General features: G+C 60.2%; 56 protein-coding genes, 1 pseudogene and 1 riboswitch (2 of these 58 only partly in view). Of the genes and pseudogenes, 20 read left to right on the plus strand and 37 right to left on the minus strand.

What is annotated here, in order from left to right; genetic code table 11:
• A protein-coding gene (locus AC097W_RS09360; protein ID WP_479602234.1) for a glutathione S-transferase crosses the window boundary here: on the plus strand, positions 1–479 show its 3' portion. It extends 274 nt beyond the left edge of the window; 479 of the gene's 753 nt are visible here — the last part of the coding sequence; the start codon falls outside the window, past its left edge; its stop codon occupies positions 477–479.
• Here AC097W_RS09360 and AC097W_RS09365 read toward each other — a convergent pair.
• Both AC097W_RS09365 and AC097W_RS09370 read right to left on the minus strand, forming a co-directional pair.
• Complete coding sequence (locus tag AC097W_RS09365) at positions 476–757, minus strand: helix-turn-helix domain-containing protein (protein ID WP_479602235.1); 282 nt, start codon at positions 755–757, stop codon at positions 476–478. The two genes, AC097W_RS09360 and AC097W_RS09365, sit on opposite strands and share 4 nt — an antisense overlap.
• Before the next feature lie 13 nt (positions 758–770).
• The gene (locus tag AC097W_RS09370; protein WP_479602236.1) at positions 771–3140 is read right to left on the minus strand and encodes a putative bifunctional diguanylate cyclase/phosphodiesterase; all 2370 of its coding nucleotides are present in this window, start codon (positions 3138–3140) and stop codon (positions 771–773) included.
• 237 nt (positions 3141–3377) lie between these two features.
• On the opposite strand from AC097W_RS09370, the gene AC097W_RS09375 reads away from it, so the two are divergent.
• A complete protein-coding gene (locus AC097W_RS09375; protein WP_479602237.1) occupies positions 3378–4076 on the plus strand; it encodes a hypothetical protein in 699 nt (232 codons plus the stop codon).
• 31 nt (positions 4077–4107) lie between these two features.
• Here AC097W_RS09375 and AC097W_RS09380 read toward each other — a convergent pair whose 3' ends face one another.
• The 14 genes from AC097W_RS09380 to AC097W_RS09445 form a co-directional block, all read right to left on the minus strand.
• Complete coding sequence (locus AC097W_RS09380; RefSeq protein WP_479602238.1) at positions 4108–4659, minus strand: histidine phosphatase family protein; 552 nt, start codon at positions 4657–4659, stop codon at positions 4108–4110.
• Between the two features lie 15 nt (positions 4660–4674).
• The gene (locus tag AC097W_RS09385; protein WP_479602239.1) at positions 4675–5517 is read right to left on the minus strand and encodes an adenosylcobinamide-GDP ribazoletransferase; all 843 of its coding nucleotides are present in this window, start codon (positions 5515–5517) and stop codon (positions 4675–4677) included.
• A 32-nt stretch (positions 5518–5549) separates the two neighbouring features.
• Positions 5550–6710, minus strand: a complete 1161-nt coding sequence (locus tag AC097W_RS09390) for a sensor histidine kinase (protein ID WP_479602240.1) — start codon at positions 6708–6710, stop codon at positions 5550–5552.
• Between the two features lie 73 nt (positions 6711–6783).
• Positions 6784–7884 (minus strand): nicotinate-nucleotide--dimethylbenzimidazole phosphoribosyltransferase, encoded by a 1101-nt coding sequence (cobT, locus tag AC097W_RS09395; protein WP_479602241.1) that lies wholly within the window; start codon positions 7882–7884, stop codon positions 6784–6786.
• Positions 7885–7893: 9 nt separating this feature from the next.
• Positions 7894–9423 carry a cobyric acid synthase gene (locus AC097W_RS09400; protein WP_479602242.1) on the minus strand — a complete coding sequence of 510 codons (1530 nt, stop codon included), beginning with the start codon at positions 9421–9423 and terminating at the stop codon, positions 7894–7896.
• A complete protein-coding gene (locus AC097W_RS09405) occupies positions 9420–10418 on the minus strand; it encodes an aminotransferase class I/II-fold pyridoxal phosphate-dependent enzyme (RefSeq protein ID WP_479602243.1) in 999 nt (332 codons plus the stop codon). The genes AC097W_RS09400 and AC097W_RS09405 overlap by 4 nt, the downstream gene beginning before the upstream one ends.
• Positions 10415–11380 carry an adenosylcobinamide-phosphate synthase CbiB gene (gene cbiB / locus AC097W_RS09410; RefSeq protein WP_479602244.1) on the minus strand — a complete coding sequence of 322 codons (966 nt, stop codon included), beginning with the start codon at positions 11378–11380 and terminating at the stop codon, positions 10415–10417. Before cbiB ends, AC097W_RS09405 begins: the two co-directional genes overlap by 4 nt.
• Positions 11381–11388: 8 nt before the next feature.
• Entirely contained in the window at positions 11389–12429 is a 1041-nt protein-coding gene (gene bioB / locus AC097W_RS09415; RefSeq protein WP_479602245.1) for a biotin synthase BioB, read from the minus strand.
• Between the two features lie 22 nt (positions 12430–12451).
• Positions 12452–13258 (minus strand): ABC transporter ATP-binding protein, encoded by an 807-nt coding sequence (locus AC097W_RS09420; protein WP_479602246.1) that lies wholly within the window; start codon positions 13256–13258, stop codon positions 12452–12454.
• Positions 13255–14256, minus strand: coding sequence for a FecCD family ABC transporter permease (locus AC097W_RS09425; RefSeq protein ID WP_479602247.1), 1002 nt, complete (start codon positions 14254–14256; stop codon positions 13255–13257). Before AC097W_RS09425 ends, AC097W_RS09420 begins: the two co-directional genes overlap by 4 nt.
• Entirely contained in the window at positions 14253–15098 is an 846-nt protein-coding gene (locus tag AC097W_RS09430; RefSeq protein ID WP_479602431.1) for an ABC transporter substrate-binding protein, read from the minus strand. The genes AC097W_RS09425 and AC097W_RS09430 overlap by 4 nt, the downstream gene beginning before the upstream one ends.
• Positions 15099–15160: 62 nt before the next feature.
• Positions 15161–15745, minus strand: coding sequence for a bifunctional adenosylcobinamide kinase/adenosylcobinamide-phosphate guanylyltransferase (cobU, locus tag AC097W_RS09435; RefSeq protein ID WP_479602248.1), 585 nt, complete (start codon positions 15743–15745; stop codon positions 15161–15163).
• A complete protein-coding gene (locus tag AC097W_RS09440) occupies positions 15738–16553 on the minus strand; it encodes an ABC transporter substrate-binding protein (RefSeq protein ID WP_479602249.1) in 816 nt (271 codons plus the stop codon). Before AC097W_RS09440 ends, cobU begins: the two co-directional genes overlap by 8 nt.
• A gap of 24 nt (positions 16554–16577) precedes the next feature.
• On the minus strand, positions 16578–18503 hold the full coding sequence (locus tag AC097W_RS09445; RefSeq protein ID WP_479602250.1) for a TonB-dependent receptor: 1926 nt from the start codon (positions 18501–18503) through the stop codon (positions 16578–16580).
• A gap of 75 nt (positions 18504–18578) precedes the next feature.
• Positions 18579–18813, minus strand: a riboswitch (cobalamin riboswitch).
• Between the two features lie 36 nt (positions 18814–18849).
• Here AC097W_RS09445 and AC097W_RS09450 point away from each other — a divergent pair.
• The 3 genes from AC097W_RS09450 (at position 18850) to AC097W_RS09460 (ending at position 20483) form a co-directional block, all read left to right on the plus strand.
• Positions 18850–19074 (plus strand): DUF904 domain-containing protein, encoded by a 225-nt coding sequence (locus tag AC097W_RS09450; RefSeq protein ID WP_479602251.1) that lies wholly within the window; start codon positions 18850–18852, stop codon positions 19072–19074.
• On the plus strand, positions 19071–19430 hold the full coding sequence (locus tag AC097W_RS09455; protein ID WP_479602252.1) for a cell division protein ZapA: 360 nt from the start codon (positions 19071–19073) through the stop codon (positions 19428–19430). Before AC097W_RS09450 ends, AC097W_RS09455 begins: the two co-directional genes overlap by 4 nt.
• A gap of 237 nt (positions 19431–19667) precedes the next feature.
• Positions 19668–20483 (plus strand): sulfite exporter TauE/SafE family protein, encoded by an 816-nt coding sequence (locus tag AC097W_RS09460; RefSeq protein ID WP_479602253.1) that lies wholly within the window; start codon positions 19668–19670, stop codon positions 20481–20483.
• On the opposite strand, the gene AC097W_RS09465 is transcribed toward AC097W_RS09460, so the two are convergent.
• The 6 genes from AC097W_RS09465 to AC097W_RS09490 form a co-directional block, all read right to left on the minus strand.
• A complete protein-coding gene (locus AC097W_RS09465) occupies positions 20480–22897 on the minus strand; it encodes a sensor domain-containing protein (RefSeq protein ID WP_479602254.1) in 2418 nt (805 codons plus the stop codon). The two genes, AC097W_RS09460 and AC097W_RS09465, sit on opposite strands and share 4 nt — an antisense overlap.
• On the minus strand, positions 22894–24183 hold the full coding sequence (locus AC097W_RS09470) for an HD-GYP domain-containing protein (protein WP_479602255.1): 1290 nt from the start codon (positions 24181–24183) through the stop codon (positions 22894–22896). Before AC097W_RS09470 ends, AC097W_RS09465 begins: the two co-directional genes overlap by 4 nt.
• Before the next feature lie 155 nt (positions 24184–24338).
• Positions 24339–25295, minus strand: coding sequence for a 1-phosphofructokinase family hexose kinase (locus AC097W_RS09475; RefSeq protein WP_479602256.1), 957 nt, complete (start codon positions 25293–25295; stop codon positions 24339–24341).
• 146 nt (positions 25296–25441) lie between these two features.
• Entirely contained in the window at positions 25442–26179 is a 738-nt protein-coding gene (gene phbB, locus AC097W_RS09480) for an acetoacetyl-CoA reductase (RefSeq protein ID WP_479602257.1), read from the minus strand.
• 103 nt (positions 26180–26282) lie between these two features.
• A complete protein-coding gene (locus AC097W_RS09485; RefSeq protein ID WP_479602258.1) occupies positions 26283–27461 on the minus strand; it encodes an acetyl-CoA C-acetyltransferase in 1179 nt (392 codons plus the stop codon).
• Between the two features lie 34 nt (positions 27462–27495).
• The gene (locus tag AC097W_RS09490; protein ID WP_479602433.1) at positions 27496–29139 is read right to left on the minus strand and encodes a PHA/PHB synthase family protein; all 1644 of its coding nucleotides are present in this window, start codon (positions 29137–29139) and stop codon (positions 27496–27498) included.
• Positions 29140–29320: 181 nt separating this feature from the next.
• On the opposite strand from AC097W_RS09490, the gene AC097W_RS09495 reads away from it, so the two are divergent.
• Entirely contained in the window at positions 29321–29590 is a 270-nt protein-coding gene (locus AC097W_RS09495; RefSeq protein WP_479602259.1) for a hypothetical protein, read from the plus strand.
• Here AC097W_RS09495 and pgeF read toward each other — a convergent pair.
• Together pgeF and maiA are read right to left on the minus strand one after the other, a co-directional pair.
• Positions 29522–30316 carry a peptidoglycan editing factor PgeF gene (gene pgeF, locus AC097W_RS09500; RefSeq protein WP_479602260.1) on the minus strand — a complete coding sequence of 265 codons (795 nt, stop codon included), beginning with the start codon at positions 30314–30316 and terminating at the stop codon, positions 29522–29524. The genes AC097W_RS09495 and pgeF overlap by 69 nt on opposite strands.
• A gap of 2 nt (positions 30317–30318) precedes the next feature.
• Complete coding sequence (maiA, locus tag AC097W_RS09505; protein WP_479602261.1) at positions 30319–30984, minus strand: maleylacetoacetate isomerase; 666 nt, start codon at positions 30982–30984, stop codon at positions 30319–30321.
• Positions 30985–31056: 72 nt separating this feature from the next.
• Here maiA and AC097W_RS09510 point away from each other — a divergent pair, with 72 nt between their 5' ends.
• The 6 genes and pseudogenes from AC097W_RS09510 (at position 31057) to AC097W_RS09535 (ending at position 35259) form a co-directional block, all read left to right on the plus strand.
• Positions 31057–31359, plus strand: a complete 303-nt coding sequence (locus AC097W_RS09510; RefSeq protein ID WP_479602262.1) for an antibiotic biosynthesis monooxygenase family protein — start codon at positions 31057–31059, stop codon at positions 31357–31359.
• A gap of 31 nt (positions 31360–31390) precedes the next feature.
• Positions 31391–32086, plus strand: a complete 696-nt coding sequence (locus tag AC097W_RS09515) for a fumarylacetoacetate hydrolase family protein (protein WP_479602263.1) — start codon at positions 31391–31393, stop codon at positions 32084–32086.
• Between the two features lie 57 nt (positions 32087–32143).
• Complete coding sequence (locus tag AC097W_RS09520; RefSeq protein ID WP_479602264.1) at positions 32144–32632, plus strand: OmpA family protein; 489 nt, start codon at positions 32144–32146, stop codon at positions 32630–32632.
• A gap of 26 nt (positions 32633–32658) precedes the next feature.
• Complete coding sequence (locus AC097W_RS09525) at positions 32659–33204, plus strand: NUDIX hydrolase (protein ID WP_479602265.1); 546 nt, start codon at positions 32659–32661, stop codon at positions 33202–33204.
• Positions 33205–33215: 11 nt separating this feature from the next.
• Positions 33216–33635, plus strand: a pseudogene (locus AC097W_RS09530) (3'-5' exonuclease); the annotation flags it as partial.
• A gap of 1015 nt (positions 33636–34650) precedes the next feature.
• Positions 34651–35259: a hypothetical protein gene (locus tag AC097W_RS09535; RefSeq protein ID WP_479602266.1), complete on the plus strand. Its 609-nt coding sequence runs from the start codon at positions 34651–34653 to the stop codon at positions 35257–35259.
• Between the two features lie 50 nt (positions 35260–35309).
• On the opposite strand, the gene AC097W_RS09540 is transcribed toward AC097W_RS09535, so the two are convergent.
• Both AC097W_RS09540 and AC097W_RS09545 read right to left on the minus strand, forming a co-directional pair.
• Positions 35310–37232, minus strand: a complete 1923-nt coding sequence (locus AC097W_RS09540; RefSeq protein ID WP_479602267.1) for a propionate--CoA ligase — start codon at positions 37230–37232, stop codon at positions 35310–35312.
• Between the two features lie 131 nt (positions 37233–37363).
• Complete coding sequence (locus AC097W_RS09545; protein ID WP_479602268.1) at positions 37364–37975, minus strand: isochorismatase family protein; 612 nt, start codon at positions 37973–37975, stop codon at positions 37364–37366.
• Between the two features lie 184 nt (positions 37976–38159).
• Here AC097W_RS09545 and AC097W_RS09550 point away from each other — a divergent pair, with 184 nt between their 5' ends.
• Entirely contained in the window at positions 38160–38705 is a 546-nt protein-coding gene (locus tag AC097W_RS09550; RefSeq protein ID WP_479602269.1) for a C40 family peptidase, read from the plus strand.
• 48 nt (positions 38706–38753) lie between these two features.
• On the opposite strand, the gene AC097W_RS09555 is transcribed toward AC097W_RS09550, so the two are convergent.
• Positions 38754–41315, minus strand: coding sequence for a patatin-like phospholipase family protein (locus tag AC097W_RS09555; protein WP_479602270.1), 2562 nt, complete (start codon positions 41313–41315; stop codon positions 38754–38756).
• Between the two features lie 179 nt (positions 41316–41494).
• On the opposite strand from AC097W_RS09555, the gene AC097W_RS09560 reads away from it, so the two are divergent.
• Positions 41495–42202: a VOC family protein gene (locus AC097W_RS09560; RefSeq protein ID WP_479602271.1), complete on the plus strand. Its 708-nt coding sequence runs from the start codon at positions 41495–41497 to the stop codon at positions 42200–42202.
• Between the two features lie 155 nt (positions 42203–42357).
• Here AC097W_RS09560 and AC097W_RS09565 read toward each other — a convergent pair whose 3' ends face one another.
• Both AC097W_RS09565 and AC097W_RS09570 read right to left on the minus strand, forming a co-directional pair.
• Entirely contained in the window at positions 42358–42777 is a 420-nt protein-coding gene (locus AC097W_RS09565) for a DUF2177 family protein (protein ID WP_479602272.1), read from the minus strand.
• 36 nt (positions 42778–42813) lie between these two features.
• The gene (locus AC097W_RS09570; RefSeq protein WP_479602273.1) at positions 42814–43383 is read right to left on the minus strand and encodes an SOUL family heme-binding protein; all 570 of its coding nucleotides are present in this window, start codon (positions 43381–43383) and stop codon (positions 42814–42816) included.
• Between the two features lie 654 nt (positions 43384–44037).
• Between AC097W_RS09570 and AC097W_RS09575 the strand changes: the two genes are divergently transcribed.
• The 4 genes from AC097W_RS09575 (at position 44038) to AC097W_RS09590 (ending at position 47604) form a co-directional block, all read left to right on the plus strand.
• The gene (locus AC097W_RS09575) at positions 44038–44556 is read left to right on the plus strand and encodes a pyridoxamine 5'-phosphate oxidase family protein (protein WP_479602274.1); all 519 of its coding nucleotides are present in this window, start codon (positions 44038–44040) and stop codon (positions 44554–44556) included.
• Between the two features lie 257 nt (positions 44557–44813).
• Positions 44814–46196 carry an NAD-dependent succinate-semialdehyde dehydrogenase gene (locus AC097W_RS09580; RefSeq protein WP_479602275.1) on the plus strand — a complete coding sequence of 461 codons (1383 nt, stop codon included), beginning with the start codon at positions 44814–44816 and terminating at the stop codon, positions 46194–46196.
• Between the two features lie 16 nt (positions 46197–46212).
• Positions 46213–46767, plus strand: coding sequence for a TspO/MBR family protein (locus AC097W_RS09585; protein WP_479602276.1), 555 nt, complete (start codon positions 46213–46215; stop codon positions 46765–46767).
• A 381-nt stretch (positions 46768–47148) separates the two neighbouring features.
• Positions 47149–47604: a fasciclin domain-containing protein gene (locus tag AC097W_RS09590; protein ID WP_479602277.1), complete on the plus strand. Its 456-nt coding sequence runs from the start codon at positions 47149–47151 to the stop codon at positions 47602–47604.
• 72 nt (positions 47605–47676) lie between these two features.
• Here the strand turns inward: AC097W_RS09590 and AC097W_RS09595 are convergent, their stop codons facing one another.
• Entirely contained in the window at positions 47677–48033 is a 357-nt protein-coding gene (locus tag AC097W_RS09595) for a DUF2237 family protein (protein WP_479602278.1), read from the minus strand.
• A gap of 136 nt (positions 48034–48169) precedes the next feature.
• On the opposite strand from AC097W_RS09595, the gene AC097W_RS09600 reads away from it, so the two are divergent.
• Both AC097W_RS09600 and AC097W_RS09605 read left to right on the plus strand, forming a co-directional pair.
• Positions 48170–48343 carry a hypothetical protein gene (locus AC097W_RS09600; protein WP_479602279.1) on the plus strand — a complete coding sequence of 58 codons (174 nt, stop codon included), beginning with the start codon at positions 48170–48172 and terminating at the stop codon, positions 48341–48343.
• Entirely contained in the window at positions 48333–48794 is a 462-nt protein-coding gene (locus AC097W_RS09605) for a DUF3429 domain-containing protein (protein ID WP_479602280.1), read from the plus strand. The genes AC097W_RS09600 and AC097W_RS09605 overlap by 11 nt, the downstream gene beginning before the upstream one ends.
• A gap of 41 nt (positions 48795–48835) precedes the next feature.
• Here the strand turns inward: AC097W_RS09605 and serA are convergent, their stop codons facing one another.
• The 7 genes in view from serA to sufB are tightly spaced (at most 57 nt apart) and all read right to left on the minus strand, a layout consistent with a single transcriptional unit that may run on beyond the window.
• Positions 48836–50077 (minus strand): phosphoglycerate dehydrogenase, encoded by a 1242-nt coding sequence (gene serA, locus AC097W_RS09610; RefSeq protein WP_479602281.1) that lies wholly within the window; start codon positions 50075–50077, stop codon positions 48836–48838.
• Positions 50078–50134: 57 nt separating this feature from the next.
• A complete protein-coding gene (locus AC097W_RS09615) occupies positions 50135–50611 on the minus strand; it encodes an RrF2 family transcriptional regulator (RefSeq protein ID WP_479602282.1) in 477 nt (158 codons plus the stop codon).
• Between the two features lie 37 nt (positions 50612–50648).
• Positions 50649–51749: a Fe-S cluster assembly sulfur transfer protein SufU gene (sufU, locus tag AC097W_RS09620; RefSeq protein ID WP_479602283.1), complete on the minus strand. Its 1101-nt coding sequence runs from the start codon at positions 51747–51749 to the stop codon at positions 50649–50651.
• A 31-nt stretch (positions 51750–51780) separates the two neighbouring features.
• A complete protein-coding gene (locus tag AC097W_RS09625) occupies positions 51781–53055 on the minus strand; it encodes a SufS family cysteine desulfurase (protein ID WP_479602284.1) in 1275 nt (424 codons plus the stop codon).
• Positions 53052–54332, minus strand: a complete 1281-nt coding sequence (gene sufD, locus AC097W_RS09630) for a Fe-S cluster assembly protein SufD (protein ID WP_479602285.1) — start codon at positions 54330–54332, stop codon at positions 53052–53054. The genes AC097W_RS09625 and sufD overlap by 4 nt, the downstream gene beginning before the upstream one ends.
• Positions 54329–55105, minus strand: a complete 777-nt coding sequence (gene sufC / locus AC097W_RS09635) for a Fe-S cluster assembly ATPase SufC (protein ID WP_479602434.1) — start codon at positions 55103–55105, stop codon at positions 54329–54331. The genes sufD and sufC overlap by 4 nt, the downstream gene beginning before the upstream one ends.
• Positions 55106–55125: 20 nt before the next feature.
• A protein-coding gene (gene sufB, locus AC097W_RS09640; RefSeq protein ID WP_479602286.1) for a Fe-S cluster assembly protein SufB crosses the window boundary here: on the minus strand, positions 55126–55939 show its 3' portion. Its footprint extends 623 nt past the window's final position; the window shows 814 of its 1437 coding nt (coding positions 624–1437); its start codon lies off the right edge, out of view; its stop codon occupies positions 55126–55128.

Genomic DNA, 55939 nt, shown 5'->3' on the forward strand with positions numbered 1-55939 from the left:
GCGAGTCCGACCGGCTGTGGGCGCACCAGATTCAGCTCACTATTGCCGACGTGGTGAATGAAGCGCACGACACGCACCACCCGGTCGGTACCTCGCTTTACTATGAGGACCAGAAGCCCGAAGCACTGCGTGCAGCGCAGCAGTTTTGCGCGACGCGCATTCCCAAATATCTGGCCTGGTTCGAAACGGTGCTGGAGCGCAACCCGCGCAACGCGACGAGCCCGCATCCGGGCACGGGGCCGTACCTGCTGGGCGCCCGCCTCAGCTATGTTGACCTGTCGCTGTTCCAGCTAGTGGAAGGGTTGCAGTACGCATTTCCGAAGACGCTCAGGAAGGCGCTGAAAAAAGTGCCGCTGGTCGCGGCCTTGCACGCTGCGGTACCTCGGCACAAACGCGTGGCGGCCTACCTGTCCAGCGAGCGGCGCATCGCCTTCAATGAGGACGGCATCTTTCGCCACTACCCGGAGCTGGAGGGTTAATGTGGGTCCGTTGAAACCTTCTTGACCAGGCTGAACTCCGGGTGCTGCCCCGTAAGAAGCAGGAACATCGCAAACAGGGGTCCCTGCATGCATCTGTCGTCCGTTGGGCTTTCCAGCGCTTGCCAGGTGCGCGACTGAACGCCGCCGCGGCTTCCCATCTGCAGGGAATACCCCATCAACTCGGCAGCCTGCGCCTGATTCAGCCCTGCTGCAACGCGTGCTGCCTTGAGGGTATCGCCGCTGGGTATTGGCATGTCCAGCTTGATGTTCGTGCGCATGAAAGTCCTAGGGCTATTGTTCGGTTGCCGAAATGTTAGCGCCACCCTTGGCAGTCGCAGCTTGAAGCACCCATGGTTCGAATTGGTCTATGGACATGGGCCGGCCAAAATAATATCCTTGAAAGTCATGGCACCCACTGGCGGTCAGAAATTGACTTTGGGCTTCGGTCTCCACGCCTTCCGCTATGACGTTCAGTCCCAGGCTATGCGCCAAGGCAACAATGGTTCGGGCGATGGCGGCGTCGTTGACATCCGTCAAAACGTCACGAATGAAGGACTTGTCAATCTTCAGTTGGTCGAGCGGCAGGCGCTTCAGATAGGCGAGCGAAGAATAGCCGGTTCCAAAATCATCCAGTGAAAAGCCAACGCCTCTCGACTTCAGAGCCAGCATCTTGGCGATGATGTCTTCCACATCGTTCAGCAGCAGACTCTCTGTAATTTCCAGCTTGATTTTCTTCGGGTTTGCACCGGTCCGCTCAATGATGGTCAAAACATGATCCGTGAAATCCTGGCTGCGAAACTGGACTGCGCTGACATTGACGGCCAGTGTGAGGTGCGCCATTTCCGGTTGGCTTTCCCAGAGCACCAGCTGGTTGCATGCGGTTTCAAGAACCCAATCACCGATGGACTGGATCAAACCGGTAGCCTCCGCCATAGGAATGAATTCGGCAGGCGACACCAATCCCCGCTTGGGATGGCGCCAACGGACCAAAGCCTCAACGCCAGTCACGCCCCCATCGCCGTTGACCTGGGGCTGGTAATGAAGGAAGAACTGGCTTTCCCGCACCGCATCGCGCAGTTCGTTGTCCAGCGTGGCACGGGCGTTGACCTCCGCCTGCATCTGCGGGTCGAAAAAACAGAGCTTATTGCGCCCCATGGCCTTGGCCTGGTACATCGCCGTATCGGCACGCTTCATCAACTCATCGACTGAACTTGTACTCTCGCCAAACAAAGCGATGCCAACGCTTGCGGTGCAGTGGTAGCTGTAGGTCTGTGGCAAATCCGCCACCGGCCTCAGGTCCAGCACATAGGGCTGGCTCATTGCTTGCAATATCTTGGCGGCAATGCTTTCTGCATGCGCAGCCACCTGTCCACCCTTTTCGATATCTTCGAGTACCACCATAAACTCATCACCCCCCAGCCGCGCCACCGTGTCAACTTCCCGAACGCAAGATTGCAACCGGACTCCGACCTCCACCAGCAGTTGATCGCCGATGTCGTGTCCCATGCTGTCATTGAGGGCCTTGAAATCATCCATATCCAGCAGCATCAAGACACCACTGCGCTTATAGCGTGCTGCGCTGGCCAAAGCCTGCTGCAGTCTCACATTCAGAAACCTCCGGTTGGGCAACTGGGTCAGATGATCATAGTAGGCGAGCTTGTGAATCTGCTCTTCCGCAACCTTGCGCTGCGAGATGTCCGTATGGATGCCAATGATCCGAACTGCTTTGCCAGCGACATCGCGCTCGACCACCCGCCAGACAGAACGTACCCACGTCCACAGTTCATGCTGAACCCGAATGCGGTACTCGGACTCCGCCGTTTCGTCAGCCGACATCGGCGTCTCCAGTACCAATTGCACGGCCGGGCGATCATCAGGATGAATGCTACTTAACCACGCTTGGAGGCTTAGTTGAAATTCGGAAGCGCTCCTTTCCATCGGCTTGACGTGTTCTGCGCTGGTGATCATTGCCCCGGTGGGCAAATGAAGGTCAAACCAGTCCTGATGCGCCGCGCCCAATGCCAGCCGAAGGCGATCCGCCAGTGTCTCGTTTCGCACCGTGGACTGGATATCACTGACCAGTTGTTGCATTGCCACATGGCTGTACTGCAGCAAGATGCCGAAATAGATGGCCAGGCCCGCTGCAATCTGCAGTCTGTAGGGGTTGTCTTGCAACAAGATATGAACCATTGGCAGTATCAAGACGCCACCAAAGTAGAAGCGCGTGGCGCCCACCGATGGCGACTGCACCAAGACACTGATTCCACACACACCGACCAACACGGCCAGATTGAGCAAGTAGGACTCGAATTGCCCGTCAACCCAAAAAACCCATACGGATGAGCCCCAGGCAAGACCGACCAGAAAGGTGAGCCGTACGAGACGCCGTTCCTGGGCAGAAACATCCGTATTGACCGGTTGAGGCTTTCGATATTGATTTGCGCTGCGCGCAATTTGAAACTCAATGACACAGAAAATGCCAAACCAGATGGCTGCGGTGGTCCACCCCGCCACGCCAGCACCGATCCAGGCCAGGAGCAGCGTCCCCAGCGGGGCAGTCAGGGCACCAGAGAACGCCCGATCGGCAAACACCCTTATGCGCTCTGCCGTCACCTTTCGGGCGACTGACCCGTCATCCAGTTTTGTCAGAGCGGTTCGCATGATTGGTGAATCCATTCCAACAAGTTGTATCTTTATGTTACCAGCAGAGCACCCAGCGCAGGGATCCGCCTGAAGCAATTTCGGCCTCAGGCGACTTTTCGTGTGTAACAGCCCCTGGCGCTCACCTTCGGGCAAACGTATCGTGATTTGCGAAAAATCAAGCTGAAAAATTCGGCAAGAAATATCCTGCTTTTTTGGCTCAATGTGAGCCCACTACCAACCCATCAAGGAGTGACCATGACGAGTAAACCAACGACGACGCGGGCCGTCCACTCACAGGCAGGCGCAAAAGGCGATGGCCCTGGCAATGGGGGCGGCGATGGCCACGCAATGTCCATCGAGGCGGCTGCCGAGTCGCTCAAGGACAGCATCATTCACAGCCTGTCGGGACTCAACACCATTGAGGCCGATATCGTCACGCTGGTCAGAAAGACCGTGGCGGACACCTTGCACACCGGTGGCGCTGCCGCAGGCGAGTTGGTGAACGTGATTCACCATGTCGTCATGGGCACCATTGGCGCCGCCGAGCAGGTCGGAACCGGCCTGACCATGAGCATCAAAAGCGTGGCAAAAGGCGTAGTGCTGGGGGTGCACGACGTGGGCGGAGATGTGGTCGAGGCAGGGGCCGAAACCGTGCGATCGCTCATCAAACATGCCGCAGCCATCGGCTCCGATGTGGGCACGGTCGCCAGGCGCTCGGTGGACGGCGTGATAGAGGCCACTGTGGAGGTGGGCGGAAATGTAGCCCAGGTTGCCAAGGGCGCGATTCACGGCGCCATCGCCGAGGCCGGCAAGGTCAGCAACATGGCGGTGAGAACCGTCAAAGAGGTATTGAGCGGCATTGGAGGCAGCTTGGGCGAGCCCGTGGAAACCACGCAGCACACCTCCGCACGAGCCCATGGTGCGGTGAAAAAGGGTGCTGCCGCCTCACATTGAACGCGGTCTGCAGTGGCAATTTGGGCGCGCGTCAAAGCGCCCCTGTTTGCCACTCACCCCAGGCGGGCGCCGCTTTGGGCCACTGGTCGGCGCGGTGAATCTGCCGCTGACCCTTGGCGATCAGGCTGGCCGCCCGAATGACCCCCGCGTGGGTGATCCATGCGGTGGGCTGGTTCTGCGCACGGGTTTCGTCCCACACCGCCGCTACGCGGGTCATCACGTCGTGCACACTTTCCGCCCCGCCGCAGCGCCAGGTGTTGAAGGCGTCGGTCCAGCCGTCGAGTTCAGCGCGGGCTATGGACTCCCAACGCTGGCCTTCCCACTGGCCAAAGTCCATTTCGGCCAGCCGCGCATCGGTTTTATACGGTAAATCGGGCCGCAGCCCCCGCAGACACTGCGTGAGCTGCTCACATCTTTGTAGCGGGGAACTGATGAGTTGCACGCCTGCGGGCAATGCCTGGGCCAAGGCTTGGGCGGCTTGCAGTGTGGCTTGCGCATCGGCAGGCACGTCCAGAGCGCCATAGCAAACGCCCTGCTCTACCAGCGGCTGGGCGTGGCGCACGAGCCAGAAAGGGGTGACCACGGATTCGCTTGTGCGTCAGAGGGCCAGCGCCAGCCCCAGGTAAAACGCCAGTTCACAAACCTGTTGCGTGGCGCCCAGGCCGTCACCGGTAAAACCTTGCAGGCGGCGCCACAGCAGGCGCCACATGGTCAAAAACCCCAAGCCGGATGCGAAGAGGCCCACTACCAGTGGCATCAAGCCAAACCCGGTTTGACCCGCATTTGCTGCAAAATTGATAGCAGACTGCGCAATGAATACGGGGGCTAGCGCACTAAAACACCACAATAACGCGGTGAACAAGCTCCCCAGACTGATCTGGTCCGCCAGCGGTTTGGACTTGGAGCCCGCCGCATCACCGACATGCGGCATCAGCCGGATCAATAGCAAGGGCCAGGTGCGCGACACCACATGGGCCACGAAGATGCCCACCAGCATCCAGCGCAGACTGACCGAACCGATGAGGGCCAGCAGCGTCACCTTGGTCAAAATCGCCAGAACCAGAGCCAATGCACCGAATGCGCCTACGCGGGAGTCTTTCATGATGACCAGGGCGCGGTCACGGTCATAGCTGCCGCCCAGCCCGTCGGCGATGTCGGCCAATCCATCTTCATGAAAAGCGCCCGTCACCATGACGCTGAGCACGGTGCCCAAAACAGCGACGACCAAAGGCGCAAAGGGCCTCGCAGGCAAGTACACCAGCAGGAGCGCGGTGAAGCCTGCCACCAAGGCCCCCACCACGACCCCGACACCCGGAAAATGTCCGGCACTGGCGCGCAGCATGGCCGGACTGAAACCGACCCAATCCGCCAGCCGGCCGGCCACCGGAATGCGCGTGAAAAACTGGAGCGCCAGCAGGTAATGGCGAACGGGGAGCAACATGGTCAATGGCCGGGGGAACAGACGCGTGGAACCTATTTCGAATTCGCGTTCTTGCTTTTGCCCGTGCGCGGCACGCGGATGGTGAAGATCGTTCCTTCCTCTTGGGTAGAGGTGATCTCGATTCGCCCACCATGCGCGAGAATGATTTCACGGGTGATGTACAGACCCAGTCCCAGGTTCAGTTTGTCGCTCAACTTGCGCTCGCTCGCCGGGCGCAGCGCAAAGCGCTTGGCCGGGTCGAAAATTGTTCTCAGCTGGGCCGACGAAATCACCTCGCCCGCATTTTGGATCGTCCAGATGATCTCGTCATCGTTGTGCGCGCGAACCGTGACGACGATGGGCTCTCCAGGAGCGCCGTGATCGATCGCGTTGGTAATCAAGTTGCCGAACGCCTGGCAGATGCGCGAACGATCCCACATCACCTGCATGTCGCCCGATATTTCCAGTTGGATGGACCGTTCAGGGTGAAATAAGCGCATCTCCTCGACGAGGGTGGTGCACACCGGCGAAAAATCCATAGCGGACGTTGTGACCGGGATGCCGTCGCCCAGGTGGCTTGTCGAGAAGTCGAGCAGGTCCGAGACGATTTCGGCTGCGCGCTTGCTGCTGTCGACGATGAGTGCGGCCGTCTTCACCGCATTGGGGGTCAGATTAGTGTTGCTCGACAGTATCTGCGCACCCATGCTGATGGCGCCGAGCGGCGAGCGCACGTCATGGCCAAGAATGGCCATGAACAGGTTTTGCGAGTCCCGGTGCATCTCCGAATAGCGCGCAACCGATTCGGCCAGCGACTGGTCGATCGCTTCATTGAACCGGACCATGTCCCTGATTTCGCCTGCGGTAATGTTGACGATGTCGTCTTGCCACAGTCTCAGCACACTCGCGCGCAGGGCCCGGTATTCCGCCGTCAGCTGTTCGATGGTGAATCCCGACGAGAGGCGATCGACGGCATGGATTTCCGCAGGGGTATCCGCGGCGACTACAGGGGCAAGCCCCTGCGACTTGTCGATACCCTCCTGGCGGGCCTGATAGGTATCAAGGTCAGCGGCCACAACCTTCAGCATGGCTTCTGCATGGTCACGCAGCTCCCTTGCGGTCATCAGATAAATGGTCGCGTGGATGGTCTTGGCGAAGTCTTCCCATTCTTGCAGGATGGCTTCCATATTGGACAATATGAATTTCGATAGGCGCATGGGAGTTCTTTCGGTGTGGCGATTCAGACGCCACGTGGCGAAGAAAACGACGGGCAATGGCCCGGGGACCATTTTAGTGCCCTGACGCGAGTCCCTGGCCGGCAGTAGCCGCTTTTTCGGACACACCGGCCGACTCAAAGCTGGCCATCTCACGCAGGATGGCACAGGCCGACTGCAGCAGCGGCCAGGCCAGTGCGCCGCCCGAGCCTTCGCCCAGACGCAGACCCAGGTCCAGCAGCGCCTGCACACCCAGATACTGCAACATGAACTCATGGCCCCGCTCACCCGATCGGTGGGCAAACACACAACGCTGCAGCACCAGCGGCTGCAAGGCGTGTGCAACCAACACGGCACTGGTGGCGATGAAGCCGTCCACCACCACCACGCGGCGCTCGTGTGCGGCTTGCAGCACGGCACCGACCATGGTGGCAATCTCCAGACCGCCCATGGCGGCCAGCACCTCCAGCGGACCCGTGACCTGCGCGTGGCGCACCAGCACTTCGCGCAGCACTGCGGTCTTGCGCAGCACGGCGGGGGCATCCAGGCCGGTGCCAGCACCCGTGCACTGGGCGATTTCGAGCCCAGCCAGCTTGGCCAGCAACAAGGACGCCGCGGAGGTATTGCCAATGCCCATTTCGCCCAGCAGCAATGCATTGCCCGGTAAGCCCTTGACCAGGTCTTGTCCGTGGGCAATGGCCTGCTGGCATTGATCCAAGGTCATGGCTGCCTGCACGGAAGAATCTGCTGTGCCATTTTCTGCCCCTGTGGCTTTTCTGACCTGCAGGTGCGCCCGGGTTGCGCCGGCTGGCAGGCCTGCCAGGAAGTCGTGGTTGACACCGCAGTCCACCACCGTCAAGGCCAGGCCATGCTGGCGCGCCAGCACACTGACGGCTGCGCCGCCGGCCAGAAAATTCTCCACCATCTGCCACGTCACATCGCTGGGGAAAGCGGACACGCCGCGCGCAACCAGGCCATGGTCGGCGGCAAAAACCACCATCTGGGGCTGGTTCAGCGCGGGCGTCTCTGTACCCTGAATCTGCCCCAGCGCAAGCGCCAGACCTTCGATACGGCCCAGCGAGCCCAGGGGCTTGGTCTTGTTGTCCAGTTTGTGCTGCAGGGCCTGCGTGAGTGCGGGGTCGGCGATGTCGGCCAGTTGGGGCATGGAAGTTGTCATGGGCACCTTTCAGGATGGAATACGGAAAGAGGGAGAGGAAATAAGGGAAGCGAGCACACCGGCTTCAAAGTGCTGCCCGATGTAGTCGGCCAGGCCGTCGAACACGGACTCCAGTGTGGGAACGTTCGCGCCAAACAGCGCTTGCAGCACGGCGGGGTCTTCAAACAGGCCATGCAGATACAGGCCCAGCACATTGCCCTGGGCATTGGTCCAACCGAGATCGCCCGGCAAAACCGCGTGGGCTACATCGCCCGCTTTGGCCATGGCCGGGTGCTGCGCGGTCTGCCCGTGGTGGATTTCATAGCCGCTGACTGGCACGCCAGCCAGAGGCGCCCAGGGACTGCCGGGCTGCATGTTGTGGCCAAAGACGGCCTGCGTACGCTGAACCGTCTTCTCCGGTTCAAACACGGTCACCAAGGGCAACAGCCCCAGACCCGGTGCATTGCCGTCGATGCCATGGGTATCGATCAGCGCCTCGCCCAGCATTTGCAGTCCACCGCAGATTCCCAGTACCGCGCCGCCTTGCGTCGCGTGCGCAGCCACCGCACGGTCCAGCCCCTGCGCTCGCAACCAGGCGAGATCGCCACTGGTGTTTTTGGAGCCCGGCAGGATGATCCAGTCGTGTGGCTGGAGCCCGGCCAGCTCGGACGGGCTGCGCACCCACTGCAGGCGCACGCCGGGCACGTTTTTGAGCGGCTGAAACTCGTCGAGGTTGCTGATGCGCGGGTAGGCAATGACGGCGATGGCTCGAAACTGTGTGAGCGGCGCAGGGCCGACCCAAGCCGCGGGGGCCACGTACGAGCGGTCGTCAAACACACCGTCCTCTTCCGGCAGACCGTGCTGCCACCACATCGGCAGGGTGGCCACCGTGGGCACGCCGGTGAGGTCCTGCAGCATCTGCGGCGCCGGAGCCAGCAGCGCGGCGTCGCCACGGAATTTGTTCAGCACATAGCCCTTGATCAACGCCCTCTCTTCGGGCGGCAGCAGCGCCCAGGTGCCGTACAGGTGCGCAAACGCACCACCCCGGTCAATGTCGGTGACCAACAAACACTGCGCATGGCAGTGCCGCGCCACGCGCATGTTGACAATGTCACTGCTGTGCAAATTGATCTCGGCCGGTGAGCCCGCGCCTTCAATCACCACCACATCGTTCTCGCTGCGCAAGTCGTCCAGCGCCTGCGCGATTTGCGGCCATACGTGCACGCTGCGCCCGCGCCACGGCATGGCCGACAGGGCCTCGCTCACCTGTCCCAACAGCACCACCTGGCTATGGGTGTCGCGCTCGGGCTTGAGCAGCAGCGGGTTCATCCGTACGTCGGGCACGGCACGGGCAGCCAGCGCCTGGAAATACTGTGCCGAGCCGATCTCGCCCTGCCCGTTTTCGCTGGGAACCACTCGGGCGTTGTTGCTCATGTTTTGCGCCTTGAACGGCGCGACCTTCAAGCCCTGGCGCGCGTAGTAGCGGCACAGCGCGGTGGTGAGCCAGCTTTTGCCGGCACCGCTGGTTGTACCTAGCACCATCACGCATTGGGCGGTCATACGGCTTTCTTCCATTGGGTCCATGCGCGTGCCAGTGCCGCCTGGGCTACGGGTGCCTGCACGCTCACGCGCACATGGCCCGGCAAGCCGAACGAGGTGGCGTCACGCAGTTTGATGCCGTGGCTGCGCAACTGCGCCAGCGCCACGCCCAGGTCCGCCGCAGGCGCGTCACCCAGCGGGCGCGCACCAAAAAAATGGGCCTCGCTGGGAAGGCAATTCCACCCCAGCCCTTCGAGAACACGGATTTGCCGCAGCTTCCAGCTGCGCAGGGTAACCCGGCTCTGCACCAGCCAGGTCTGCACGTCGGGCTGCACCCAGCTTTGCAGCAGCGCCACGCCATGCGCACCGATGGGCCAGGAGGCACACAGACGGTTGATCGCATCCACGCTGGCTTGCGCCTGCAACGGTGCGATGGCGTAGGCCGCACGCACACCGGTCAGGCCCAACGCCTTGTTGGGCGTCCAGAGCTGCCACAGGGTGTCGCGCTGCGCGGCACTCCACACGCTGACGCCACTCAGGCGCAGCGGCTCGTAGGCGCAGTCCAGCACCTGCGTGTCGATAAAGCTGTTGTGGTCGTCTTGTGGCACCGACTGCCCCAGCGGGCTCGACGGATCGGCATGCCACTGCAGGGCAGCCGCACCGGCATGATCCACCGCCAGACCCCATGCGCTGGCTGCCTGCGCATAGTCACCGTAGGCATGCTTTGGCACGCGCACCGACTCACCGCCCCGCTGGGCCACCCAGGCGGTGATGCGGTGAATGAACTCGCTGGCGCTGCCCGCCAGCACCACGCGCCAGCCGTCCACACCATGAAACTGCGCCAACTGCTGGCGCAGCACGGTGTAAGCCGGGTCGGGGTAACGGCGGGCGTCACAGGCCTGCAAGGCCGCCACCGCTTGCGGGCAGGGGCCGCAAGCATTGCTGTTGGTGGAGAAGTCATACAGGGGCACACCCAGTGCATCCGGTCCGCCGTGCAGGGACATGGATGCCGTCATGCGACCCCCCCGGTATTTGGGGAAAACGCTATTAAAACAGTAGCTGCCAGCGCAATGGATACGAGGGCGAGAAGCCCAATAGATGCCAAACGTACCGCGCCGGCCGTGTCCGCAACCTGCGGCGCACGCCCTGCCCCATTCAGCGCATACACACCGGGCTTGTGCAGACACACACCCAGCCCCAGCGCCATGGCCGCCATCGGCCAACCGCTATTGGGCGACGGGGTGCGACGGGCCTCGCGCCTCAGCACCCGGGGTGCCAAGCCACCGGCAGCCAAGGCCAGTGCCGCCGCCGTCAGGCGCGCCGGTAACCAGCTCAGCACATCATCGGCGCGGGCGGCCCACTTGCCCGCCCATTCCCAATTGCGGCCTTGGTAGACGCCCTTGTAGCCCCACATGGCGTCTGCCGTGTTGGCAAAGCGGTACAGTGCCGCACCCGGCAGGCCGAGGAGCAGAAACCAGAAAACAGGGGCCACCACGGAGTCGTTCAAATTTTCAGCCAATGATTCGATGGCGCTTTCCCGCACCTGGCTCTCGGTGAGCTGCGTCACATCCCGGCTCACCAGCCAGCGCAGGCGCTCGCGCCCCTGTTCCAGTGAACCTTGCAGTGCCACCTCCACCGCCTGCACCTCGGTGCGCAGCATGCGCCACGCCAGCAGGGGCTTGAGCGCAAGACCCAGCAGCAACGACGCCAACCAGACGGGCAGTTGCAGCAGGGTCCATTGCGCGGTCCAGGATGCTATCAAAATAAGAGCTGCCAGCGCAATCCAGACGAGGGCTCCACGGCCAAAAGCCTTGAAATCCCGGCTGCGTCCGCCAACCAGAGGAGCACCGGGCAGCACCCAGGGCGTCAACCGCTCCAGGGCCTTGCCCATCCACACCACCGGATGCCACCGCTCCGGCGGCTCGCCCAGCCAGTGGTCAACGCCCAAGGCCACCAGCAAAGCCAGTGCAAACACCATCACCCGAGTCAATCGCGCGGCACGGGATGGCCAGTCTTGAGACCCAGGCGGCCCAGCAGTTCCATGTCGGTGTTGCCACAGGGGTTGGCCGTAGTGAGCAGCTTGTCCCCGTAAAAGATGGAATTGGCTCCGGCCACAAAGCACAGGGCCTGCACCGCGTCGCTCATGCTCTGGCGCCCGGCCGACAGGCGCACACGCGCCTTGGGCATGGTGATACGGGCCACGGCGATGGTGCGCACAAATTCCAGCGGGTCCAAATCGGGCTGGTCGGCCAGCGGCGTGCCCGCGACCTTGACCAGGTTGTTGATGGGCACCGACTCGGGGTACGGCGCCAGGTTGGCCAGCTCGGCAATCAGTCCGGCGCGTTGCAGGCGCGACTCGCCCATGCCAACAATGCCGCCGCAGCAGACGCTGACACCCGCGTTGCGCACGCGGGTCAGGGTGTCCAGCCGGTCCTGGTAGTCGCGGGTGGTGATGACGTCGCCATAAAAATCGGGCGCACTGTCCAGGTTGTGGTTGTAGTAGTCCAGGCCGGCGTCGCGCAGCGCCTCGGCATGGCCTTCGCCGAGCATGCCCAGGGTAGCGCAGGATTCCAGTCCGGTGGCTTTGACCGCCCGGACCAGTTCGGCCACGGCCTCCACATCGCGGTCCTTGGGCGCGCGCCAGGCTGCACCCATGCAGAAACGGGTGGCCCCAGCGGCCTTGGCGGCCAACGCGGCCTCGCGCACCGCTTGCACGTCCATCAACTTGCCGGCCTCGACACCGGTATCAAAGTGAACGGATTGCGGGCAGTAACCACAGTCCTCCGGGCAGCCGCCGGTCTTGACGGACAGGAGCGTGGCCAGCTCCACCAGGTTGGCGTCAAAGTGCGCACGGTGCGTGGTCTGGGCCTGAAACATCAGGTCATTGAACGGCAAATCAAACAACGCAGCAATTTCGGCCACGGTCCAGACGCGCTGCTCCACCTTGCTGCGGGCAGCAGGTGACTTGTGCGGCGCATGGAAATGCAGGGGTTGCGTGGCAGCGGCAGGGATCAGGGTGATTGACATGTTCAGGTTCTCCTCACAGGAATTAAAAAATTGAAACGGTCGCAACGGCAGAGCCGTGCATTCTCAGCCGCGGCAGGACCACCCATTGGTCGTCTACCGAGTGGATGGCAATGCGTTCGTCGAACACCCGTTCGACCGCGCTATGGGTGTCGGGGTGGTGCGATGGCCCGTGGTGCTGCACCTGACCACCGGACATCACCACAACGGCGTCGGCCTGCAACGCCATTGTCACTTCATGCAGCACGCTGACCACGGTGGTGCCTTTGTCCACCAGCGCGCGCACGATGTCCAGCCAGTCCGCCTGGTGCGGCGGATCGAGATTCGCCAAAGGCTCATCCATCAACAGCACCTGTGCCTGCACCGCCAGGGCGCGGGCGAGCAGCACGCGCTGGCGCTCACCACCCGAGAGTTGGCCCAGTGAACGGGCACGCCAGTCCCAGGCTTGTGTGGCTTTGAGGGCCTGCTCCACGGCCACATGATCAGCGGTGCTGGGCGCGGCCAGCCAGGGCTGGTGGGGCAGGCGCCCGAGCATGGCCACGTCGAACACGGTCAGGTCGTCAGCACTGGACTCGTTCTGGCCCAGCCACGCCATGCGCTGGGCGCGCAGGCGACCCGGCAGACTGGCCATCGGTTGGCCCAGCAAAGTAACGGTTCCGGTGTGCGGCAACAAGCCCGCCAGTACCTTGAGCAGGGTGGATTTTCCGGCTCCGTTGGGACCCACGATGCTGGTCCAGCGCCCCGCCTGTATGGACAGGCTGATGCCATGCAGTATCTCGGCGTTTCCGAGGCTAGCCCTCACAGAATCTGCGTGAACAGCTATTGAATTCATAGCATGCCACCCGCCGTCACCCGCCTGTGCATGAGCCACAGCAGGTAGCTGCCACCCAACACGGCCGTGAGGATGCCCACCGGCAGTTCCAGCGGCGCCAGCACCCAGCGCGCCAGAATATCAGCGGCCATGAGCAATGCGCCGCCCATCAGGCTGCTCAGCACAATCAGGCGGCCATGGCTGGTCTTGACCACCGAGCGCACCAGGTGCGGTGCGGCCAGGCCCACAAAAGCAATCAAACCGGTTTGCGCTACTGCCGTACCCGTAGCCAGTGCCAGCACGGCCACCAGGGCGGCACGCAAACGCGCCAGCGGCAGACCCAGGCTGGCAGCCGTGGCCTCGCCCAGCGCAAGGCCATCGAGCACAGGGCTCAGCGCCCAGGCCGCGGCCATGCAGAGCAGCCAGGCCAACACCATGATGAGGCAGGCGTTCCACCCCACATACCCGGTGCTGCCCAGCATGAACGCCTGCATGGACTGCAGAAAATCGGGTCGGGCCAGCATGATGAGTTCTTTGGCCGCACCCAGCACGACCCCCACAATCACGCCCGCCAACAGCAGCCGAAGGGTGTGCTGTACGCCCTTGGCCAGCAACAGCGTGAGCAGCACGCCCAGCACAGCACCGGCAAAGGCGCCACCGGTGAGGCCCAGGCGGGTCAGCCACTGTGTGGCGAAGGGCGACACGCCAAACAGCACCAGACTCAGGGCCACACCCAATGAAGCGCCCGAGGCGCTGCCCAGCAAAAACGGGTCGGCCAGGGGGTTGCGAAACAGGCCCTGCGCCACCGCGCCGGCCAGCCCCAGCAAAGCACCCGCCAGCCAGGCGCCCAGAGTCCGGGGCAGGCGAATATCCCAGACGATCTGCAGCGCCACGGGGTCATCGGCCGCGCGCAGAACGCTGTCAAAGCCGGTACTGCCGACGCTGGCACCCAGCAGGGTCAACACCACGGCCAGGGCCAGCAAGCCCAGTACCAGAAAGTTGACGCGCGGATGGTTCATGGAGCGCCACCTCCTGCGCGAGCGGCGGCTTTGTCCGCGAGGCAGCGCGCCATGATGCGGGCGCCTTCGGCCATGCGCGGACCCGGGCGCACCAGCATGTCGGAGTCCTCAGGTGTGAAGACGCACAACCGGCGTTCCCGCAGGGCCCGCATCCCGCTCCAGCCCGGTCGCTGCTCCAGGCCGATGTAATTGCTGTCACCCACCATGATGAGGTCGGGGTTGGCCCGCACTACGTACTCCGGGTTGAGCTGGGGAAACGGACCCAGGCTCACGGGCACAATATTGCGGGCGCCCAGACGACTCAAAGTCTCGCCAATGAAGGAGGCCTCGCCCGCGGCGTAGGGTGCGCTGTTAACCTCAAAATACACCCGCGTCCCCCGTGCGGCAGCGGGTACCGACTGCGCGGCGGCCATAACCCCGGCGTCAATCACGCGCCACACCCGTTGGGCGTCATCCACCCCTAGCAACTGGCCCACTTTTTCCAGCACACGGCGCACATCGGCATGGGTCTTGGGCTCCAGCGCCACGACCTTGACGCCCAGCGCCTGCAGACGTTCGCTGGCGCGTGCGCTGGTGGCCATCAGCACCACATCGGGCTTGAGCGCGACGATGGCTTCGATGCTGGGGTCCAGCCCGCCACCCATCTGGGGCAAGGCACGCACACTGGCAGGAAAGTTGGAGTAGCGGTCCACACCCACCAGGCGCTGGCACTGGCCCAGTTCACACACGGTTTCAGTCAGGGATGGCAACAGGCTGACGATTCGCTGGGGTGGCTGCGCAAAAGTGACCACCACACCCCGGTCATCCGTCAATTGCAGCGCGTGCGCGGGCAGTGCAGCCATCGCGCCCAACAGGCAGACGGCACCCAGCAGTGTTGCGGCCAACGCCGTGCGCAGTTGTATGTTCATGGCGTGTCTTTCAAAGTGAGTGGCAGACCCGCCGCCATCAGGGTGACGCGCCGGCAGGTGGCGGCCACGTCCTGGTTCAGGCGGCCCAGGGCATCCACAAAGGCACGCACTTGCGCACCCAGGGGGATGACGCCCATGCCGATCTCGTTGCCCACCAGCACCACAGGACCCGGCGCTTGAGAAATTGCTATCAAAAGAGGAGCTGTCTGCGCAGCATCTGCGGGGGCTACAGGCCGATTTGATGCACATTCAGCAGGCATCAGGCAGTTGGTGAGCCACAGCGTGAGGCAATCCACCACCACCAGCGTGTGGGGCTGGCCGTGCTGCGCAATCGCATCGGCCAGAGCCAGCGGCGCCTCGACAGTGGTCATGCCGGGCACGCGCGCAGCCCGGTCTTCCTGGTGGCGGGCAATGCGCTGGCGCATCTCGTCGTCCCACGGCTGGGCGGTGGCAATCAGCACAGCATGGTGCGCGGGTGAGGCATGGAGCCATGTGCGCGCCAGCATCTCGGCACGACGCGATTTGCCACTGCGCTGCCCACCCAGGATCAGCTCGCTTCGGGCGATGGTTACCTCAGCCATGCGTGCGACTCCAATCCATGATGATGCGGTGCAGTTGCTCCACACCGTCCGTCAACGCTGCGGGACCGGGCTGAAGGATGTCGCAGGACTTGATTTCAAAAATCTGGCCATTCCTGACCGCATTTACCTGTTCCCAACCCACGCGTGCAGCCACTTTTTCAGGCCGAAACTTTTTGCCGCACCACGAACCAAAAATGATGTCCGGGTTGCGCTGCGCAATGGTCAGGCCATCCGCAATGATGCGGTTCTTGCCCATAGGCTCACGTGCCAGCTCCGGAAAAATGTCGTCGCCCCCGGCAATGCCAATCAACTCGGACACCCAGCGGATGGCGCTGATGGGGGGCTCATCCCATTCTTCAAAGTAAATGCGCGGGCGCCGGGGCAGACTGGCTGCAGCAGCGGCAATTGCCTGCAACCGCTCCTGCATCGGCTTGATCAACGCCAGACCCCGCTCGCCCTGCCCCACCATGGCGGCCACCTGGAACATCATGGAGAAAATCTCCGTGACACTGCGCTGGTTGAACACCGTCACCTGCACACCCTTGCGGATCAGTTCCGCTGCAATATCAGCCTGCAGGTCGGAGAAGCCGAACACGCAGTCCGGCTCCAGCGCCAGAATCTTGTCGATCTTGGCGCTCAGGTAGGCACTGACCTTGGGCTTTTCCGCCCGAGCCCGCGCCGGCCGCACGGTGTAGCCCGAAATGCCCACAATGCGATGCTCCTGGCCGAGCAGGTACAGCCACTCTGTGGTTTCTTCGGTGAGGCAGACGATGCGCTTCGGGCCGAGATCGTGCAGTTGGATCGACATGTGGGGCATGTGGGCTTTTGTGATTTAGAACTTGGCTTGAACCGTGGCCACCACCGAGCGGCCCGGCTCCGGATAGACGCTGGCTGGCAAAGCCCCGGCGCATGAATAAGCCAGGGTGAAATATTTGGCATCCGCCAGATTTTTAACCCCCACGGCAAACTCAACGCGGCCTGCACTGTAGGCATATCGGGCATCCACCGTCGAATACGCAGGCACCGAGCAGGTGTTGGCCTGGTCAACATACTGCGACGACACCCAGGTAACACCGGAGCTCACCGAGTGCCCACCCGCCAACTTCCAGTCGAACCCGAGTGCTGCGGTTTGCGCGGGAACCAGGTAGATATCTTTCCCGCTGTTCGGCCCGTCAACAAACTGATTCTGGCGCGAGGCCAGGTTCGCCCGAAGCTTGATGGCATTGGTCAACGCGTGGTGCGCTTCCAACTCAAGCCCTTGGTGGCGCGTAGGGTCGAAGTTCACATTGCTGGTTCCGTTGAAGCCAATTTCATTGGACAGGTTGCTGGTGTACCAACGCAACTCAACCCGGCTCGTATCGGTAACCCAACGGGCGCCCAACTCAGCGTCTCTGGACTGCTGTGTCTGCAGCACGGCCGGCAATGCGTAGGCGATTTCATCAATATTGGGCAATCGATAGCTTTGGCCCCAACGGCCAAACACCGACACATCACCCGCAACGGGTTGCCACAGTCCGACGTTCCAGGCCTGCTGCGTCTCGCTGGCTCTGGCCGATGGGCTGCTGGTCTGTGACTTGTTGATGGAATCGCTGCGCAGCCCCATGCTCAATTTGGTAGTCGATGGGCGGTAGGTCACATCATCCGTAAAGTAAACCGCGTTGGAGTCGGATGTGCCAACCGTTGTGGACGCAAATCCATACGACATCGAATCCGATCGTTTCCACTGGTTGTTGTCAAACCCTACGGTGAGTACATTTTTGAAGAGATCGCCGTCCTTTTGGTGGCGTGCCCGCAAATTGGCACTGGAGCCTTCGACCTGATAGGCCGTCAAACCATAGTTTTCAGCCTCGAGTTGTTTGGTTCGTTGGCCCACGTCCAGGCCCAACTCCCAGTCGCCCAGCCATGTTTGTGCAAACACTCCGGTATTTTCAAACTTGGACTTCGCCCAATCCGTTGTCGAGGCCGCTACGGTTGCGTCTGTTTGAAATTGCGTCAACGTGATGGCGCCTGGCAATCCGCTTTGCTGCAAAGTGCGGCCCGACTGAACGCCCACGCGCAACTGATCGTTGCTCCACTGCACCGTGGAAGCCAATGAGTTGCCGGTGGACGCAAAGTTGTTACGGTGGCCGTCCGACTTGCGATCCTGCGCCGCGATGTCGACACTCCAATTGCCAGCCACCAGAACGGCGGTTGATCGCAAATCGCGCAGCCCTTGGGACCCGGCAGAGCCGGTCAGGGTCGCACCTGTCTGACGCTGCACGCCCTTGCCCGCCTTGGTCGTGATGACGATCACCCCGCCTGTAGCGCCTTCACCATACAGGACCGCACCGCTGCCCCGCAATACTTCAATGGTCTGAATGGAATCGATGGCAATGCTGCTCAAATTCGCGGAAGACATATCCGCTTCATTCATTCTTCGTCCGTCGACCACGATCACCTGATTGCTCGAAGCCGTTTCGCCAAAGCCCCGCAAATCGATCGCTTGGCTATTACCGCCCGATGTATCCAGCTTGCCGGGTATTCCCAACAGCCGGATGATGGCTTCGCTGACTGTAGCCGCGCCCGAATCGTGAATATCCTGCGCGGTGATCACGCCAACGCTATAAGGCAGCGTGTTGGCCGACTCTTCAAAGCGACTGGTTGTCACCACCACTTCTTTCAAAGCAGAGGCTGGTGCGGTTTGGGCCGCAACGGGAAAAGCTGCGACCGCAGCAATAGAGAGCGTGGCAAGACGCACGCGTTGAGTAGCAATTTTCATAAAAAGGAAACAATCAACAAAATTGTCCTCGCCGTCTTCCCCGACAGCGCATGGACGTTCACGGCTGCACGCGGACGTGCAACCACCTTGTTGGCCGGTATCCGGGCTGGTGGAATCAACCTCCATCGCCTTCCCAAGCACGTGTTCAAAACGCTCAGTGGCTGTGATGGAAGCGGAGCACAAAGGCTCGTCCACTTACCGTTGCGGGGGCAGCGCAGGTTAGGTTTGCCGTGAACAGCGCACCCTCCTGCTTCCCGTTGAACTGCGGCGTGTGAACCACACCGCGAGCACCAACGCACGCATTTTACCCGTGCCTTGCTGTCGCAAACCCTACAATGATGGATCTATGGCAAATCAGACCCACATCGACCAAATTGCCGAGCGTGTAGAGCGCCTGCTGGTGCGCTATGGCGAACTGCAGCGCACCAATGCACTACTGGTGACCCAGGTGGAAAGCCTGACCCAGGAACGCGACGCATTGAAGTCGCGACTGGGCGCGGCGCGCGCACGGGTGGACGCACTACTGGACCGGCTCCCTGAAGCTGCTACCGTACAAAAAGACGCATCATGAAACAGCTGGAAGTTCAAATCATGGGGCAGAGTTACCTGCTGGGCTGCCCGGAGGGTGGAGATGCGCGGCTGCTCGAAGCCGTGGAGCGCGTAGACACAGCCATGTGCAAGATTCGGGATGCAGGCAAGGTGCGCGCGCGGGACCGCATCGCGGTGCTGGCAGCGCTCAATCTGGCTTTTGATGTACCGGACCGAATGCCCGCAGTGGCAGCGACGGCGACGGCAACAACTGCCCCGCAAGCAGCGCCAGGCGGGGTTGCCCGTTCACCCGAAGACACCATGGATTCTGACGTTCTGCTGGTCTCCTTGCTGGAGCGGCTGGACCAGGCATTGAGTGAAGACGGGCGCCTGCTGTAAAACAAGTCCATTCGACAACCTTTTGACCCCGGGCGCGCCTACAATAACAACTGTCTGCGGTGCTCGCCGGGCTTTATATTTCCTTGTACCAATGCTCTTAGAGCCCGGGCTTGGAACATTGCCTAGCTAGCGTGATCATCTCGCGTTAGATGAACCCAAAGCTTGCGCTGACCTCGCCCACCTGAACCATGGTTCAGGATGCCGGTCCGGTGGCATTCGCAGACACCTTTCACATTCATGACTTTTGAACCCCTGTTGATTGTTGAACTCGCCGCACTGGGTCTGGCTACCGGCTACCTGGCGGGTCTTCTGGGTATAGGCGGTGGCATGCTGATCGGCCCCTTCATGACGATCATCCTCTCGGCGCGCGGCGTGCCGGCGGATTTGGCCATCAAGATGGCCATCGCAACGTCCATGGCGACCATAATTTTCACGTCCATCTCCAGCGTGCGCGCCCATCACCAGCGCGGTGGCGTGCGCTGGGACATCGTCAAGGGGCTGGCACCCGGCATTGTGCTCGGCGGCGCCATTGCCAGCGTCGGGGTTTTCTCGATACTCAAAGGCACTTGGCTGGCCATTTTCTTTTCACTGTTTGTGGGGTTCTCGGCAACCCAGATGTTCCTGGACAAAAAGCCCAAGCCCAGTCGCCAGATGCCAGGCACTGCAGGGCAGGTGGCCGCTGGCAGCGTCATAGGATTCTTGTCCGGTCTGGTGGGTGCTGGCGGCGGTTTTGTCAGTGTGCCTTTCATGGTGGCGCACAACGTGTCCATACTGAACGCGGTAGCCACCAGTGCGGCCCTGGGTTTCCCGATTGCTGCGGCCAACACGGTGGGTTATGTGGTGAGTGGCTCCACGATGTCGGGCTTGCCGCCCTACTCACTGGGCTATGTCTGGCTGCCAGGGCTGGTAGTGGTTGCCTGTTGCAGCGTACTGACAGCGCCCATGGGCGCAAAAATGGCACACCGCATGCCGATTGCCAAGCTCAAGCGGGTGTTTGCGACCGTGTTGTATGGTCTGGCCTCTTATATGCTTTGGAAAGGCTTGCGCAGCTAAGACGCGCCCCCGGCCTTGGGCAGACTGGCAATCAGCTTCTCAAAATCGGCCGCCGGCAAACCGGGCGAGCACAGGAATCCCTGGAAAGCCGCGCAATGGAGTTCCTGCAAGTAGTCGCGCTGTGCGGCGGTTTCCACACCTTCCGCCACTACCGATAACTTGAGCGCGCGCGCCATGGCAATGGTGGCGCCAACGATGGCCCGGTCGCTTTCATCGGCCGGCAAGCCCATGACAAAGGTCCGGTCGATCTTGAGTTTGGAAATGGGAAACTTCTTGAGATAGGCCAGACTGGAATAACCCGTACCAAAGTCATCAATGGCGAGACTGACACCGAGGTCGGCCAGGGCATGCAGCCGCGCCAGTGCCTCGTTGGCGTCCTTGAGCAAAATGGACTCCGTCAGTTCCAGTTCCACCAGCGACGCATCCAGGCCCGCACTGCGGATGGTGCTATTCACACGCTCCACAAAGTCCGGCTGCTGAAACTGCAAGGCCGACACATTGATGGAAACCACAACAGGGCGCCCCGCCTTCTGCCACAGCGTGGCCTGACGTACGGCCTCACCCATGACCCAATTTCCGATGGCGATGATGAAGCCTGACTCTTCTGCCAGTGGAATAAAAAGGGATGGCGGCACATTGCCCAGCTCTGCGTCGTGCCAGCGCACCAGCGCCTCAGCCCCGAGCAGGCGGCCGTCGCACAACGATATCTGTGGCTGGTAGTGCAGGCGAAAAAGGCCCTGCTCCATGGCCTGGCGCATGGCGTGGTCCATCTTCATGCGCGAGAGCAAGTCCACGTTCATCTGGGGCTGATAGAAGCGGAAGTTGCCACGACCCCGATCCTTGACGCGGTACATGGCGGTGTCGGCGCACTGGATCAACTCATCGAGCGTCTTGCCATCCTCGGGGTACATCGCAATGCCAATACTGCAACCCAGCGAGAAATTCACGCGATCAACCAAAAACGGCTGGGCCAGGGACTCCAAAACGCGCCGCGCCACAATTTCAGCAGCATAGGCATCCGAATCCGGCAGAAAGCCGACAAACTCATCACCCCCAAGGCGGCACAAGGTATCAATTTCACGCAGGCAGCCCTGGATGCGATGAGCAACTTCAATCAGCACCTGGTCACCAAACGCATGACCCATCGAATCATTGATGTTTTTGAAACGGTCCAGATCAATGAACAGGACAGAAAAGGTACCGCCATTGCGCTGCGCCAGGCGCAGTGTGAAATCGATGCGCTGCCCCAAGGACAGCCGGTTGGGTAAGCCGGTGAGTGAGTCTGTATAGGCCAATACTTCAATGCGTTTCTGCGCCTCCAGGCGCTCGGTCAAATCCCTGCAAAACCCAACCGTGTGCTGCAACACGCCCTGGCTATCGCGCAGCGAAACCCAACTCAACTCGACAGCACAAGGCCGGTCACCCGTCGTGCGCCAGACTTCGCCAGACCACGAACCATTCAACTCAAGACTCAGCTCCACTTCGTTGAAGAAATCAACCTGCTGTGGCGCATGAAACAGCTTGCGGGCCGACGTGCCCAACAGTTGCGCGCAGGTGCAGCCAGTCAGTGTTTCGCACCGTGCGTTAACCTGAACAATGTCGAAATGGGCATCGGTGATAAAAATGGCATCCAGGCTGGAGTCAAACACCTTGGCGGCCAACCGCAATCGCGACTCCGCATCGACACGTTGGGTGATATCGCGAAACGAATACACCCGCCCCAACGCCCGGCCCCGGCTGTACTGGGGCTGGGTCACGCGTTCCAGCACGCGGCCCGCGCTCAGCAGCAAAACATCGGTGGCCTCCAGTGCGACATCGCCCATGATGTGATCCAGTCGCGCCTGGTAGGCCACAGGATCCAGCATGCAACTGGCCAGATGCTGGTACAGGGTAAGTGGGTCAGCGGACTTCAGCGCGGGCTCCGGGATCCTCCACAACTCCGCAAATCGACGATTGAAATTGCGAATCGTACCCGTCAGGTCAGTGACCAGAATTCCGTCGCCCGTGGATTCCAGCGTCGCCCGCAATTCGGCGAGGCGATCCTCCAGTTCATCCGCGGCCTGAACCTGCGCACGCAAGTCACGCAGGCCGACCAGGAACATGGGCGACTCCGGGCTGAGCCATACCCGACTGACCTTGCGCTCCACGGGCACCGCGACGCCATCGGCGCAACGCAACAAGGTGTCCGTGTGAATGCTGTCGGCCAGACCCGCCGCCACGTCTTCCCAAAAAAACAGGTCTTCCGGTGTGGCTGTCAGCTCAATCGCAGGTTTGCCCAATAGATCGCGGCGGTCCATACCGACCAACGTGGCGGCTACCTGGTTGACGGCAACAATGCGCAGGCTCTTGGGGTCCACCACCCATACCGCCTCCAGCATGCCGTCCAGCAGGTTTGCCCACTCAGCCTCCATCATGCAAAGAGCTCCTGCATTTGGGAATCGCCGGAACGTTCGAAAAAGTAACTGATGCGTTGGCGAGGTGCGAGGTAATCCAGGGCTGCGCTGGGCAGGTTTGCCGGCTTGACGCTGCGACGAATCCCCACGTTCGAAGCGTGCTCCAGATCCAGAATCAGTGCTTCGTGTTTGGACACACCCGGCTCATGAACAATAACTTTTGGTTTGAGAGGACGCGAAGAGTTAACCGACACCACAATCGCAAAACGATCATCGATCAGTTGGACCACCGATCCGGGCGGATACACACCCATCATGCGAATGAAGGCGCTCAAGGTCACGGAATCGAAGCGCGTCTTGAGTTGTGCAAACATGAGCGAAAGCGCCTCATGGGGTGTCATTGCCAAAGCGGGTCGACTGGGGTTGCACAGGTTGTCATAACGATTGACAAGCGCAAGAATACGGGCGCCCGCTGTCATGCTGGCACCCTTGATTCGCGCAGGAAAACCGCTGCCGTCTGCCAGTTCATGGTGCTGCGACATCGTCAGCATCGCACCTCTGGAGAGCCCCATGCTCACACCTATCTGCACGCCGAGAGCAACGTGTTCCTGGTACAGCTTGTACTCTGCCGTCGAAAAGTTTTCTTCAAACCATCGGACCCGGTCCGGAAGCTCCGTCTTGCCTATGTCGTGCAGAAAGGCCGCTACGCCCATATCAATCAGGTCGTTTGCGTGCATGCCCATGGCCTTGCCCAGCAAGAGAGAAACGATGGTGACATTCACCGAGTGCATGGAGGACTTCTCTCCAGCGGCCTCCGTGAGTAGCCGGATGGCGGATTCACCATCTGCAGTCATCTCCCCAACGAAGCCGGCAATCATTGCCTGGCATTGATCAGCTGCGGCTCTCGGTTGGGCATGCAATTGATCCAGTGTCTGGCGGTACTGGCGCGCTGCTTCACCGAACCGCCGCTCGCACGCAGCAAGGCTGCGTTGCTGAGCACCCAGCAATTGGGCGCGTCGCATGCGCGTCGCTTCGTCTCGCAGCGCTTGCGCCGCGCGCTCGGACACAACCGGGACTGCCGGTTGGCCGACGGACGGGTCCGCCACGAAGTGAACCGGGTCACTTTTCTCCGGAACATAGCGCACACGGGTCAAACCCAGGCTGCGAATGGTTTCAATCTGTTTTTCCGAAGAGATCTTGAAGCTGCCCACAGGGAACGGATGCGCCATCCAGCCCACACCCAATTCCACGAACATGCCTATTTGAAGCTGATTGACATCAACGTAATCGGACTCATCTTTTTTCATAAACTAATTGCCACCGAACTGGTTCATTCGGCCCCCTTGGCCACTCATCTTGTTTGGAGTCATTGTGTTCACACAGCACCCAGACGGGCTAGCCCGGCAAAGGCGACAGAACACAAACGGAATACAGATGTGTGACTTTTATCACACAAGCATGACTAAACCGGTTCAAAGGGCAAGCTTTTTGTGCATTTCACCTGAGGGAATATCCGATAAACATCAACGGGCACGCACAGACCGGTACCGGTACTCATCAATGCCGCAGTTCCGCATGCCACGCCGTAGCGGAATGCCTCTTCAGTATCCTTGTTGGCGGCAAGTGCCCAGGCCATGCCAGCTACGAAACTGTCGCCTGCCCCTACTGCACTGACCACGTCAACACTTAATGCGGGCGCAAAAAGAGTTGAACCCGCCGTCACCATCAACGCTCCCTTCTCTCCCATGGACACCACGACCAGCTCGGCCTTTCCGTCATGTACCCATTGGAGGGCCACTTGCCGTAGCTCTGCCATGGTGAGCAGAGACTGCCCGGTCATCTCCCGTATCTCGCGCAGGCTGGGCTTGACCATGAACACGCCCTGCTCCAGAGACGCGGCCAACGCAGGTCCGGACGTGTCCACAATGAACTTGCCTCCGCCCGCCTTGACCTGTTGCGCCAGACGCCCATAAAAGTCAGCTGGAACACCGGGAGGCAGGCTGCCGCTACCCACGACAATGCGCGGGCTCGGGGAAATGGCAGCAATTCGGTCCAGGCAAGCTTGCCATTCGTCATCCTGCAATGTGGGGCCTGGCAGTACAAATCGGTACTCCTGCGCGCTGCTGGTTTCGGCGACGGTAAAGCTTTCGCGAATGTGGCCGGCAATGGGCACTTTCACACTGGTAACGCCCTCCTCGTCCATGAGCTGCGCCAGCAGTTGTCCCGTGGATCCGCCTAACGGGTAAAGCGCAGTGCAATCGGCACCAAGACGGTGCAAAACTCGGGCTACGTTGATGCCACCCCCTCCAGGATGCCGCTGGACCTGCTGGCAACGCAATTTGCTGGTGGGGCGAATGTGCTCGGTGACCGCGGAAACATCAATGCACGGGTTCATGGTTACGGTCAATATGTCGGTCATGACGGAAAGAATATCATGTGAGCCGACACAACCGGCAACGCTTACCGGCCATTTGAAGCGCCATAAAAAAAGGACGTGGTTGACACGTCCTGTTTTACCAACCCAAACAGTTCAGCTTCACTGACTGGCACTGCCTGGAATGACGCCTAGCCCATGTGCAAACCACCGTTGACCGAGAAGTCTGCACCGGTAGCGTAGCCACCTTCTTCGGAGGCCAGCCACGCAATGATGGACGCAATTTCGCTGGGTTCGCCAAGGCGCTTGACAGGCACCGTTGCAACAATCTTGGCCAGTACATCTTCGCGAATGGCTTTAACCATATCGGTACCGATGTAGCCAGGGCTCACGGTGTTGACCGTCACGCCCTTGGTGGCCAGCTCTTGTGCCAGCGCCATGGAGAAACCGTGCATGCCGGCCTTGGCAGCCGAGTAGTTGGTTTGCCCAGCCTGGCCTTTTTCGCCATTGACCGATGAGATGTTGATGATGCGGCCCCAGCCCTTTTCCACCATGTCCGCCACCACCTGCTTGGTGACATTGAACATACTGTTGAGGTTGGTCTCGATGACCATGTCCCAGTCTTCGCGGGACATTTTCAGGAACATGCGGTCGCGGGTGATACCAGCGTTGTTCACCAGCACGTCAATGCTGCCGTGCTCGGCCTTGGTTTTTGTGAAGGCTTCGACGGTGGAATCCCAATCGCCCACATTGCCAGCTGACGCATAGAAGGTGTAACCCAGCGCAGCTTGCTCAGCAATCCATTTGACGTGGTCGCGCGTGGGGCCGCAACCGGCGATGACCTTGAAACCCTCTTTGTGCAAGCGCTGGCAAATGGCGGTACCGATACCACCCATACCACCCGTTACATAAGCTACTTTTTGACTCATCTTCCATCTCCTCTTTGGTTTTACTTGCTACAAAAACAGGAGCTACCAGCGCAGTCTCTATGCGGGCTGGTAGCCCTAAATCACTCCATATTGACGCTTGATATCAGCGTTCAATGGTCAGCGCTACGCCCATACCGCCACCAATGCACAGGCTGGCAATGCCCTTCTTGGCGTTGCGGCGTTGCATTTCGTGCAGCAGCGTCACCAGAATGCGGCAGCCGGACGCTCCAATGGGGTGGCCAATAGCGATAGCGCCGCCATTGACGTTGACCTTGGACGTGTCCCAGCCCATTTCATTGTTGACGGCGCAAGCTTGCGCAGCAAAGGCTTCGTTGATTTCCAGCAGGTCCAGGTCTTGCGCCTTCCAGCCGGCACGGGCCAGCGCCTTTTGTGACGCGGGTACAGGGCCCATACCCATGAGGGCGGGGTCCAGACCACTGGTGGCAAAGCTGGCGATACGCCCCATAGGGGTGAGGCCCAGGGCTGCAGCCTTCTTGGCGGTCATCACCATCACGGCAGCAGCGCCGTCGTTGATGCCGGACGCATTGCCGGCGGTCACGCCGCCGGCCTTGTCAAATGCCGGACGCAAACCTGCCAGCACTTCAGCGGTGGACTTGCGGTTAATGAACTCATCTGCAGAAAACACCAGCGGATCGCCTTTCTTCTGGGCAATGCTGAACGGCACAATTTCGTCCACAAAACGGCCTGCATCCTGTGCAGCCGCAGCTTTTTGCTGGCTGGCCAGCGCAAGCGCATCCTGCATGTCGCGGCTGATGCCATATTGCTTGGCCACGTTCTCGGCGGTGATGCCCATGTGGTACTGGTTGTAGACGTCCCACAGGCCATCCACAATCATGGAGTCGATCATCTTCCAGTCGCCCATGCGCTGGCCATCGCGCGAGCCCATGAGGACGTGCGGACTGGCGCTCATGTTCTCCTGACCGCCCGCAATCACGATATCGCTATCGCCCCACGCCACAGACTGGGCCGCCAGCATGACGGCCTTCAAACCCGAACCGCACACAGCATTGATCGTCAGCGCGGGGGTTTCCTTGGCCAGACCGCTTTTCATCACCGACTGGCGGGCCGGATTTTGTCCGGAACCCGCCGCCAGCACCTGACCCAAAATGACTTCGCCGACCTGGTCTGCGGTCAGCCCGGTGCGGGCCAGCAGGCTCTTGATGACCGCAGCACCCAGCTCGGGTGCGGGTGTCTTGGCCAGCGCGCCACCAAACTTGCCGACCGCGGTGCGCGCGGCTGAAACGATAACGATGTCTTCCATTTTTGTCTCCTTCAATGTGTCAGTTGTCAAGAAATCAGGCCTTGGCTTTTACGTAGCTGCCGGGGGCCGGCTCCATCGCCTTGTATTTGCCCTTGCCATAGGTTTTGGGGGCAGCAATTTGTTTGCCCGCATGGCTCTGCAGCCATTGCGACCAGTCGGTCCACCAGCTTCCGGGGTGCTCCACGGCACCTTCCAGCCATGCGGTTTGGGTCTTGGGCAATTTGCCGTCGCTGCGAATCCAGTGGCTGCGCTTGTTTTTGGCCGGTGGGTTGATGACGCCGGCAATGTGGCCTGAAGCCCCCATCACAAATCGCTTTTTGCCGGGCAGCACCTGGGTCGACGCGTAGGCGCCGCCAATCGGCACGATATGGTCTTCGCGTGAGCCATAGATGTACACCGGCATGTCCACACGGTTCAAATCCACCTTCTCGCCGCAAACGGTGACCTTGCCCGGTTTGATCAGGTTGTTTTCCAGGTAGGTGTTGCGCAAATACCAGGCATAGAAAGGGCCCGGCAGGTTGGTACTGTCGGAATTCCAGTACAGCAGATCGAACGGCGGTGGCGTCTCGCCCTTGAGGTAGTTGCCCACCACGTAGTTCCATACCAGGTCATTGGGACGCAGAAAGCTGAAGGTGGATGCCAGGTCCTGCCCCTTCATGAGACCGCCCTTGCCCATTTCCTTTTCGCGGTACTGGACGAAGGATTCGTCGATGAACACATCCAGAATGCCCGTGTCCGTGAAGTCCAGCAAGCTGGTCAGGAAAGTGGCGCTGGCCACAGGCTTTTCGCCGCGGGCCGCCAACACAGCCAATGCGGTGCCCAGCATGGTGCCGCCGACGCAGAAACCCAGTGCATTGATGGTGGGCGCACCGGTGATTTCACGCGTGACGGCTATGGCCTTGATGACCGCGCTTTCAATAAAGTCATCCCATGTGGCATTCGCCATGGAAGCGTCCGGGTTGCGCCAGCTGACGACGAATGTGCGGTGCCCCTGTGCCACGGCATAACGGATCAGCGAGTTCTCGGGCTGCAAGTCCAGAATGTAGAACTTGTTGATGCAGGGCGGAACCAGTAAAAACGGCTTCTCATACACCTTCGCCGTGAGCGGCTTGTACTCAATCAGCTGGAAGAATGCATTCTCGAACACCACCGCACCTTCGGTGGTGGCCACGTTCTTGCCCACTTCAAACAGGCTCTCGTCCGTCATGGAGACGTGGCCCTGGCGCATATCGTTCAGCAGGTTATGCATGCCTTTGGCGATGCTTTCACCCTTGGTTTCAATGGCTTTTTTCTGGGCTTCGGCATTGAACGCCATGAAATTGCTGGGCGCGGCTGCCGCCATCACCTGTTCCACCGCAAAGCGGATGCGGGTACGGGTCTTTTCATCGGCCTCGACGGCGTCAGCCAGACCCATCATGGTGCGCGTGTTGAGCAGATACACCGCGGCGGAATACGCTGCCAGCGGATTGCTGCCCCACGCCGCATCCGCAAAGCGCTTGTCCCCCGTGGAGGTCGGAACGGCCAGCCCCTGACTGAACAGGCCCACGGCATCTTCCAGGTATTTTTTCTGCAAATCCTGCAGACGTTCAGGGGCAAAGCGAATCTCGGGAGGCTGGCCGGTGGGTGCCGGAAAACCTGCACCAGCAGCACCCAGATCCAGGCTCTGAAGAGACTGCATGGCCTTCGTCCACCCGTCGGACAGCGACTGCTGAAGCTGCTGGGACGCCTGGGTCCATAACTCGGAAGCGTTTTGTGTCACACGGTCTCCTCATTTATTTTGTTTTAGGCAAGCATGTCTAAAACCATAGTATGTCAGTATCTGACCTACGATTTCCTGACAAAAAGCAAAAACAAAACCTATGTACATCATTCCTATTGGCTGGCTTTATGTGGCCCTCATGATGAGCGTGGCCGAGGCCACGAACTCCAACGGATCACTGTTGGGCGCCGTCATCACTTTTGTTCTATATGGGGTGCTGCCGGTATCGCTGGTGCTGTATTTCATGGGCTCTCCCGGGCGCAAGCGCGCAATCAAGGCACGCGAAGCGGCAGAACGCGCTTCACTCCAGCCAGATGCTGGCAGCCTGGCGCCCACTGACCCGGTCCCGACGGTGCGAAAAGAACCGTAGCGGATTGCCCACCGTGCACCAGCCCGCGCTGCCGTCATTGCCATAGATCTGTGACACGCCCAAGGCCTGCAAACGCTGGCGCGCCAACGCTGGCAAATCGGCCAGCCATTTGCCACTGGGCAGCGGCTTGAAACACGCAACGGCTTGCGCATGCGTTGCAACAAATGCATCCAGGACGTCGGGACCGACTTCAAATGCGTCCGGACCTATACAAGGCCCGATCCATGCTATCAATTCAATAGCTGGTTGCGCAATATCCGCGGGGGCTACAGACGTAAAAAGATGGTGAACGTCTTCCAGAACCCCGTTTCCGTTCACACCTGCCAGTCCCCGCCATCCGGCATGTACCGCAGCCACTGTGCTGCCTTTCGCATCACACAAGAGAATCGGCAGGCAGTCGGCCACCATGACCGTGCATGCCACACCGCCTTCACGCGTTAGCGCACCATCGGCTTGCAGGCTGTCCATGGTCCGGGGCGAGATTTCCAGAACCTGGGTTCCGTGCACCTGGTCCAGAAAAACTGGCCTGGCTCCCAATGCGTCTTGCAGTAACGCGCGGTTATGCCGCACGTGAAGAGAATCGTCTCCAACATGGTTGCCCAGGTTCAGGGTGTCATACGGAGCGGCTGACACACCACCGGCGCGGGTGGTGCACACGGCCCGCACTCTGGCAGGCGCCGGCCACTGGGGCACCAGCCAGTCGGGGTTCCATGGGCTCACTGGCATGCTCAGGCCTCGAAGTCCGGGCAATTTTCCGGCTGTGCGCGCTGAAAACCGTCCAGTTGCATACACGCGTCAAAAGCGGCCATCGTTCGCGGCAAGCCTTCCAGCGGCACGGCAAAGCGCTTGGCATTGAATATCTGTGGCACCAGAACGCAGTCCGCCAGGGTGGGGGTCTCTCCGTAGCAATAGACCGACGGTTCCCAGCCGCTCTGTGCGCGGTGGGTCTCCAGCACCACCAGTTGGCGCTCCAGGGACTCCAGCCCCTCACGCACCCAGTGGCGGTACCACGTCGTTTTGGCATCCTCATCCAGGTGCAGTTTTGCGACCAGGTACTTGAGGACCCGAAGGTTGTTCAGCGGGTGAATCTCACAGGCAACCGACTGGGCCAAGGCCCGTACCCGCGCGCGCGCCAGAGGGTCGGCAGGAAGCAAACCCGGTTCCGGATGGACTTCATCCAGATACTCGATGATGGCCATGGACTGCGACAAGCGCTGCCCATCGACCTCCAGCAGCGGCACCAGCACATCGGGGGAAATGGCCCGGTAGGCTTCCAGCCGATGATCACCACGGGCCAAATGCACGGCCACGTACTCGTAGGGCAAACCCTTCAATTCCAGTGCAATACGCACCCGAAAAGACGCCGATGAGCGAAAGTAGTTGTAAAGCTTCATCCGGTAAAGGATAAACCAGGGCCGTTACCATTGGGTTATTAACCATCCAACAAACTGCACCCGGAGCCCTTCATGATTCTCGAACTTGCCGACATCCGCATCCACCCCGGCCAGAATGCTGCCTTTGAAGAGGCCATCGAGCGCGGCTTGAACTCCGTTATTGGGCTCACCAAGGGCTTTAACGGCTACAAGGTGAACCGCGGCCTGGAGAGCCCTGAGCGCTACCTGCTGCAAATCTTCTGGGACACACTGGAGGATCACACGGTAGAGTTTCGCCAGTCCGATGCCTACACCCAATGGCGCGCCATCGTAGGTCCGTTTTTTGCAGTGCCACCGGTGGTGGAGCACTTTGACCTGGTTGCCAAGTCAGAATAGTCCGACCGAACCTACAGGAGGAGTTCCCGCCATGTCCTTTGTCTTTGTGCCCCCCGCATTCACGAGCGTGCCCGTTGTGGGTGAAACCGCCCGCTTTCCAGTGCACCGCATTTACTGCGTTGGCCGTAATTATGTGGAGCACGCCAAGGAAATGGGTGGAACTGGGCGCGAGGCCCCCTTCTTTTTCATGAAGCCCGCGGATGCAGTGCTGGTAGCCGAGCCAGGCACCACTGCCGTGATGCCCTACCCGACTCTGACCAGCAACCTGCACCATGAAATAGAGCTGGTTGTGGCGATTGGTGTTGGTGGCGCCAACATTTCGGCAGCCGATGCCAGCAAGCACATTTATGGCTATGCGGTGGGCCTGGACATGACCCGGCGCGATCTGCAAAACGACATGAAAAAACAGGGCCGCCCCTGGAGCATTGGCAAGGGCTTCGACCATTCCGCGCCCATAGGCGCGATTACGCCAGCAGCCCAGGTGCCCCACATTGGCAGTGCCGGGATTTACCTGCAAGTCAATGAACAGGATCGCCAGCGCAGCTCCATCGACAAACTCATCTGGAACATTGCGGAAACCATTGAACAGCTTTCTGCTGCATGGGCCCTGCAGCCCGGCGACCTGATATTTACCGGCACGCCCGAGGGCGTTGGCGCCGTCGTGCGCGGAGACACGATGGTGGGCGGAATCAGCGGGTTGCAGACCCTTCAGGTCCGTGTCGAGTGACCTCACCTTTCGGCCATCTCCTACAATTCACAACTCATTATTCGGAGTAAAAAAAACATGTTTTCTTCAGACGACGACAACCAGGGAATCGTATTTGGTGTGGTGTTTGGCATTGTCGCCCTGGTGATCGGCCTGGTCATTGGCGTAGCAACGCACAAAAAGAGCGCAGATGCAACCCAAACAGTGGCCGCCCAGTCAGCCGCCGAGCCTGACGCAAATGGCGCCAGCATCAAGATTGAGAACGGTGTCGTCAAGTTCTACTTTGCGTCAGCCAAGGCGGACCTTGCGACGGGTGCCAACGAGGCACTTGGTGCAATCACCAAAGCCGTGGGCGAAGGCAAGAAAGCCGTCATCAGCGGTTTCCATGACGAGACAGGTGATATGGCCAAAAACGAAGAACTGGCCAAGCAGCGCGCCTTTGCCGTGCGGGATGCACTCAAGGCTTTGGGTGTTGGCGAAGACAAAATCGAACTGAAAAAGCCGGAGTTGATGAGCGGCAGCGGCAGCAATGCCGAGGCCCGTCGCGTTGACGTCAGCGTTCAATAGACTCGCAACCGAACCTGAACCACACCGTGCTGCGCAGCCCCATCAAACATTGCCGGCAGTGCGGCGCGGCCGTCATCTACCGGGTACCCGATGACGGTGACACCAAAGAACGCGCCGTTTGCCCGGCCTGCACCACCATCCATTACGAGAACCCCCTCAACGTCGTAGGCACCGTACCGCATTGGGGCGACAAGGTATTGCTGTGCAAACGCAATATCGAGCCGCGTTGGGGCAAGTGGACGCTACCGGCTGGTTTTCTCGAACTCAACGAAACCACGGCCGAAGGTGCCGAGCGTGAAACCGACGAAGAGGCCGGCGCACAAATTGAAATGCAGAGCCTTTTCACTCTGCTCAACGTCGCACGGGTGGGTCAGGTTCACCTGTTTTACCGGGCGCGGCTGCTAAGCGACCAGTTCAACCCGGGCACTGAAACCATTGAGGCCCGTTTGTTTTCCGAGGATGAAATTCCCTGGGACGACATCGCGTTCAGAACCGTCAAGGAAACGCTGGAGCGTTACTTTGCCGATCGCCGCACGGGGCAATACGGTATCCACATCGTCGATATCGTCTAGGTCTGCCCGGCATGCTGCCCTGCTACGTCATTGTGGACCTGGAGACGACCGGGGGCAACGCGGTGCACGACCGCATTACCGAAATCGCAGCGGTACGAATGGAGAACGGCGTTGAAGTGGAGCGCTGGAGCACACTGGTCAACCCGGGGGTATCCATTCCGCCATTTATCCAGAACCTGACGGGCATTACCAACGCGATGGTGGAAGATGCGCCGTCCTTTGAAGCGGTGGCAACCAAATTGTTGGACATGCTGGACGGTGCCGTCTTTGTGGCCCACAACGTGCGCTTTGACCACGGATTTGTGCAGAATGAGTTGCAGCGGCTGGACGTGGCGCTCAAGGTCAAGACCCTGTGTACCGTCCGGCTGTCCCGCAAACTGTACCCGCAGCACCGCAGCCATGGGCTCGACGCCATCATGCAGCGCCACGGCCTGCAAACCCAGGACCGCCATCGGGCCATGGGCGACGTGGACATGGTGCTGGCCTGGCTGCACATTGCCGCCAGGGAATTGGGACAAGCGGTTGTACAGCGCGAAGCGAGTGACCTCCTGCAGGGCAGCGCCAGCGTGCCGCCCTTGCTGGAAACGCCGATTGCCGACATTCCCGACACACCGGGCGTTTACCTTTTTTTTGGCGAAGGCCCCCTACCGCTGTATGTGGGGAAAAGCGTGACCCTGCGTACCCGGGTGATGTCGCATTTCCAGTCCGCAAGTAAAGTGGCGCGCGAGATGCGCATCCTGCAGGAAATTCGCCGTGTGGAGTGGCGTGAGACAGCGGGTGAACTGGGCGCTCTGCTGCTGGAATCACGTCTGGTCAAGGAGTTGCAGCCGGTATACAACCGCCAGTTGCGGCGGGAACGCCAACTCTGCGCCTGGCAACTCGCAACTGACCCGGCGGCCCATCCACAACTAAGGTTGGTGCAGATGGACGATGTGGCGTCGGATGCCATGGACCAACTGTATGGTGTGTACCGCTCCAAAAGACAAGCAACCGACGCGCTGCGCCTGTTGGCTGATGCCCACGGTCTGTGCCCCCAGACACTGGGTCTTGAGTCGACAAAAGGTGCCTGCTTTGCCCACCAGATCGGCAAATGCAAAGGCCTGTGTGCCGGACGCGAAACCCGCGCGTTGCACCGCATCCGATTGCAGATGGCGCTGGCACAGCAGCGCCTGCAGGCATGGCCGCACGCCGGAAAGGTGGGTATTCGGGAGAATAACCCGGACACGGGTCGCACCGATTTCCATGTTTTTGACCACTGGTGCCATATCGCCACCGTGCACGATGAAGCGGACCTGGATGACGTGCTGCACACCCGCCAAGTCCTCGCCTTTGATCTGGACACCTATCGGCTGCTCGTCAAGCGCCTGAGCCTGCCCCTGGGTTCCGACCGTGCCATCTTCCACCTGGATGACTATCGGACTACCATGCAGCTAGAGGCATGAAACCATGGCAAAGAAAAGCACACTACCCAAGAACCCAGTTACCGATGCCATTCTGGATCTGGTGCTGCATGTACCCGCCAGTCGGGAGCACCGGCTGGAACACCCTGCCGCACGCGCCCACGCCATTGCGCGAACAGCCGCCCGCAATGCCAGCCTGCTCTCCGGGTCCCTGTCGTTGCCGCCCGGTTTTTTGGGCTGGTTCACCGTCTTGCCCGAGTTGGTGGGTGTCTGGAAGTTGCAGGCCCAAATGGTCTCTGACATTGCCAGCGTGTACGGAAAGAAAAAGACACTGGGACACGAGCAGATGGTCTACTGCCTTTTCAGGCATGTCTCTGCACAGCTCTTTCGCGACGTGATCGTGCGGGTCGGCGAACGGGTCACCGTACGGCAGGCTTCCGTCACTTTTCTGCAAAAGCTGGTTCAGCAAGTGGGCATGAAAGTCACCAAAGCCGCGCTCGGCAAAAGTGCTTCCCGTTTCTTGCCCATCCTGGGCGCTGTAGGCGTGGGAGCCTATGCGTACTTCGACACCCTGCAGGTCGCCAGGACTGCAGTGGATCTATTTGAGCGGGACATCATCGTGGACGCCAACACCATGAATGATATCGACGGCTAGCCCCCGTCGATATTGCGTAGTCAGCTACAAAAACAGGAGCATTTCCTGGATCAGCCCGTCACCTGATCCCGAATCTGTTGCAGTGCCGCCGGGTCTTCCATGGTGGTCAGGTCACCTGCGTCACGCCCCTCGCACACGGCCTGGATAGCGCGGCGCAACAGTTTCCCACTGCGCGTCTTGGGCAACACCGAGACAAAACGCACCCGGGCCGGACGGCCCACGGCACCAATCGTCTGATCCACAACCTTCATCACTTCGGCTTCCAGCTTGGCACGGGCCGCTTCATCCACCAGAACGCTGGCGTCCTTCAGGACCGCAAACGCCATGGCCACCTGGCCCTTGAGGGCATCGGCCACACCCACCACGGCCACCTCGGAGATGTTGGGGTGGCTGGAAATACTCTCTTCAATTTCCCGGGTTCCCAGGCGATGACCAGCCACGTTGATCACGTCGTCCGTCCGCCCAAGAATGAAGAAGTAACCATCCTTGTCGCGTACGCCCCAGTCAAAGGTGCTGTAAACCAGCTTGCCGGGCACGCTGTTCCAGTAGGTTTTGACAAACCGCGCATCGTCCTGCCAGATGGTTTGCATGCAGCCCGGTGGCAGCGGACCCTCGATGGCGACCACACCCTTCTGGTCGGCTCCGAGCAGTTCTTCGCCCGTGTTTTCGTCCAGCAGCTTGACGTTGTAACCGTACATGGCCACGCCAGGGCTGCCAAACTTGCTGGGTGCCTTTTCCACGCCGTTGGCAATGCTCAAAATGGGCCAGCCGGTTTCGGTTTGCCAGTAGTTGTCAATGATGGGCTTTTGCAGGCTCTCGCTGATCCATTTCGCGGTGGGCTCGTCCAGCGGCTCGCCGGCCAGAAACAGCGCGCGCAAGCTCGACAGATCGTATTTGGACAGCAGCGCAGGGTCCTGCTTTTTGAGCACGCGTACCGCCGTCGGCGCACTGAACATGACGGTGACCTTGTATTTCTCGACCAGACTCCACCAGATGCCACCGTCCGGCCGCGTAGGCAATCCCTCGTACATGATGGTGGCCATGCCACCGATCAGGGGCCCGTAAATGATGTAGCTATGGCCAACGACCCAGCCTATGTCGCTGGTCGAGAAGAAGGTCTCACCCGGGTTGCCGCAATAAATATGCTTCATGCTGGCGGCCAGCGCCACCGCATAACCGCCCGTGTCACGCTGCACGCCTTTGGGCTTGCCGGTGGTGCCGCTGGTGTAGAGGGTGTAGCTGGGATGGGTGGAGTCCACCCATACGCAAGGCACGGTGGTGCTGAGGTGTTTTTGCCGCAGCGCGCCCCAGAGGTGGTCGCGACCCTCCACCAGATTCATGGTGGCCAGCGTGCGGTCTACCATCAGCACGGCGTCGGGTTTGTGACTGGAAGTGGCGATGGCTTCATCCAGCAAGGGCTTGTACTCCACCACCTTGCCACCGCGCGAGCCCGCGTCAGCACTGACGATGACCTTGGGCGAGGCATCTTCGATTCGTGAGGCCAGGGACCCTGCCGCAAATCCACCAAACACGACGGAGTGAATCGCGCCGATGCGCGCGCAGGCCAGCATGGCAAAAGCCGCCTCGGCAATCATGGGCATATAGATCAAGACCCGGTCACCCTTTTCCACGCCCAATTCCAGCAAAGCGGCAGCCATGCACTGCACTTCTGCGTGCAGCTGGGCGAAGGTGTACACCCGTTCGGTATTGGTTTCAGTCGACACCGCAATCAGCGCGGCCTGGTCGGCGCGGTCTTTCAGGTGACGGTCCACCGCGTTGTGGCAGAGGTTGGTGGTGCCACCTACAAACCAGCGCGCGAAAGGCGGATTACTGTAGTCACACACCTGCTTGGGCGGTGTGTGCCAGTCTACCAATTGGGCTTGTTCGGCCCAAAAACCATCGCGATCTTCTATGGAGCGTCGGTAAAAGTCTGCGTAATGCGTTGTGGGGGTCATGGGCGTTGCGGGGGTCATGGTTTGTCTCCATTCGGGCCATTGAAACTGAATTCATAATTATGAACAGGCAGCTTGCTGGCGGCTGACTTCAACCCGGTCATTCACGAAGCCCGCGTTGTGGGGACCGAGGCTCCGTCAAACCCATCGCGCTACTTGATAAGCGCTTGAACATCCTTGAACGCCGGGTGTTCTGCACTGCGAATCCACTCAAAAGCAACCATTTCGGTCGTCACCAGTTCTGCGCCGGCACCGGCAAGCCGGTCGAAGGCGGCATCACGATTGCGCTCGGTACGCGAACTGCAGGCGTCGGTCACGACCCATACCTCGAAATCGTCTTCCAGCAGATCCAGCGCCGTCTGCAGCAGGCAGACATGCGCCTCGCACCCTGCCAGAACCACCGTGCCACGCTCAGCACCGGCTGACGCCTTCTGCAAATGCTTGGGCAGGCTGCGCGCATTGCCTTGCACGGGCTTGGGCTCGGGCCTCAACCATTCACCCAGACCTTCTTCCACTGCGCTGAACTGCATCTTCGACAGCACGCGCGCGTGGGCTTGCTGCAGCGCGGCTTGCAGTTCTGGAACGCTCTCGCCCAGCTTGGACGGATTTTGCTCCGTCGCGAAGGTTGGCACCTGAAGCAATGCCGCCAGCCGCGCCAGGCGAACCGCATTGGCCTGCACCACTGCCGCATCGAACATGGCCGGCATCAACCGAACCTGGTAATCCACCAACACCAGTTGGGACTCATCAACATCTAACAACATATGCAGCTTTCAAGAGAAGGAAATGCAAGCATAACCAATCGCCCTGCGATTGGGCAGCACCGCGTCTGGACCAAGGCAAACAGTCACAAAGCAAAAATATTCAAATGAAATCATGGGGTTAACTACCTTTACTTACAAATTACATTGGCTTGACACCACAAATTTCACCGGTTAAGCTGGACCGATGCGCGTAATTTTCATCGTACTGTCATTTGTTTTTGCCCATGTAGCCCAGGCAGCCCCCGCGGCGGGCGGTGATGAAATGAACACTTTTTTGTCGGACCGTGGATTGATGGCACGGATTGGCGAAGTCGGTGGACGTGTCGAATCCAAAGCATCTGAATTGGTCGTTAATGCCATGGGCTTCCTGGGCGTTCCCTACAAACGGGGTGGCAATTCGGTGGAGACCGGGTTCGACTGCAGTGGCTTTGTGAAAGCCATGTACCAGCAAACGGCCGGGCTGATCTTGCCCCGTCGCGCGGAACAACAAGCTGCCGCGTCACAAAAAATTGAACGCTCAGACCTGCAACCGGGTGATCTGGTGTTTTTCAATACTATGCGCCGTGCGTTCAGTCACGTGGGCATCTACGTTGGTGAGGGCAAGTTCATCCATGCCCCCAAGCCGGGTGCAGAAGTCCGGGTCGAAGACATGGGAATCAGCTATTGGTCCCGCCGGTTTGATGGCGCACGCCGCGTTCCTGTCGACCCGCCTGCCGCCACCAGCCCTTGACGGGTTGAAGGGTCGTGGCATTGAGGCCAGACATGCAATGGACAGCCGTCAGCGCCCAAACAGCAAATGCGCTATGGAGTAGTCTGATGGCACTTCGTACCCCTTCCTGGTCTCATACGCATCCATACGCGCAGGCGCGCTGGCACGAAGATCCCTCAGCATGCGATACGCAGTTTCGTAGCCCAACTCGCGATAGACATCCAACTGCTTTTCATCAAAGAACTGGTCGCCCGTTGACTGGTTGGGGAACTCGGGATGCTCTCTCCGGTAGCTGTGTAAATCCAGCCTGAGCCCCTTGAAGGCAGTCGCCTTCAGGAGAATCAGCGTACCGATTTCACGCTCCGTGTCTGGCTGACCTACCGGGAGTGAATACCGGATGGGCGCGATGAGGTAGGCCTGTGACGCAGCCGCCTGTCCGATGCGGTCCTTGTTGGCGTCACCGACGGGTTGCGGCATCAGCGTGGCCATTTTTTCCGTGTCAATGTCAATGATTGCGCCGAAATCGGCACGGACCTTGTGGATGGCGTTTGCCAGGTCGGTGAATTTGAAGTCCGGATCGGCCGTCGCATCACACACGACGATCAGTTTCAGGCGACGCCGCACCAACTCATAAATGCCCAGATTTTCGAAATGCCCGCCATCCGTCAGCAAGGAAAAACGCGCGTACTCATTCAGATTGAAGCGACCAAACGACTCAAACAGTCCCGGATAGAGCAGATTCGGCTTTACCCAGTGCGTGCGTTTTTTCGGCGCATCCACAGGCGGGGTCCACTTAGGATTGCTGGCCCAGTAGCCGAGTCGCAAATTCAGCATGCCCATCAGGACCGAAAGCACCGGCTGCCGGGTGATGCCCTCCCCGCCTGGACCCGCATTCGGATTGAGCGCTGCACCGGAGATGGCCATGGCCGTGGCGAGCGTGAAACCGCTGGCAGACGAGGCATCGGTTGGGACCCAGTTCGTGGCCCGGCTGCCGCAGAAAAGTGGACTCAAAATGAAATTGTCACCACCCCGGGCGCGGTAACGGGGGTGCTGTGATGCACCCAGTGCGATGTGAGCGTTGATGATGTGGTACGGCCCGCGCATCAGTTTGTTCACGGGCTCCTGAGGCGACGCACACAGAGGGTTCGCCCCGCACAGATTACCCAGCAGGGTCGCATTTCCCGGAATTGACTTGCCGATTCGCGTATACACCCTTGCCCTGAGCCGACTCAGGAACAAACGGTGAAGCGGCACATAGGCGGTACCGGCCATGACGCTCTTTTGCAGCGCCTCCAGATCGGGCATGAACAACTCCAGCAACCGGTCACGATAGAAGCGGTGTAGCGACACGTAATTGGCCTCGGGCCACCAACCAATCCAGAAGATCACGAGAAGGGCAACAACGAAGATCGTCGAATCGACACTCCCAGCCAAACTCAAATTGAGCGATCGGGTCAGGATATACACCAGCAGAAGCAGGCCAAAGAACAGCAAGGCGGAAGCGACACCCACCACCAGCCCCGTCGGGATCAGAGGCTTCTTGCTGTTGCGTGCCTGCAGGAAACCCCAAATATTGCCAACCACGCCGACAATCGTCGCGATGACACCCGTGGCAGCGGGGTTGGTCTTGTCACTCTTGCCAAACAATGCGAGCCATTTTCCCGGGCTCATGAGGTCGTAGCGCACCAGTAGGTCGTGAACCCACGGCAAGCCACCGACCACCAGCATGGCAATGGCAAACACAAACAGCCAGTGCGTGGACACTTCGTAATACCGGCGCATCGAATAGGGCCCCAGTGCCTGCTGCTTCTCCATACTGTCAAACAGGCGCGTCAGGAGAACGTAGACAACCGAAAAAACTGCGTAGATACCCAGGGCCAACGCTGCGGCGACCAGCAACGCGTTGGACTGCGGAAAGACGAATGGCGGATCCGTTGACAGTGGGTTCGGCGACACACCAGGCGGAGCGGTTGTCTTGCCAAGATCCGGGTTTAAACGAAATATCCCAAAACTGAAGCAAAGCTGAAACAACACGACCAACAGGGCGGCATGCACCACCACGCTCGTCGCCAAATTGCGCAACACAACGCCGGCGAGCGACAGAAATGTGATGCCGTCCCCGGGCACCAGATAGTTGCTGCTCTGGCGCAAGCGTCGCAGCAGCCGACCCTTCAATCTTTCCTTTTCCCCAATCCGCGCCTTGGCGGGTTCCCCGCCTTGCGGGGCGGCCTGATTCGACAGCGTCCCACCCACACCGACCATCGGGTAGGAAACATACGGAAAGTTTTCCTTTGATACGTCGAATGTCGGTAACGCATCGGGCTCGCCCGCTTTCTTATCGCTGGCCGACTGGTGCAAAAGATACGTCAGCGACGCACCGATGTAGCCCCCACCAGAAACGGTCGACAGGTAGTCAACATGTGGCAAGGCGCGCTTGTAAGCCAGGGCCTGCAGCACGCCAAGGCAATAACTCGCAGAGCGGATGCCCCCGCCTGAAAGCGCCAACCCAACCTGCGGCTTTCTGCCGCGCCACGCTTCGATGTGCTTCTCTTCGGCCTTGACGACCTCGGTGGCGCCGTCGTAAAGCAGGTTGTCAGGGCTAAACCTGTCTGTGCTGTCGTCTGCGTTCATGGTGCCCCTTCTTTGACGATTGCGTTAACACCGAACCCGAAATAGGGATCTCAATGTGCACCATCCACGATCGGGCTATTTGCGCAATCTCAATGATTTTGTGGGTTGGGTCGAATCGCTTTTTCAGGTGCCCACTGCGGATGCGCCAATTGGGAGATTCAAAGTGGTATGTTCCAGCGATGAAAACACAAATTGATCATCTCGTTGTAGTGGCCCACACCCTGGAGCAAGGCGTGCAATGGTGCGAAGCCACTTTGGGCGTAACACCCTCCGCTGGCGGAGAGCATGCACAGTACGGCACGCACAATCGCCTGCTAAAAATCGCAACGCCCGCCAATCCCCTGGCCTATTTTGAAATCATTGCCATTGACGCCAATGCAAAAGGGCCCGCCAACCCCAAGGCCAAACGCTGGTTTGACATGGACGATGCTGCACTCAAAGCGGCCGTGGCCATCGAGCCTCGCCTGGTCCACTTTGTGGCCAACACCGACGACATTCAGGCGGCCCGCATTGCACTGAAAGCGCTCGACATTGACCGTGGTCCCATCATGCCGGCCAGTCGCCACTCGCGCAAAGGCCTGCTGCAGTGGCAAATCACGGTGCGTGAAGACGGACAGCGCCTGTTCGATGGTGCGCTACCCACGCTGATCCAGTGGGGCAAACCGGGCGATGCCGAGCCCCTTCGACTGCACCCGCGCAACAGCCTGCCGCGCTCCGGTGTCACCCTGCAAAGCATTTCCATCACACACCCCACGGCAGCCAAACTGCAGGCAGCGTATGACGCCATTGGCCTGACCAGCATCGCCATTGAAAACGGCCCCCCCAACATGGTTGCAACACTGAAGACACCCAAGGGTCTGATACAACTCCACAGCATGGGCATTTAACAGACAAACGACCACGCAGCCCCGACAGAATATGCGCAGACAGCTACTGATTTGATAGCAACCGGCAAGAGAATTGGGTGGATTGGCAAAGCCAACGCATCAATCCGCTTTTCCTGCGACAGACAGTCGCAGATTTTTATGGCAGTTGTCCGCCTTTATCCCGCAGAAAAGTGCTCTGATACCCGCTTGCCGACTGCCGCAGCAACGCCACTGACGCCACTGCCCCAAGCCATATCGATCAACGCTAGCGACAGCGGCCAGCCTTTGAGCGTCGCCAAGTTGGTCAGGTCATAGGTGCCATAGGCAATCAGGCCAAACAGTGCACCCGCAAGCAGCGACCCCAGCCAGCCGGAACCAACCACCGCATGCAGCGCATTGGGGAGCACTGCAAACACCACCAGTCCAACCGGATAGAGCAAGTAAAAAAACAAAGCCGCCCACAGCCTGGGCTGCTCGGCCATCAAGTGACCGATGCCTTGCTGGTAAAGCGGCTTGGCCACGACGCCCAGCCAGAGCATGTCGATCAGGATCATCACAAGCGCAGTGGCGGCGTAGGTGCTAAACAATTTGGTCATAGGGAAGCCTTCCAATATTCACAACAGCGCGACTTGCTAAGGCGCAAGCGCAATGAGAACCTCATTGCGTCGCATGAACCAAAGCGTCCAGGGTGGGTTATAGCGCGCCAGAGCTGGCGGGCCTACTGGGCGCAATGCGTGGGCCGTCATGTAAGTGTTCAGCTCCGCGGTCCGCAGCGCCACATCGTCTTCACGCGCCAAGCCGGAGAAAGTCACCGCTGCGAATCGTGCTGGCGGCAGCAGCATTAGTTGCACTTTAGGGTCGTTGGGCGTTGGCAAGGTGTCCAAGGTGTAGGTGGACGGCATGATGAAGCGCACCGTCCATGCGCCCGACTGCCCGGGCACGCCGGTCTGAATCACTGGGGCAGTCATGGCGATGGTCTCGCTGCCAGCCTGCGCCTGCACCACCGGTGCGGTCATGGCAATGCTTTGTCGGCGTGTGTTGCCACCAAAAATATAGGCTGCCAGCAGCTTGAAGCCAGCGGTAGACGCTTCATCGCGCGTACCTGTAACGCTGACTTGCGCTGCCACCAGAGCGGGGTAACTACGGACCTCAAAAGTGCCTTCTTTCAGGCTTACGGTGAACACGGGTTCTTCGGTTGCCATAGCTGGTTCTCCAAAAAGAATTAATACAAAAAATGCGCTAAGCCAAGCGGCAGGTTTAAGTTTCATGCAGTGGATTCCTCGCGTTGAAGTAGCCATGATGCCAGCCAAGTGCGAGACTGTCTGTGCGCTGTCAAAACGAACTTATTTCCTCTCCCCGGTTCGATGGGTCAAGCAGTCAATTCTGCGCATTCGCGGCCTTGCGCCGCATCCGCTTCCCTGGGGACTTTTCGCACCAGATCAAAGTCGGGGTGTTGACCGGTCAGCAGCAAAAATATTGTGAACATGGGGCCCTGCATGCACCGCTCGTCGCTTGCGCTTTCTGGTGCCTGCCAAGTCCGGGACTGTACGCCGCCACGGCTTCCGACCTGCAAAGAATAGCCCATGAGTTCTGCTGCCGGTTCAAGCGCCCTTGGGGTCGGGCGCGCAGCCATCCGGACTTAGCCCGTTTCCAAGGCCATATTTGACTGGTAAGGTGCCTGCGAAAAGGGGATCAACTTCAGGTCGCATATTTTGTCCCTTTGCTTGTTGATTGGCATCGATTCAACTCAGTGGGTCAGCGCACAGACGCATGAACATGCGATGCGGATCATTGGAGCTTAGTTGGCGCGAGGACAAACGCCTGTACTGAACAAACCACCAAGCCTAAGGAAAAATATGCCTACAGACACCGTCGACGAACAACACTTGTGGCCCCTTATCAAGGGCATCAAGTTCGCGATGTTCACCACCCAACACAGCAACGGCTACCTCAATTCGCGGCCGATGACGACACAGAACAAGGCGATGCTGGACGACAAGCTGTGGTTCTTCATGTCAGCCAAGGGCGATGCAGCGCAGGAGCTCACACAGCAGCCGCAGGTGAGCATCAGCTATGCCGACCCTGGTAAGGATATTTACGTTTCGGTGTCGGGTTCAGCTCAGGTGGTTGACGACCAAACCCAGCGGCACGCGCTTTGGACGAAGTTCGCCCAAGCGTGGTTTCCTGGCGGCGTGGACGATCCCGACCTGGCCTTGGTGTGCCTAACGGTGAGCCACGCACACTATTGGCGCGTCAGTGAAAGCAAATTGACCCAATTGCTCGTGATGGCCAAGGCCGTTTTCAGCGGTGAGCAGCCCAGCGCGCTGGGCGAGTCGGGCAAGGCAGTGCTCGGCAGCGGCTCCAAAACGGAATGACTCTCGCTGCGTGGCTTTCAGCATGAAAAGCCAGCTTGCACCGCAGCCGGCCCAATAGGGTGGAGTGGATGGTCCTGATCCCTCACATGTGCCCGTCCTTGAGCAGCCTCGAAATTGTTGCACGGCTACGCAAGCAAGCCCCGCTAAATTCCCCTGAATTGGCCACCTTCCATTTACCCGGCGCCAAGTGCCACACCGGTTATCCCGCCCGGGCGGCCTGACCAACGATCTTCAATAACCCCCAAGGACAACATTCCATGACCTACCAAAGCATCAACCCCAACACCGGCAAAGTGCTCAAGACCTTCGAACACCTGACCGAGGCACAGCTCGAAAAGTCGCTGGCCTCCGCTGACAACTGTTTTCAAACCTGGCGGCACAAAAGCTATTCCGAGCGTGCGGTCATCGTCAACAAGGCGGCTGCGCTGATGCACACCCACGTTGATGACTTCGCCAAGCTCGCGACTCAGGACATGGGCAAACGCATCAATGAGGCGCGCGGCGAGGTGAAGTTCAGCGCCGACATACTGGCCTACTACGCGAAGCACGCCGAGTCCTTCCTCGCACCGTCAAAGCTGCACCCCAAGGTAGGTGAGGCGCACATGGAGAGTTCACCCATCGGTGTGCTGTTCTGCGTCGAGCCCTGGAACTTCCCGTACTACCAGCTGGCGCGCGTCGCCGGGCCGCAACTGATGGCGGGCAACACGCTGGTGGTCAAGCATGCCGGCTGCGTACCGCAATGCGCGATCGCCTTCGAGAAGCTGCTGCTTGATGCTGGTGCACCCGTTGGCGCCTACACAAACTTGCTCATTTCTTATGACCAGTCTGACCGCGTGATCGACGACCCGCGCATCAAGGGCGTGGCGCTGACTGGCAGCGTTGCGGCAGGCCGCAGCGTGGCGGCGCGGGCCGGGCAGAACCTGAAAAAATCCACGATGGAACTCGGCGGCAGTGACGCCTTCATCGTGCTAGATGATGCCGACATTGATCAGGTGATTCCGTGGGCTGTTTGGGGCCGCATGTACAACGGTGGGCAGACCTGCTGCGCGGCCAAACGCTTCATCGTGCTAGACAAAGTCGCCGACACCTTCCTTGCGAAATTCAAGACTGCGCTGGAGGCATTGGCGCCTGGTGACCCGATGATTGAAGCGACCACGCTGGGTCCGCTGTCCACCGAAGGCGCGTTGGTGCAGTTATTGGCCCAGGTAGAGGCGGCCGTAAAAGGTGGCGCCACGCTACTGATGGGCGGCAAGCGCATCGACCGACCGGGCTGGTTTATGCAGCCGACGATCCTCACTGAAATCCAGCCTGGCAATCCGGCCTTCCGCGACGAGTTTTTTGGTCCCGTAGTTTCGTTTTTCCGAGTCAAGGACGAGGCCGCCGCCATTGCCTTGGCCAACGATTCCGACTTCGGCCTGGGCGGCTCGGTGTGGACAAAAGATGAGGCCCGAGGCAAGCGGGTCGCGAGCCAGGTCGATACGGGGATGATGTTTGTCAACAACCTCGATTGGTCCGACGCCGAACTGCCTTTCGGGGGCATCAAGAATTCGGGCTACGGTCGCGAACTCGGCAATATGGGCATCCAGGAATTCGTCAACAAGAAGCTGGTTCGCTCGGGGTACATCGCGGGTCCAATCTGAGTTTGAGGGAGATCCGATGACCGCCCCCGCCCAAAAAGCCTCTCATTCCGAAACCGCCGGTTTGGTTCGTTCCCGCTCGCCCCTGTCAAAGCCAAAGCAAATCATTGGGTTGCTTGGATGGCTCGCGATTTGTTTTTTTGCTTCTGGCGTGGGTGTGATGGCGTCATTGCGCGCCGCCACCTTCTACGGGCAACTGGTTCAGCCAAGTTGGGCGCCGCCGCCCTCAGTCTTCGGACCAGTCTGGACCCTTTTGTACGCAGTGATGGGCATCGCCGCATGGTTGGCGTGGCGGACAGACGGATTTCGCGCTATTCGTGGGGCACTCACCTTGTTTCTGGTGCAGCTCGCTGTGAACACCCTATGGAGCTGGCTCTTCTTTGCGTGGCACCAGGGCGCTTTGGCATTTGCCGATATCGTGCTGCTTTGGTTGCTCATCGTTGCAACACTCGTATCTTTCTGGCGGGCACGTCCGCTAGCAGGCGCCCTCCTGATTCCATATTTGCTGTGGGTCAGCTTCGCTGCCGCACTCAATTTTTCTGTTTGGCGACTTAATCCGCAAGTTTTAGGGTGAGGCGTCCCGCCTGGGCAACTTGACCAGATTGCGCAGTGGCCCCCGGGCCGCGCGCCAAACGCGCTGGTCTGGAACATTCGAAGAGGCGACATGTAGACGCGAATCGGGACGAAGGCTTCGATGTTGTATTCCATGCCAAAGGAATACTTTCTCTTCGGAAAGTCGATCTGCCGGCCTATGTGCTGACCGGGTTATTCGTCGAGGTTTCGACGCTGGACCGTGCCGTGTTCTCGGGCGCTTGCGCCAGCACAACGTGGTATTTTTACTGATTTGTTTCGATAAATACCATACGGTATATACGGATACTAAACGGTATGTATATTCAGATTGCGTCACATTCCTGACGTAACTTTTGCATCCTCACCTTCTCAGGAGATTCTCATGAAAAAGACCCTTATCGCTTCCGTTCTGGCACTCGGTGTAGCCTTCTCGGCGCAGGCCAAAGACATCGTGGATACCGCCGTTTCCGCAGGCAACTTCAAGACGCTGGCGGCCGCCCTGACCGCCGCCGACCTGATTGGCACCCTCAAGGGCCCCGGTCCTTTTACGGTTTTTGCGCCGACTGACGCTGCATTCGCCAAGATTCCAAAAGCCGATCTGGACGCCCTGCTCAAAGACAAAGCCCGGCTGACGGCAGTTTTGACCTACCACGTGGTTCCGGGCAAGGTGATGGCAGCCGATGTGAAGGCGGGCAAGGTCAAGACCGTGCAGGGCTCGGAATTGACCGTGACCACCATGAATGGCGTGATGGTGGACCAAGCCAAAGTCAGCGCAACGGACATCGTGGCCGACAACGGCGTGATTCATGTGATCGACAGCGTCATCATGCCAAAGTAAGGGCTACTCAAGGTCAACACCCGCGGGCTGTGTCTGCCCGCAGTGTTGCGCCGTGGGCTCCAGTCAATTGGGCTATGCCAAGCCCTGCAGCTGCGCCAGGCTCACGTGCTTCAATGCCTTCGCATGCGTGGCCTCCAGATACACCGGCGGCGCGACACCGGCGTGCAGGGCTTCCAGCCAGCGGTTGAAGCAAAGGCACCACCGGTCGCCGTGCGCAAGGCCACGGAAGCGGTATTCGGGCCGGGGCGTCACCAGATCATTGCCACGTTGCAGCGAAAACACGAGGAATTCCTCAGTCACTTTGGCGCACACCACATGGGTGCCGTGGTCATGGGAATCGGTATTGCAGCATCCGTCACGCAAAAAACCGGTCAACGGATCGAAAGAACAGGCCTGCAAAGGAGTGCCTAAAACATTGAGGGCGTTCATGGGAGGTTCGAGTCAGGTAACGGGGACTAAATGCCTTCAGGTGCGGTCAGATGAGACTTTGGGTCACAATTCGCTCCCCTGCATGTTGCCATAGCCATTGAGCCCATGCGCACCTGTGGATATTGAGGAGACGACCATGGAAGACGAACGCTGCTGCGGCACCGGTACCTGCCTCATCAACGATGAGGGGCTGTGCTGGTGCGGCCAACAATGGAATGGAGAAATCATGTGCCGCCCGTGCCTGCCGCTTGCTGAAGAGCACCCAAGTGGGACCCCACAGGACGGCGCAACGCAAGAACATGCATCCTGACGACATCACTTCAACTCCGCCCACTTCAGCGATACCGCGCTGGGCCAGGCGCTTCGGTTACGCAGGTTTGGTTCCATTTCTCGGTTTGGCTGCTGCCTGTTGGATGGTGCCGGGAACACTGCGAGCTGTCGTCCTGCAAAGTCTGGTGGGCTATGGGGCCACCATTGCCAGTTTTCTGGGTGCAATCCATTGGGGTTTGGCCATGCGTGGTCCGCTGACGCCCCAGCCGGGCCCCTTTGTGTGGGGCATATTTCCAAGTTTGATTGCGTGGCTGGCCCTGATGCTACCGTCAGCGCAAGGTTTGATTGCATTGACCCTGCTGCTTGGGCTATGCCTTGCAATCGACTTGCGCAGCTATCCTGCGTACGGCTTACGCATGTGGATTCCCATGCGCATGCAACTCACGGCAATCGCCAGTGTGAGTCTGCTGGTCAGTGCGTGGGCCGCATGATGCTGCCCAGGATCCTCCCGTGGCCGTTCACCATGGCGCGCTCAGTACAGGATGCGGCAGCGGATGGTGCCGGGCACGCTGCGCAACTGGTCAAGCGCCGACTGGCTGGCTGCGCTGTCGACGTCGATTACCACGTAACCCAGCTCTTCAAAGGTGCTCAGGTACTGCGCAGCAATGTTGATGCCTGCGGCTGAGAGTCGCTCGTTGACCTGTGCCAGCACGCCCGGCACGTTTCGGTGGATGTGCAGCAGCCGGCTGCGCCCGGTGTGTTCGGGCAGCGCAACTTCGGGGAAATTGACTGCCGAAGTAGTGGAGCCGTTATTGCTGTAGCGCACCAGCTTGGCGGCCACTTCGGTGCCTATGTTCACCTGTGCCTCCGAGGTGGAGCCACCGATGTGCGGCGTGAGAATTACGTTGTCAAAGCGTGTGAGTGGCGAGTTGAAGACTGCGTCATTGCCTTGCGGCTCCACTGGAAAGACATCGATGGCAGCGCCATGCAGATGACGGCTCTCCAGCGCTATGGCAAGCGCATCAATGTCGACTACGGTGCCACGTGAGGCGTTGATCAGGTGGCTTCCGGGTTTCATGGCGGCCAGTTGCGCACTGCCAATCAGGTTTTGCGTTTGTGGCGTTTCCGGCACATGCAGGCTGACAACGTCCGAGATCGAGAGCAGTTCGTCCAGACTGGCCACTTCACGCGCATTGCCCAGCGGTAATTTGGCTTCGATGTCCCGAAATACCACCCGCATGCCCAATTGCTCCGCCAGCACGCCAATCTGTGTGCCGATGTGGCCGTACCCGACGATGCCCAGTGTCTTGCCGCGTACCTCGTACGCGTGCGCGGCGCTTTTGACCCAGCCACCGCGGTGGAGGATGGCGTTCTTCTCGGGGATGCCACGCATCAGCATGGTGATCTCCGCCAGTACCAGTTCGGCCACGCTTCGCGTATTGGAGAAAGGAGCGTTGAAAACGGGAATCCCCAGGCGCATGGCGGCCTTCAGATCGACCTGGTTGGTGCCAATGCAGAAGCAGCCAATGGCCGCGAGTTGTGGAGCGTGTTCAAGCACGTGGGCCGTCAATTGGGTGCGTGATCGGATACCGACGAAATGTGCACCTTCCAGCGCCGCCAGCAGTTCGGCACCTGCCAGGGCTTTGGCGTGTGTCACGATGTTGGTATAGCCGCCTTGTCGCAGTACATCTACTGCGGAGGGGTGTATGCCTTCGAGCAGCACCGCCTGGTGTGCGGCTTTCTTCTGGGGCAGGTCTATTGGGGTGTGGATCATTGCGGGCCTAGGGTCTCGTGTATGGGTATGGGTATGGGGTTTGTAGCGGTATGTGCTTTAGCCGACGGCCACATGGATGTGCCGGTAAGGGCCGCTGGGTGCTGATAGCGGCGCACCAGCCGTGTCGGTCGGGGCGCTTGGCGGCAGAAGATCTGCCAGCGTGTAAGCGTCCAGGTATTGCATCAGGCTTTGCAGCGCGCCACTCATGATGCCGGTGAGCTTGCAGTGGCCCGTGAGGCTGCAGGCAGTATCCAGCGTGAGACATTCAACGAGGTAGAAATCGGGCTCAATGCTGCGTACCACGGCACCCAAATTGATTTCCGCCGGTGCGGCGGCCAGGCGCATTCCGCCGCCCTTGCCGCGTACCGTCTCCAGCCAACCCTGCAGACCCAACTGGTGGGTAATCTTCATCAGGTGCGCTTCCGAAATGCCGTAGGCACCGGCCACCTCGGCAATGGTGCACAGGCGCCCGGGTTGCTGCGCCACGTACATCAGCAGGCGCATGGCATAGTCAGTCATGGTGGTTAGGCGCATAGGAGTCCTTGTTTGGGGGTGCGGCGGGCGGAGCTGATCACGCCGCAATCACTTCCAGCTCCGGCTCCAGAGTGCGCAGCTGACTCTCAATGCTGCGCAGAGTGCCCGAAATCGAACTGGGGCAGGTACCACAGGCGCCTTGGTAATGCACTACGAGCTGGTTGCCGACCAGGCTCAGCGCATGGAGGTCGCCGCCGTCGCTCTGCAGGTAGGGGCGAATCTGTTGATCCAGCACGAGGTTGATGTCGTCCAGGCGCTGTTGGTCTGCCGCGTTCAGGTGCTCGAAGGACTCGCGTGCGGCAAACACGGCGGCGGCGGACTGATCGACTGCCCCGGGCGCGGCGCGCAGCGGTACCACGACCTCGCGCACCAGATCCTCCCAGTCCACAGTACCGTCCTGCGTCACCGTGAGCCAGCGGTCCACGTAGAACACGTTGGTGACGTGCGGCAACGCAAACAAGGCACTGGCCAGTGGGTCGCCCTGGGCTTGTTCAGCGTTCTCGTATGAGTGCGTGATGCCCCATGAAAGGGGTTCGCGCAGGATGAATTTCATCGCGTTGGGGTTCGGGGTAGGTTCGATCTCGGCAATTTTTGGCATGGCTCTCTCCGGGTTGCGATGGCGATGGACTGAGGCGTCGCCCATGGGGGTATGCATGGGGTCGTTCTGTGCCTCGGTGGAGGTGCTGGTCTGACTGTCAAGCGCTGCCTGCAGCGTGTGCCACGGCAGGATGGCGCACTTCACACGCATCGGTAAATCACGGATGCCGGAAAACACCGCCAGGCGCGCCATGGCAGGCAGTGGCGGCCCAGCGTTGACGGTGGCGCCAGGGCTGGTGCGGCCCGTCGCCATGTCCACAAAAGCATGAACCAGTTGTTCGGCTTCATTCCTGGATTTGCCCTTGACGGCCATGGTCATCATGGAGGCGGACGCCTTGCAGATAGCGCAGGACTCACCGTGGAATGCGATGGCCTGCAGCGCGTCGCCCTCCAGATTGAGCGTGACGTGGATGTGGTCGCCGCACAGGGGGTTGAGCCCGTCTGCGTGGTGGCTCGCGTGCTCCAGCGTACCGAAGTTGCGCGGTTTCTTGTTGTGGTCCAGGATCACCTCCTGGTACAGGGCTTTGGGGTCTGCACTCATGGTTGTTTCTCGGTTTGGGTTGGCGCTTGCTTCAGGCAAATACCCTTTGCACGCTGCGAATGCCCGCTACCAGCGCATCCACGTCAGCCAGGGTGTTGTAAAAGGCAAAGGAAGCGCGCGCGGTGGCGGGAACACCCAGTCGCTGCATCAAGGGCTGGGCACAGTGGTGACCGGTGCGCACGGCAATGCCCTCTGTGCTGAGCAGGGTGCCCACATCGTGGGGGTGTATGCCTTGCAGCGTGAATGACAGCACGGCCGCCTTCTCGCGCGCCGTGCCAATCAGGCGTACGCCCGGCATGGCGCCGAGTTGCGCAGTGGCGTACTGCAGCAGGGCGTGCTCGTGTGCGGCAATGCTGGCCATACCCAAGCCCTGCAGGTAGTCCACCGCTGTGGCCAGCCCAATGGCCGCTGCAATCGGCGGGGTTCCGGCCTCGAATTTGCCGGGAATCGGTGCATAGGTGCTGCCTTCCAGCGTGACCGTGTGGATCATGTCGCCACCGCCCTTGAAGGGTTGCATTTCTTCCAGTAGCGAGGCGCGGCCGTAGAGCACACCAATGCCGGTGGGCCCGCATAACTTGTGGCCAGAGAAAGCGTAGAAGTCGCAATCCAGGTCTTGCACGTCCACCTGCAGATGCGGAACCGCCTGGGCGCCGTCGAGCAGCACCGGAACGCCCTGTGCATGCGCCATCGCAACCATCTGCTTGACAGGATTGATGCTACCCAGTGCGTTGGAGACATGGCCCAGGGTTACCAGACGGGTGCGCTCGCTGAACAACGCGGCATAGGCATCCAGTTGCAGCTCACCTGCGTCGTTGATGGGCACTACCTTGAGCGTGGCGCCCTTTTCTGCGCACAGCATGTGCCATGGAACAATGTTGGAGTGGTGCTCCAGCACGCTGATGATGATCTCGTCACCCGCTTGAATGAACTTGCGGCCCCAGCCGTGCATGACCAGGTTAATGCTGTCGGTCGTACCGCTGGTAAAAATGACCTCGCGCTCTTCGCGCGCATGGATGAAATGCTGCACGGTGCGCCGTGCGGCGTCAAAGGCGGCAGTGGCGGTCTCAGACAGGTAGTGCACCGCACGGTGAATGTTGGCGTGCTCATGCGTCTGGTAATGGTGCAGGCGCTGCATCACGGGCGTGGGCATCTGGCTGGAGGCCGCGTTGTCCAGGTACACCAGGGGCTTTTCGCCAACCTTTAACGAGAGAATGGGAAAATCGGCGCGCACGCGCTGTATGTTAAGAACCGGCGTTGTGCTGGATGCGGTTGGCGTTGCAACGGTGGCGGTATCGGAGGCGGTCATAGGCGTTTGCTGGTGTGTTGCATCACCGTGTTTTCCAGCTGCTGGCGCACCGACGCCACGGGGATACGGGCGATGACCTCAGCCGCAAAGGCATAGGTCAGCAGGCTGCGCGCAGCCTCGGTTGTGAGGCCCCGACTTTGCAGGTAAAAAATCTCTTCGACATCGATCTGGCCAACTGTGGCACCGTGGGTGCAACGCACGTCGTCGGCATTGATCTCCAGCTGTGGCAGGGTGTTGACCTGCGCCCTGGGGCCCAGCAGCAGGGTGCGGCTGGACTGGGCAGAGTCCGTCTTTTGTGCACCGGGTCGCACCTGCACCCGGCCGTTGAACACGGCGTGCGCGGTGTCAGCAACGATACACTTGTGCAACTGGCGGCTGGTGCCATGCGGCTGGGCGTGGGTGATGCAGGTGTGCGTGTCGGCCACCTGTTGCCCGGCGATGTGCGCCAGTCCGTCGAGCGCGCAGTGGGTGCCTTCACCGCGCTGCTGGGCGGTGGTGTCCAGGCGCGATATCTCGGCGCCCAGCGCGATGCTGATGCCGTGGTAGTGGCTGGCGTGCGCCTGCGACAGGGCGCAGCTTGCAATATGGAAGGCGCTCGCGCTTTCACGCTGCAGGCGGATGTGCACCACGTGTGCGTTGGCCTCCAGTGCCAGTTCGGTGACCGTGTTGGTGAAATAGGCGCCATCGGTGAGTGTCACGTAGTCTTCGATCAATGACAGCTTGCTGCCCTCTTCTGCTACCACCAGCGTGCGCGGGTGGGTGCTGACATCGGGCTGGGTGGCCACGAACAGCAGGTGCACCGGTGCGTCGGCGGCCGTGTTGCGCGGCGCGATGACTATCGCGGCGTCAACCAGGTGGGCAGTGTTCAGGGCAGTGAAGCGTTGTTGCGGGTCGCTGGCGTGCTGACCCAGGTGCGCTGCCAGCACGTGCGGGTGGGTCGCCAGCGCCTGTGCCAGGGTGCTGACGGTGAGCGCGCTTGCCGATGTGTTCGAGCCGAGTTGCGGAGCGTGTACGCCATCCACAAAGACGATGCGCTGCGCCGCCTCTGGGATGATCCAGCGCGCGATGTCATTGGGTTGCAGTGGCGTCGGCGCCTGCACGGTGTGCAGCGTCTTGCGGTTGAGTGCGGCCAGACTGGTAAAGCGCCAGGCCTCGTCGTGGGTGTTGGGTGCGACCAGCGCGCCGACGCGCTCCATCGCGGCCGAGCGCAGTGACTTAAGTGCTGCGCTGGACGATACCGTGGTTGCAGGAAGCGCGGTGGCGGTCGCGGTGCTCATGGCAGTGCCTCGGCGTGCGGTGTTGGCGCTGCGCTGGATGGTGTACCGTCATAGCCCTGAGCTTCCAGTTCCAGTGCCAGCTCCTTGCCACCAGTTCTCGTGATGCGGCCGGCTTCCATAACATGCACGTAGTCGGGCACGATGTAGTTGAGCAGGCGCTGGTAGTGGGTAATCAGCAGCAAGGCGTTATCGGCACTGGCGAGCTGGTTGATACCCTGCGAGATGACGCGCAAGGCGTCAATGTCCAGGCCCGAGTCGGTTTCATCGAGGATGGCCAGCCGGGGTTCCAGCAACGCCATCTGCAAAATCTCGTTGCGTTTTTTCTCGCCGCCCGAGAAGCCCTCGTTGACGCTGCGCTCCAGAAACTCGACCCGCATTTCCAGCAGCTTCATTTTTTCGCGTACCAGGTCGTCAAACTCCAGTGGATCCAGCTCTTCTTTGCCGCGAGCGCCCTGTACGGTGTTGTAAGCCAGGCGCAGAAACTGGCTGTTGCCCACACCAGGGATTTCGATAGGGTACTGGAAGGCCAAGAAAACCCCGGCGCGTGCGCGCTCCTCGGGTGAAAGTGTCAGCAGGTTGGCACCTTCAAACAGCACTTCTCCCGCCGTTATTTCGTAGGCGCTGTGGCCTGCCAGGACTTTGGACAGCGTGCTTTTGCCGGAGCCGTTGGGGCCCATGATGGCGTGCACTTCGCCACGCCGGATGGTCAGGTTCAAACCCTTGAGAATAGGGGTGCCGTTGATGCTGGCGTGCAGGGCACGTACTTCCAGCAGGGTGGGGCTGTCTTGCAAAATCATCCTATGCTTCCTTCAAGTTTCAATCCAAGTAATTGGGTGGCCTCAACGGCGAATTCCATGGGCAACTGGCGGAATACGTCCTTGCAAAAGCCGTTGATGATCATGGAGATGGCCTCTTCAGCCCCTATGCCGCGCTGGGCGAAATAGAACAGCTGGTCTTCACCAATGCGGGAGGTAGAGGCCTCGTGCTCTACGGTGGCACTGTCGTTGCGCACCTGCATGTAGGGAAAGGTATTGGCACCACTCTTCTGCCCGATCAGCATGGAGTCACACTGCGAGTGGCTACGGGCGTTGGTGGCGTTGGGCATGACCTTGACCAACCCCCGATAGCTGTTGCTGGACTGCCCGGCCGAGATGCCCTTGCTCACGATGGTGCTGCGCGTGTTCTTGCCCAGGTGAATCATCTTGGTGCCGGTGTCGGCCTGCTGGTGGTGGTTGGTTACCGCCACCGAGTAGAACTCGCCTACCGAGTTGTCGCCCTGCAAAATGCAGGAGGGGTATTTCCAGGTGATGGCCGAGCCGGTCTCCACCTGCGTCCAAGATATGCGCGAGTTGACGCCCTTGGCCAAGCCGCGCTTGGTGACAAAGTTGTAGATGCCGCCCACGCCGTTTTCGTCGCCGGAGTACCAGTTCTGCACGGTGGAGTATTTGATATCCGCGTTGTCCAGCGCCACCAGTTCCACCACTGCGGCATGCAGCTGGTTGGTGTCGAACTTGGGTGCGGTACAGCCTTCCAGGTAGGACACCGAGGCGCCCTCTTCGGCAATGATCAGGGTGCGCTCGAACTGGCCGGTCTCCTCGGTGTTGATC

This window comes from Rhodoferax sp. GT1R46, from assembly GCF_056521285.1.

Bases quoted from the DNA above. Each gene is read 5' to 3' on its own strand.
- AC097W_RS09365 (WP_479602235.1), bottom strand. From the start codon at position 757: ATGCGCACGAACATCAAGCTGGACATGCCAATACCCAGCGGCGATACC.
- AC097W_RS09370 (WP_479602236.1), bottom strand. From the start codon at position 3,140: ATGCGAACCGCTCTGACAAAACTGGATGACGGGTCAGTCGCCCGAAAG.
- AC097W_RS09375 (WP_479602237.1), top strand. From the start codon at position 3,378: ATGACGAGTAAACCAACGACGACGCGGGCCGTCCACTCACAGGCAGGC.
- AC097W_RS09385 (WP_479602239.1), bottom strand. From the start codon at position 5,517: ATGTTGCTCCCCGTTCGCCATTACCTGCTGGCGCTCCAGTTTTTCACG.
- AC097W_RS09390 (WP_479602240.1), bottom strand. From the start codon at position 6,710: ATGCGCCTATCGAAATTCATATTGTCCAATATGGAAGCCATCCTGCAA.
- cobT (WP_479602241.1), bottom strand. From the start codon at position 7,884: ATGACAACTTCCATGCCCCAACTGGCCGACATCGCCGACCCCGCACTC.
- AC097W_RS09400 (WP_479602242.1), bottom strand. From the start codon at position 9,423: ATGACCGCCCAATGCGTGATGGTGCTAGGTACAACCAGCGGTGCCGGC.
- AC097W_RS09405 (WP_479602243.1), bottom strand. From the start codon at position 10,418: ATGACGGCATCCATGTCCCTGCACGGCGGACCGGATGCACTGGGTGTG.
- cbiB (WP_479602244.1), bottom strand. From the start codon at position 11,380: ATGGTGTTTGCACTGGCTTTGCTGGTGGCCTTGGGCGTTGACCACTGG.
- bioB (WP_479602245.1), bottom strand. From the start codon at position 12,429: ATGTCAATCACCCTGATCCCTGCCGCTGCCACGCAACCCCTGCATTTC.
- AC097W_RS09420 (WP_479602246.1), bottom strand. From the start codon at position 13,258: ATGAATTCAATAGCTGTTCACGCAGATTCTGTGAGGGCTAGCCTCGGA.
- AC097W_RS09425 (WP_479602247.1), bottom strand. From the start codon at position 14,256: ATGAACCATCCGCGCGTCAACTTTCTGGTACTGGGCTTGCTGGCCCTG.
- AC097W_RS09430 (WP_479602431.1), bottom strand. From the start codon at position 15,098: ATGGCTGCACTGCCCGCGCACGCGCTGCAATTGACGGATGACCGGGGT.
- cobU (WP_479602248.1), bottom strand. From the start codon at position 15,745: ATGGCTGAGGTAACCATCGCCCGAAGCGAGCTGATCCTGGGTGGGCAG.
- AC097W_RS09440 (WP_479602249.1), bottom strand. From the start codon at position 16,553: ATGTCGATCCAACTGCACGATCTCGGCCCGAAGCGCATCGTCTGCCTC.
- AC097W_RS09445 (WP_479602250.1), bottom strand. From the start codon at position 18,503: ATGAAAATTGCTACTCAACGCGTGCGTCTTGCCACGCTCTCTATTGCT.
- AC097W_RS09450 (WP_479602251.1), top strand. From the start codon at position 18,850: ATGGCAAATCAGACCCACATCGACCAAATTGCCGAGCGTGTAGAGCGC.
- AC097W_RS09455 (WP_479602252.1), top strand. From the start codon at position 19,071: ATGAAACAGCTGGAAGTTCAAATCATGGGGCAGAGTTACCTGCTGGGC.
- AC097W_RS09460 (WP_479602253.1), top strand. From the start codon at position 19,668: ATGACTTTTGAACCCCTGTTGATTGTTGAACTCGCCGCACTGGGTCTG.
- AC097W_RS09465 (WP_479602254.1), bottom strand. From the start codon at position 22,897: ATGATGGAGGCTGAGTGGGCAAACCTGCTGGACGGCATGCTGGAGGCG.
- AC097W_RS09470 (WP_479602255.1), bottom strand. From the start codon at position 24,183: ATGAAAAAAGATGAGTCCGATTACGTTGATGTCAATCAGCTTCAAATA.
- AC097W_RS09475 (WP_479602256.1), bottom strand. From the start codon at position 25,295: ATGACCGACATATTGACCGTAACCATGAACCCGTGCATTGATGTTTCC.
- phbB (WP_479602257.1), bottom strand. From the start codon at position 26,179: ATGAGTCAAAAAGTAGCTTATGTAACGGGTGGTATGGGTGGTATCGGT.
- AC097W_RS09485 (WP_479602258.1), bottom strand. From the start codon at position 27,461: ATGGAAGACATCGTTATCGTTTCAGCCGCGCGCACCGCGGTCGGCAAG.
- AC097W_RS09490 (WP_479602433.1), bottom strand. From the start codon at position 29,139: ATGCAGTCTCTTCAGAGCCTGGATCTGGGTGCTGCTGGTGCAGGTTTT.
- AC097W_RS09495 (WP_479602259.1), top strand. From the start codon at position 29,321: ATGTACATCATTCCTATTGGCTGGCTTTATGTGGCCCTCATGATGAGC.
- pgeF (WP_479602260.1), bottom strand. From the start codon at position 30,316: ATGCCAGTGAGCCCATGGAACCCCGACTGGCTGGTGCCCCAGTGGCCG.
- maiA (WP_479602261.1), bottom strand. From the start codon at position 30,984: ATGAAGCTTTACAACTACTTTCGCTCATCGGCGTCTTTTCGGGTGCGT.
- AC097W_RS09510 (WP_479602262.1), top strand. From the start codon at position 31,057: ATGATTCTCGAACTTGCCGACATCCGCATCCACCCCGGCCAGAATGCT.
- AC097W_RS09515 (WP_479602263.1), top strand. From the start codon at position 31,391: ATGTCCTTTGTCTTTGTGCCCCCCGCATTCACGAGCGTGCCCGTTGTG.
- AC097W_RS09520 (WP_479602264.1), top strand. From the start codon at position 32,144: ATGTTTTCTTCAGACGACGACAACCAGGGAATCGTATTTGGTGTGGTG.
- AC097W_RS09535 (WP_479602266.1), top strand. From the start codon at position 34,651: ATGGCAAAGAAAAGCACACTACCCAAGAACCCAGTTACCGATGCCATT.
- AC097W_RS09540 (WP_479602267.1), bottom strand. From the start codon at position 37,232: ATGACCCCCGCAACGCCCATGACCCCCACAACGCATTACGCAGACTTT.
- AC097W_RS09545 (WP_479602268.1), bottom strand. From the start codon at position 37,975: ATGTTGTTAGATGTTGATGAGTCCCAACTGGTGTTGGTGGATTACCAG.
- AC097W_RS09550 (WP_479602269.1), top strand. From the start codon at position 38,160: ATGCGCGTAATTTTCATCGTACTGTCATTTGTTTTTGCCCATGTAGCC.
- AC097W_RS09555 (WP_479602270.1), bottom strand. From the start codon at position 41,315: ATGAACGCAGACGACAGCACAGACAGGTTTAGCCCTGACAACCTGCTT.
- AC097W_RS09560 (WP_479602271.1), top strand. From the start codon at position 41,495: ATGAAAACACAAATTGATCATCTCGTTGTAGTGGCCCACACCCTGGAG.
- AC097W_RS09565 (WP_479602272.1), bottom strand. From the start codon at position 42,777: ATGACCAAATTGTTTAGCACCTACGCCGCCACTGCGCTTGTGATGATC.
- AC097W_RS09570 (WP_479602273.1), bottom strand. From the start codon at position 43,383: ATGGCAACCGAAGAACCCGTGTTCACCGTAAGCCTGAAAGAAGGCACT.
- AC097W_RS09575 (WP_479602274.1), top strand. From the start codon at position 44,038: ATGCCTACAGACACCGTCGACGAACAACACTTGTGGCCCCTTATCAAG.
- AC097W_RS09580 (WP_479602275.1), top strand. From the start codon at position 44,814: ATGACCTACCAAAGCATCAACCCCAACACCGGCAAAGTGCTCAAGACC.
- AC097W_RS09585 (WP_479602276.1), top strand. From the start codon at position 46,213: ATGACCGCCCCCGCCCAAAAAGCCTCTCATTCCGAAACCGCCGGTTTG.
- AC097W_RS09590 (WP_479602277.1), top strand. From the start codon at position 47,149: ATGAAAAAGACCCTTATCGCTTCCGTTCTGGCACTCGGTGTAGCCTTC.
- AC097W_RS09595 (WP_479602278.1), bottom strand. From the start codon at position 48,033: ATGAACGCCCTCAATGTTTTAGGCACTCCTTTGCAGGCCTGTTCTTTC.
- AC097W_RS09600 (WP_479602279.1), top strand. From the start codon at position 48,170: ATGGAAGACGAACGCTGCTGCGGCACCGGTACCTGCCTCATCAACGAT.
- AC097W_RS09605 (WP_479602280.1), top strand. From the start codon at position 48,333: ATGCATCCTGACGACATCACTTCAACTCCGCCCACTTCAGCGATACCG.
- serA (WP_479602281.1), bottom strand. From the start codon at position 50,077: ATGATCCACACCCCAATAGACCTGCCCCAGAAGAAAGCCGCACACCAG.
- AC097W_RS09615 (WP_479602282.1), bottom strand. From the start codon at position 50,611: ATGCGCCTAACCACCATGACTGACTATGCCATGCGCCTGCTGATGTAC.
- sufU (WP_479602283.1), bottom strand. From the start codon at position 51,749: ATGAGTGCAGACCCCAAAGCCCTGTACCAGGAGGTGATCCTGGACCAC.
- AC097W_RS09625 (WP_479602284.1), bottom strand. From the start codon at position 53,055: ATGACCGCCTCCGATACCGCCACCGTTGCAACGCCAACCGCATCCAGC.
- sufD (WP_479602285.1), bottom strand. From the start codon at position 54,332: ATGAGCACCGCGACCGCCACCGCGCTTCCTGCAACCACGGTATCGTCC.